At 41.0% G+C, this 57671-nt stretch carries 43 protein-coding genes (1 of these 43 running past the window's edge); 26 read left to right on the top strand and 17 right to left on the bottom strand.

Annotation, left to right across the window (positions count from 1 at the left end; genetic code table 11):
- The coding region (locus VB732_RS17980) for a hypothetical protein (protein ID WP_323232270.1) at positions 1 to 270 on the top strand (270 nt) is incomplete at its 5' end.
- Positions 271 to 283: 13 nt separating this feature from the next.
- Here the strand turns inward: VB732_RS17980 and ptsP are convergent.
- On the bottom strand, positions 284 to 2800 hold the full coding sequence (ptsP, locus tag VB732_RS17985) for a phosphoenolpyruvate--protein phosphotransferase (RefSeq protein ID WP_323232331.1): 2517 nt from the start codon (positions 2798 to 2800) through the stop codon (positions 284 to 286).
- 94 nt (positions 2801 to 2894) lie between these two features.
- Positions 2895 to 4088: a hypothetical protein gene (locus VB732_RS17990; RefSeq protein ID WP_323232271.1), complete on the bottom strand. Its 1194-nt coding sequence runs from the start codon at positions 4086 to 4088 to the stop codon at positions 2895 to 2897.
- Between the two features lie 307 nt (positions 4089 to 4395).
- On the opposite strand from VB732_RS17990, the gene eis reads away from it, so the two are divergent.
- From eis to VB732_RS18035, 9 genes are all read left to right on the top strand, one after another.
- A complete protein-coding gene (eis, locus tag VB732_RS17995) occupies positions 4396 to 5574 on the top strand; it encodes a GNAT family N-acetyltransferase (RefSeq protein ID WP_323232272.1) in 1179 nt (392 codons plus the stop codon).
- 440 nt (positions 5575 to 6014) lie between these two features.
- Positions 6015 to 7319, top strand: a complete 1305-nt coding sequence (locus VB732_RS18000) for a serine hydrolase (protein WP_323232273.1) — start codon at positions 6015 to 6017, stop codon at positions 7317 to 7319.
- A 95-nt stretch (positions 7320 to 7414) separates the two neighbouring features.
- On the top strand, positions 7415 to 8338 hold the full coding sequence (locus VB732_RS18005; protein WP_323232274.1) for a DMT family transporter: 924 nt from the start codon (positions 7415 to 7417) through the stop codon (positions 8336 to 8338).
- Between the two features lie 628 nt (positions 8339 to 8966).
- Positions 8967 to 10670 carry an alpha/beta hydrolase gene (locus VB732_RS18010; protein WP_323232275.1) on the top strand — a complete coding sequence of 568 codons (1704 nt, stop codon included), beginning with the start codon at positions 8967 to 8969 and terminating at the stop codon, positions 10668 to 10670.
- A 414-nt stretch (positions 10671 to 11084) separates the two neighbouring features.
- Positions 11085 to 12308 (top strand): PQQ-dependent sugar dehydrogenase, encoded by a 1224-nt coding sequence (locus VB732_RS18015; RefSeq protein WP_323232276.1) that lies wholly within the window; start codon positions 11085 to 11087, stop codon positions 12306 to 12308.
- A gap of 764 nt (positions 12309 to 13072) precedes the next feature.
- Positions 13073 to 14026 carry a YihY/virulence factor BrkB family protein gene (locus VB732_RS18020; protein ID WP_323232277.1) on the top strand — a complete coding sequence of 318 codons (954 nt, stop codon included), beginning with the start codon at positions 13073 to 13075 and terminating at the stop codon, positions 14024 to 14026.
- A gap of 293 nt (positions 14027 to 14319) precedes the next feature.
- Positions 14320 to 14979 (top strand): hypothetical protein, encoded by a 660-nt coding sequence (locus VB732_RS18025; RefSeq protein ID WP_323232278.1) that lies wholly within the window; start codon positions 14320 to 14322, stop codon positions 14977 to 14979.
- 32 nt (positions 14980 to 15011) lie between these two features.
- On the top strand, positions 15012 to 15707 hold the full coding sequence (locus tag VB732_RS18030) for a rhomboid family intramembrane serine protease (protein WP_323232279.1): 696 nt from the start codon (positions 15012 to 15014) through the stop codon (positions 15705 to 15707).
- A 293-nt stretch (positions 15708 to 16000) separates the two neighbouring features.
- Positions 16001 to 16843 carry a DUF2382 domain-containing protein gene (locus tag VB732_RS18035; RefSeq protein WP_323232280.1) on the top strand — a complete coding sequence of 281 codons (843 nt, stop codon included), beginning with the start codon at positions 16001 to 16003 and terminating at the stop codon, positions 16841 to 16843.
- A 261-nt stretch (positions 16844 to 17104) separates the two neighbouring features.
- Here VB732_RS18035 and VB732_RS18040 read toward each other — a convergent pair whose 3' ends face one another.
- The 3 genes from VB732_RS18040 to VB732_RS18050 all read right to left on the bottom strand — a co-directional run bounded on the left by VB732_RS18040 (position 17105) and on the right by VB732_RS18050 (position 23023).
- Positions 17105 to 18601 (bottom strand): aldehyde dehydrogenase family protein, encoded by a 1497-nt coding sequence (locus VB732_RS18040; RefSeq protein WP_323232281.1) that lies wholly within the window; start codon positions 18599 to 18601, stop codon positions 17105 to 17107.
- A gap of 305 nt (positions 18602 to 18906) precedes the next feature.
- Complete coding sequence (locus tag VB732_RS18045; RefSeq protein ID WP_323232282.1) at positions 18907 to 19629, bottom strand: cyclase family protein; 723 nt, start codon at positions 19627 to 19629, stop codon at positions 18907 to 18909.
- A 595-nt stretch (positions 19630 to 20224) separates the two neighbouring features.
- Complete coding sequence (locus VB732_RS18050; protein ID WP_323232332.1) at positions 20225 to 23023, bottom strand: PAS domain-containing protein; 2799 nt, start codon at positions 23021 to 23023, stop codon at positions 20225 to 20227.
- Positions 23024 to 23925: 902 nt separating this feature from the next.
- Here VB732_RS18050 and VB732_RS18055 point away from each other — a divergent pair.
- From VB732_RS18055 to VB732_RS18075, 5 genes are all read left to right on the top strand, one after another.
- Positions 23926 to 26463, top strand: coding sequence for a proteasome protein (locus tag VB732_RS18055; protein ID WP_323232283.1), 2538 nt, complete (start codon positions 23926 to 23928; stop codon positions 26461 to 26463).
- Between the two features lie 58 nt (positions 26464 to 26521).
- Positions 26522 to 27322: an Rpn family recombination-promoting nuclease/putative transposase gene (locus tag VB732_RS18060; RefSeq protein WP_323232284.1), complete on the top strand. Its 801-nt coding sequence runs from the start codon at positions 26522 to 26524 to the stop codon at positions 27320 to 27322.
- A gap of 8 nt (positions 27323 to 27330) precedes the next feature.
- Positions 27331 to 27594, top strand: coding sequence for a hypothetical protein (locus tag VB732_RS18065; protein WP_323232285.1), 264 nt, complete (start codon positions 27331 to 27333; stop codon positions 27592 to 27594).
- A 217-nt stretch (positions 27595 to 27811) separates the two neighbouring features.
- The gene (locus VB732_RS18070) at positions 27812 to 30787 is read left to right on the top strand and encodes a molecular chaperone (RefSeq protein WP_323232286.1); all 2976 of its coding nucleotides are present in this window, start codon (positions 27812 to 27814) and stop codon (positions 30785 to 30787) included.
- Between the two features lie 148 nt (positions 30788 to 30935).
- Positions 30936 to 32027 (top strand): hypothetical protein, encoded by a 1092-nt coding sequence (locus VB732_RS18075; protein ID WP_323232287.1) that lies wholly within the window; start codon positions 30936 to 30938, stop codon positions 32025 to 32027.
- 147 nt (positions 32028 to 32174) lie between these two features.
- On the opposite strand, the gene VB732_RS18080 is transcribed toward VB732_RS18075, so the two are convergent.
- Positions 32175 to 32354, bottom strand: coding sequence for a high light inducible protein (locus tag VB732_RS18080; protein WP_323232288.1), 180 nt, complete (start codon positions 32352 to 32354; stop codon positions 32175 to 32177).
- A gap of 175 nt (positions 32355 to 32529) precedes the next feature.
- Positions 32530 to 33258, bottom strand: a complete 729-nt coding sequence (locus VB732_RS18085; protein ID WP_323232289.1) for a cytochrome b/b6 domain-containing protein — start codon at positions 33256 to 33258, stop codon at positions 32530 to 32532.
- A 243-nt stretch (positions 33259 to 33501) separates the two neighbouring features.
- Here VB732_RS18085 and VB732_RS18090 point away from each other — a divergent pair, with 243 nt between their 5' ends.
- From VB732_RS18090 to trpD, 3 genes are all read left to right on the top strand, one after another.
- Positions 33502 to 33783, top strand: coding sequence for a hypothetical protein (locus VB732_RS18090; protein WP_323232290.1), 282 nt, complete (start codon positions 33502 to 33504; stop codon positions 33781 to 33783).
- A gap of 48 nt (positions 33784 to 33831) precedes the next feature.
- The gene (locus VB732_RS18095; RefSeq protein ID WP_323232291.1) at positions 33832 to 34713 is read left to right on the top strand and encodes a DNA adenine methylase; all 882 of its coding nucleotides are present in this window, start codon (positions 33832 to 33834) and stop codon (positions 34711 to 34713) included.
- 80 nt (positions 34714 to 34793) lie between these two features.
- On the top strand, positions 34794 to 35861 hold the full coding sequence (gene trpD, locus VB732_RS18100) for an anthranilate phosphoribosyltransferase (protein WP_323232292.1): 1068 nt from the start codon (positions 34794 to 34796) through the stop codon (positions 35859 to 35861).
- On the opposite strand, the gene VB732_RS18105 is transcribed toward trpD, so the two are convergent.
- A complete protein-coding gene (locus VB732_RS18105) occupies positions 35791 to 36831 on the bottom strand; it encodes a retropepsin-like aspartic protease (RefSeq protein ID WP_323232293.1) in 1041 nt (346 codons plus the stop codon). The two genes, trpD and VB732_RS18105, sit on opposite strands and share 71 nt — an antisense overlap.
- Before the next feature lie 246 nt (positions 36832 to 37077).
- On the opposite strand from VB732_RS18105, the gene carA reads away from it, so the two are divergent.
- The 5 genes from carA to VB732_RS18130 all read left to right on the top strand — a co-directional run bounded on the left by carA (position 37078) and on the right by VB732_RS18130 (position 41415).
- A complete protein-coding gene (gene carA / locus VB732_RS18110) occupies positions 37078 to 38244 on the top strand; it encodes a glutamine-hydrolyzing carbamoyl-phosphate synthase small subunit (protein ID WP_323232294.1) in 1167 nt (388 codons plus the stop codon).
- Positions 38245 to 38424: 180 nt separating this feature from the next.
- Positions 38425 to 38790: an STAS domain-containing protein gene (locus VB732_RS18115; RefSeq protein ID WP_083782327.1), complete on the top strand. Its 366-nt coding sequence runs from the start codon at positions 38425 to 38427 to the stop codon at positions 38788 to 38790.
- A gap of 572 nt (positions 38791 to 39362) precedes the next feature.
- Positions 39363 to 39839, top strand: coding sequence for a Mini-ribonuclease 3 (locus VB732_RS18120; RefSeq protein WP_323232295.1), 477 nt, complete (start codon positions 39363 to 39365; stop codon positions 39837 to 39839).
- A 95-nt stretch (positions 39840 to 39934) separates the two neighbouring features.
- Positions 39935 to 41026 (top strand): 23S rRNA (guanosine(2251)-2'-O)-methyltransferase RlmB, encoded by a 1092-nt coding sequence (gene rlmB / locus VB732_RS18125; protein WP_323232296.1) that lies wholly within the window; start codon positions 39935 to 39937, stop codon positions 41024 to 41026.
- An 86-nt stretch (positions 41027 to 41112) separates the two neighbouring features.
- The gene (locus VB732_RS18130) at positions 41113 to 41415 is read left to right on the top strand and encodes a DUF1816 domain-containing protein (RefSeq protein ID WP_323232297.1); all 303 of its coding nucleotides are present in this window, start codon (positions 41113 to 41115) and stop codon (positions 41413 to 41415) included.
- Between the two features lie 127 nt (positions 41416 to 41542).
- On the opposite strand, the gene VB732_RS18135 is transcribed toward VB732_RS18130, so the two are convergent.
- Both VB732_RS18135 and truB read right to left on the bottom strand, forming a co-directional pair.
- Positions 41543 to 42391, bottom strand: a complete 849-nt coding sequence (locus VB732_RS18135; protein ID WP_323232298.1) for an alpha/beta hydrolase — start codon at positions 42389 to 42391, stop codon at positions 41543 to 41545.
- 165 nt (positions 42392 to 42556) lie between these two features.
- The gene (truB, locus tag VB732_RS18140) at positions 42557 to 43441 is read right to left on the bottom strand and encodes a tRNA pseudouridine(55) synthase TruB (RefSeq protein ID WP_323232299.1); all 885 of its coding nucleotides are present in this window, start codon (positions 43439 to 43441) and stop codon (positions 42557 to 42559) included.
- A 396-nt stretch (positions 43442 to 43837) separates the two neighbouring features.
- On the opposite strand from truB, the gene VB732_RS18145 reads away from it, so the two are divergent.
- On the top strand, positions 43838 to 44350 hold the full coding sequence (locus tag VB732_RS18145) for a hypothetical protein (RefSeq protein WP_323232300.1): 513 nt from the start codon (positions 43838 to 43840) through the stop codon (positions 44348 to 44350).
- 46 nt (positions 44351 to 44396) lie between these two features.
- Here VB732_RS18145 and VB732_RS18150 read toward each other — a convergent pair whose 3' ends face one another.
- The 4 genes from VB732_RS18150 to VB732_RS18165 all read right to left on the bottom strand — a co-directional run bounded on the left by VB732_RS18150 (position 44397) and on the right by VB732_RS18165 (position 51894).
- On the bottom strand, positions 44397 to 46151 hold the full coding sequence (locus tag VB732_RS18150; RefSeq protein WP_323232301.1) for an ATP-binding protein: 1755 nt from the start codon (positions 46149 to 46151) through the stop codon (positions 44397 to 44399).
- A 282-nt stretch (positions 46152 to 46433) separates the two neighbouring features.
- Positions 46434 to 46907, bottom strand: coding sequence for a response regulator (locus tag VB732_RS18155; RefSeq protein WP_323232302.1), 474 nt, complete (start codon positions 46905 to 46907; stop codon positions 46434 to 46436).
- Positions 46908 to 46960: 53 nt separating this feature from the next.
- On the bottom strand, positions 46961 to 49300 hold the full coding sequence (locus tag VB732_RS18160) for an ATP-binding protein (RefSeq protein WP_323232303.1): 2340 nt from the start codon (positions 49298 to 49300) through the stop codon (positions 46961 to 46963).
- A gap of 377 nt (positions 49301 to 49677) precedes the next feature.
- Positions 49678 to 51894, bottom strand: coding sequence for a hypothetical protein (locus tag VB732_RS18165; RefSeq protein WP_323232304.1), 2217 nt, complete (start codon positions 51892 to 51894; stop codon positions 49678 to 49680).
- A gap of 631 nt (positions 51895 to 52525) precedes the next feature.
- On the opposite strand from VB732_RS18165, the gene VB732_RS18170 reads away from it, so the two are divergent.
- On the top strand, positions 52526 to 53695 hold the full coding sequence (locus tag VB732_RS18170) for a glycosyltransferase family 4 protein (RefSeq protein ID WP_323232305.1): 1170 nt from the start codon (positions 52526 to 52528) through the stop codon (positions 53693 to 53695).
- 78 nt (positions 53696 to 53773) lie between these two features.
- Positions 53774 to 54919: a glycosyltransferase family 4 protein gene (locus VB732_RS18175; protein WP_323232306.1), complete on the top strand. Its 1146-nt coding sequence runs from the start codon at positions 53774 to 53776 to the stop codon at positions 54917 to 54919.
- Between the two features lie 339 nt (positions 54920 to 55258).
- Here the strand turns inward: VB732_RS18175 and VB732_RS18180 are convergent, their stop codons facing one another.
- The 3 genes from VB732_RS18180 to VB732_RS18190 all read right to left on the bottom strand — a co-directional run.
- Entirely contained in the window at positions 55259 to 55528 is a 270-nt protein-coding gene (locus tag VB732_RS18180) for a hypothetical protein (protein WP_323232307.1), read from the bottom strand.
- A gap of 272 nt (positions 55529 to 55800) precedes the next feature.
- Complete coding sequence (locus VB732_RS18185) at positions 55801 to 56922, bottom strand: THUMP domain-containing class I SAM-dependent RNA methyltransferase (protein WP_323232308.1); 1122 nt, start codon at positions 56920 to 56922, stop codon at positions 55801 to 55803.
- A 127-nt stretch (positions 56923 to 57049) separates the two neighbouring features.
- Positions 57050 to 57671, bottom strand: partial view of a sugar phosphate nucleotidyltransferase gene (locus VB732_RS18190; protein WP_323232309.1) — the 3' portion only. The gene runs 266 nt beyond the window's last position; only the last 622 of its 888 coding nucleotides appear in the window; the start codon falls outside the window, past its right edge; it ends in the stop codon at positions 57050 to 57052.

The following is a 57671-nucleotide window of genomic DNA, read 5'->3' on the forward strand; positions in this document are numbered from 1 at the left end:
GATGGTGATGTAACCTATGCTGTCGGCGCTAGAGCTTTAAATTTCGGGGTTGAGTTAGGAGTTGGCCCTGATGGTGCTACGGGAGTAGATGTTTTGAAATTTATCAGTTTACCTGTCATCTCACCTTATGTAGGAGTTGGACTTTATTCAGAAGATAAAGGTGTTGCAGTTTCAGGTGGCGTTCAGGTAGGTGCTACTGATAACGTTTTTGTTGGTGCTGGCTACAATTCTATTCGTGGCTTTAACGGGCAACTGGGAATCAGATTTTAACTTTACGAATTATTTACGCGGGGGGAATAACTGAAGTTGAGATTAGTTCTCTGACATGAACTGCGGAATCTTGCTGTAATGCTGATGCCACGATCGCTTCACTCTCAACTATACTCAACCGAGCGATCGCCTGTTTAACTCCAGGTATACTTTGAGGATTGACGCTTAACTCATCCAGCCCTAAGCCTAATAAAATTGGTGTTGCTAAAATATCTGCTGCCAATTCTCCACATAATCCTACGGAAATTCCGGCAGCATGAGCAGCTTGGATTGTTTGCTGCACCATTCGTAAAACTGCTGGATGTAGCGCATCAACTAAGTTTGCTACACGGGGATTAGTGCGATCGCTAGCCATGACGTATTGGCTCAAGTCATTAGTCCCTATACTAAAGAAGTCTACTTCAGCCGCTAATTGATCTGCGATCGCAACTGCTGACGGAACCTCTACCATAATCCCTACTTTCATCGCTGCATCAAAGGAAATACCAGCTTGATTTAATTCAGCCTGCACTTCACCCAAAATTACTTTAGCTGCATGTACCTCAGTTACAGTGGCAATCATCGGCAACATGATCTTAATTTGATGTCCAACACTAGCTCTCAAAATTGCCCGTAACTGAGTTTTGAAGAGTTCTGGATGATCTAAACAAAAACGAATTCCCCGCCAGCCTAAAAAAGGGTTAGCTTCAGGAAACCCTACTCTCAAATAAGGAAGTGGTTTATCACCACCGACATCTAAGGTACGAATAATTAGGGGACGATTATCTAAAACTTGAGCGATCGCCTGATACACTTCAAGTTGTTCTTCTTCTGTGGGAGCGCTGATTCTATCTAAATAAAGAAACTCTGTACGGAGTAGTCCCACCCCTTCTGCACCGCTAGCCACAGCAACTTGCACATCATTTATACTACCAATATTGGCAAAAACTTTAACTTGCCGACCATCACGAGTAATTGCTGGCTGATGTGCTGTAGCTCGTGCTTCCTGTTGAGCAGTTTGCCAAGCTGACTGTTTTGCTGCTAATAAATCTAGGATATGTGATTCTGGTTCTACCCAAGCCTTGCCGCTTTCACCATCAAGCGCCATTAGTGTACCATCTGCTAAATGCAACACTTGGGCATCTACTCCCAAAACTGCGGGAATACCCAATGTCCGGGCAATAATTGCACTATGAGAAGTAGCACTACCAGAAGTTGTACAAATACCCAACACCTTTGTCGGATCTAATCTAGCGGTATCTGAAGGGGTTAAATCAGTTGCCACTAAAATCGACGGTTCATCAAGATGCAAGTTAGCAAGGGCATTTCCAGCTAGTAATCGCAGCACCCTTTGCCCGACATCTACAACATCGTCAACTCGCTCTTGCAGATAAGAATCCTCAAGTGTTCGGTAAGAAGTCGCCACTTCATCGACTACGGCTTGCCAAGCTGCCTCAGCATTGATATGGTGGTCTGAAATACGCCCATAAGCCGCTTCCAACAATACTGGATCTTCTAAAAATAATAGTTGGGCATCGAAGATGGCGGCTTCAGTGTCACCAATTTGCAGAGATGCTTGGGAAAAAACTGCTTGAATTTCTTGTCTGGCGGTGTGAATTGCGGCTTGTATTCTTTGCCACTCTGCTTCAGGATCGTCTACGTGATATTCAGTAATGGTGATGTGAGTGGGTTGATAATGAACAACAGGTGCGATCGCAACTCCAGCAGAAGCTGCAATTCCTGAAAGTTCGCCGTGAGTTGCTGGTGTAACTTGGTGATGAAATGGTGGCGGAGAATTTAAGGCAACATTATCTTCACCGAAATTATTTGCAAATAATGCCCGTAATGCTTCCAGCGCTTCATCTGCATCAGAACCGGTAGCAGTAATTACTAGTTCGTGTCCTTGACGCACTCCTAAAGTGGTGACTTGGTTAATACTGTCACCCCGAACTAGCCTAGTGTTCCTCGTTAAATTCTGCACTAGAATTTGGGATTGAAATCGGGCTGCGGTTCCCACAAATTGAGCTGCGGGACGAGCATGTAATCCTAAGCGATTGCTGACAATTAACCGGATTTCTTTGGTGGGAAATTCTGGATTTCTGACTGCGATGTTCTCATTGACAACTGACAACGGACTAATAATTACGCCCAATTGAGTTGCTTTAGCTAAAAGTGCGCCGCGTGCTTCCGCCATGACTTGGCGAATGTTGCTACCAGCCGCCGCCGCCACAACAGCAGCGATCGCACCTTCTACTAGAGGTGCTTCACACAAATAGACTTTTTGCTGCTGTGCTTCTGGCAAAAACTCGATCGCCATTTCTGCACTTAGCAAAGCACTACCCAAATCCATTAATACTAAAACACCATCATCAGAGAAAACAGAAGCGATCGCTTCATAAACCTGAATCGGATCTGTACCCAATGGATTTTCAGAATCTTCAATCCCTGCTGCAACAGCGATGGAAACTTGGCCTTGAACCATTTGTGTGGCAAGTTCGCGCACACCTAGAGCTAATTGTTTACTGTGAGAAACGATAACAATTCCAATCACTGCCACACCGCCAAACTTGCTAAGGGTTTGCGTTTAGCCAGTTATCCATTACAGTTTCCCATTCCGCACCGCTAAATTAAGAGAACGCAGGACTTCAATACAATTGCAACTGCCCAAAGATATTTCGGTCTTTCCAGCTAGAAATCCGAATAGAATAGCCTTCTTTTACAGAAATACGTGGTGTCCATTCATAAACACCATCGCTAGCGGTACGGGAAGAAATGTTTTGGATAAGTTTGTCTCCATCGTACAACTTAATGGAGACATCACCATTAAGATTATCCCGCCACAATATTAAATAAGGCTGATCCTTCTTTGGAAGTACTTTAGAAACCGGCTGACTGATCAAGATTTTTGGCGCAACCTGGTTTTTACTTTTCTTACGCAATCCCAGATAATGAGGTAGGTTTCGGAAAGTAGGATTTTCTTGCACATTAGACAGTTGCGGAACAATAATATTTCCGTTTTGGGAATTGAATAAATAAGTGGATCTGCCGCCGTCAACAGTAATGATGTCGCCCTTAACTCCTAATTTACGTAATAAATCGGCTGCCTCACCTAGAGTTGCTTGATTCACTGTCATAATCAATAACAACTCATCACCTTTAACACCATCTTTGTCTAGAGTACCGATAACTTGATACTTATTTACTTGGTTTTTGCCTAATACTTTTGCAGGATGATCGCTGTATAAATAAGTGACGATCGCATTCTTTACCCCCTTTTGGTTGAGAGGTGTACCGCTAACCTGGTTGTAATCAGTAATATATGCCTGCTTATCATCCCAGACCAAGGCTTTGAGGCGAATATTACTATAAAATTTATCCTTTGGTTCTTTGATGGGGCCATAGGGACTATTGCCACCAGTGATAACTACACCATTAAGTTTAATTGGGAAGGATAATTGACTACTAGATTGGTATTGTTCAAAAAAAGAACAATTAATTATCGAAAAAACGTTATTGTCGTAAAGTTTCTTATATTCATCTGCAACTTCAGAAAACAATTTTTGTTTGAAAAAAGGGCTGTAATATTTATCTTCTCCCTGATAATATTTACCCTCCTTTAGACCCATATTATCGACTTCTCCGATGATTTGGTCTATGTGGATTTTGCCCAGATCGATAAGTTGTAAATAAGCTTTATTCCCATTGGTTAATTCTTTTTTATATAAAGCTGCCCCATCTATAACCTGGAGAGGCTGATAAGAAGATAGCGGATTGAAAGTATGGGCAATCCAAAGGCTACTCAAAATTGGCAGCAAAAAAAGCAATAAATAAGTAGGCATAATTAAATACAAAATGTCATTGCGAGCGAAGCGAAGCAATCGCAAAGTTTCTGGGATTGCTTCGCTTCGCTCGCAATGACGGAACAGATTATGTTTATTAACGCCCGTCTACTTAAATTGATTACAATATTCATCAGTATTTTATTTAGTTAAAAACAAGTATTCGGAATTATAATCTAAATTTGAATATCAGCCAGCATCATAGTGAGCGCTGAGGAGTAGGAAGAGATAAACCAATGACAAATGACAAATGACGAATGACAAATTGTAGTATGATTCTGATTTTGTAACACCAATGGTATAAGAGATGATGGCTCAATTTGAATACAGCACTCTCGCCCATCCACAGGATATCCAGCAACTGAAACATATCCTTGAGCAGTGTTTCATCAGCGCCTTTGATGGCGAGGAAGCTTACATTAACCTAATTGGCGTAAAAAATTTCCGCATTATTCGGGTATCAGAACAATTAGCCGGTGGATTAGCAACTCTGGATATGGGTCAATGGTGGGGTGGTCAACGTGTACCAATGACAGGAATTGCCGCAGTGGGCATTGCTCCAGAATATCGCGGTTCAGGAACTGCGATCGCTCTCATGCAAAACACCCTCAAAGAACTTTACGATAGAGGTATAGCAATCTCCGCTCTTTATCCAGCCGTTCAAACTTTGTACCGAAAAGTAGGTTATGAGCAGGGGGGTAGCTGGTGTATTTGGGAAATCGCTACCCAGAATATCCAAGTGCGGGAGCAACCCCTACCTTTACAGTCAGTAGAAAACATTAATCATCAAGTCTTTTATCAGCTATATCAGCAGCAGGCCAGACAAACGCATGGATATTTAGACCGACATCCGGCAATTTGGGAGCGAATAATCCAACCAAATGAGAAGGAAATAGTCTATACCTATTTGATTGGTACTAAAGACCAACCCCAAGGTTACATCATCTTTACTCAAGAGCGAACAAATGATGGTGAAATCCTCTTTGTGAAAGATTGGGTACTGAGTACGGTTGCTGCTGCACAAACTTTCTGGGCTTTTCTGGCAAATCATCGCTCTCAAATTCACCAAGTTCGATGGAAGAGTTCTGCAATTGATTCTCTGACATTGCTGCTACCAGAGCAAACTGCCAAGATTAAAAATACGAGTCGTTGGATGCTGCGGGTAGTAGATGTAGTTAAGGCGTTAGAATTGCGTGGTTATCCACCGGCAATCCAAGCTGAACTACACTTAGAAATTCAAGATACTTTGCTAAGTGGAAATAATGGTAAATTCATTCTTTCAGTTGCCAACGGACGCGGCGAAGTCACAAGAGGCGGAAAGGGTGAGTTGCAGCTAGATATTCGAGAATTCGCACCATTGTATACAAGCTTATTTACCCCCTACCATTTGCAAATAGCGGGAAAATTGAATGGGACAGAAACGGCTATCTTAACAGCTACACAAATATTTGCAGGTGCTTCGCCTTGGATGGCTGATTTCTTTTAAAGGGAGTGGGGAGTAGGAAAGAGATTAAACTGTTGTATCTCAAGTTTTTGCTCAACTCATATTCCCGATGCTCCCCAATCAATAAAAAATAACTTGGAAACATAATTAATTATTAGATCGTCGTTCCGCTAGATTAGTAATTTCTCTTGTTGTCAACTTACATCAAAAACAACGTTGTCAGCGTTGTTTTTGATGTGGATTGATGAATCAGAATTATTGAGCGTACTTATAGCGGTTCCAATTCAGATGTGGTACAAGATTATATTGCCAAGTGTAGGGGAGGGGCACGACAATGCCGTGCCTTACGGGTATACTTATCATCAAAAAAATAAGTCAATGAGATTTATACTTTTTTGTCCGGGATTTAAGTAGGATCATCAGAAAACAATCTAAGGTAAAGTTGATTAATTGCTACATAGTTGCATATTTACAATCACAACATGAAATCACACTTACTTGCCATCGGTTTAAGCAGTTTGCTTCTAGTTGCAGGACAAGCTAAAGCTTCAAGATTACAGTCTTGGTACTTTGACTCTAAGCAAAACCAATTACATTTAACTACAACTTCTGGAATTCAACCCAAAGCCTTTTTATTAGATAATCCTAATCGATTGGTACTTGACTTACCTGGAACTAGTTTTAATTCAGATACTGTCAAAAAAAGCTTTGGTAAAGCGATTAAAGAAATTCGGATCGGAAAATCAGATAATAAAACAACTCGTTTTGTCGTAGAATTAGCTCCAGGTTATCATATTGCTTCCCGTAACCTATCCATTAAGGGAGATTCTCGTTCTCATTGGATTGTAAAATTTAACTCCTTTGACCGTCAAGCCGATAAAACGGTTGGTGAAAATAGAGAAGATATTGCCATCAATTCCACAGATGCTGCAACATTTGCAGGAGTTGTAAACCTTGGTCAAGAAATGCAGGTTATCAGTTCTCAAATTCGCACATTATTAGCAAGCTATAAATCATTAAATCCGGGAATATTTTTCTTAGATTTAGATACAGGTAACTATATAGATATTAATGGCGAAAAAAGATTTGCGGCTGCCAGTACAATCAAATTTCCTCTGTTAGTAGCTCTTTTTCAAGAAATAGACGCTGGTAGAATTAAACTAACAGATAAATTAGTGATGCGGCGCGATTTAAGGGTTGGTGAAGCCGGAACTATGAAATACAAACCTGTTGGAACTAAATTTAGTGTCCTCCAAACTGCTACCTTGATGATGACCATTAGCGATAATACCGCCACAAATATGGTTCTTGATCGTTTGGGTGGTACAGCAAGAGTTAACCAACGTTTTCGTAGCTGGGGATTGCAAAATACAGCAATGCAGAATTTGCTTCCAGACATTCCTGGCAAAAATACAACCAGTTCCAAAGATTTGGTGAGATTGGCGGCGTTAGTTTCTAACAATCGTTTGCTATCTCCAAACAGCCGCAGTCAGGTTCTAGGCATCATGCGCCGTGTGAAAACTAATAGTTTGTTACCAGCTGGTATTGGTAAAGGAGCTACCATCGCTCATAAAACTGGTACATTAAGATTTATCATTGGTGATGCGGGTATTATTGAAATGCCCAATGGGAAAAGTTATTTAGCAGGTATTTTGGTGCAAAGACCAAACCACGATCGCAAAGCCGGAGATTTTGTCCGTGAAGTTTCTCGCAGAGTCTACAATTACCTAAGCCAGACCAGAGTTAGCAATGTAGAACCGAACTCTAGCGATCGCACCGGTTATTAAGCAACACGCTTGGGTTAAGCTTAAAATCTTTGGTAGAGACGCAAAATTTTGCGTCTCTACATTATTATCACCCCTACTTTGAGTAGGATATTTGAATGTCACTACATCAAAGTTCTGGTCGCTGGCGCTTAGGGCTAGCATTATCACTATTGACCGTTTTATTGTGGGGAATTTTACCTATTGCTCTGGCGATAACTCTACAAGTACTTGATGTCTATACCGTCATTTGGTTTCGCTTTTTAGTATCATTTTTACTACTTGCTGTGTATTTAGGAATACGTGGTAAATTACCAAAGTTAGAACAACTACGTTCTACTTCATGGAAATTATTAGCGATCGCTACATTATTCTTAGGGAGTAATTACTTCTTTTTTACCACAGGTTTATCACTAACATCACCTGCTAACGCTGAAGTTCTCATTCAATTATCTAGCCTTCTATTAGGTTTCGGAGGGTTAGTGGTTTTTAAAGAACGTTACCATCTTTATCAATGGATTGGTGTCAGTGTAATGATTTGCGGTTATGTTTTATTTTTTCGTGAACAACTAACAAATTTAGTTACAGCGCATGGCACATATATATTAGGTAGTATTTTTGTTGCTCTAGGAGCAACAGCTTGGGCAATTTATGCTTTGGCACAAAAGCAGTTATTACAATCTTTATCTTCCTCTAGCATCATGCTGATTATCTACGGGGGGTGTGCTTTATTATTCACCCCTCTAGCCAAAGTAAAATCAGTTTTTATACTTGCGCCTTTCCATTTAGGAATATTGATTTTTTGTGCTTTAAATACTTTAATTGCTTACGGTGCTTTTGCCGAATCATTAGAACATTGGGAAGCATCACGAGTAAGTGCAGTCATAGCTTTAGCTCCCATTGTAACATTAATATTAGTTGCACTTGTATCAAGTGCTGTACCTAATTTGATACCTTCAGAACACTTCAGTTTTATAGCACTATCTGGAGCGGCTTTAGTAGTCACAGGTTCAGTAGCGATCGCACTAGGAAAAGCTAATTAACAGTAATAATTTTCAGGATTTTTACTGATGATTTCCATCTAGTAAATTTGTGCCATCTTTAAAGCTACAACATAAACACTGAGGCGGACTATTTTTTATTTGTTATGATTTGATAGTGAAGGCAAGCTACGGGGTCAGCCTCTCGTAAGATGAATAGTTTACCCATCTGTGTGACTCTGTAGTATTTGATTTTTAATTTCTAGCCAAGAGAAAAATTCTTGAAAAAGAATTCATAAATCAGAATTCAGGAGTCAGTTGAAGAAGAATTCAGAATTCAGGAATCAGAATCAATCAGTCGAGGATTCAGATCGGCGCAGGATTGATGACTACTAAATCTACGATTTAGTGGGGGTTTTAAACCCGGTTATTCATCCGCCAGTCGTACACAATTCATGCTGTTAGCGGTAGCGGGGCGTTTAGCCCATTCTGACTCCTGACTCCTGAATTCTGTTCGATAAAGCTTTCTACATTCGCAAGTCATACACAATTCATACTGAATTATAACGACTGACTCCTAAATTCTGTTTTGATAAAATTGAGGCTAAAAACTTTAAGTAAACCAAGCAGGGTGTCCGAATAACTACCAAAGCCAACACTGATAAAACAAGATCACCGAAACAGTTGAGCGATGAATAGTTTGTTTGGTAATTGGGCCAGCAGCCTCAGAAAAAATTCCCTATTGCTGGTTCTTTCAACACTGCTGCCAATGTTTGGAATTAGCAATTCTGTCTTGGCAGCAGAGCGGATTTATGCATCTTATTCAGCTTTAGAGCTATCCATTTCAGTTAATACTTTAGAAAACTATGTCAAAACAGGCGTAATTAACGAAGACTTGGCAGCATATCAGCAATATCTGCCTTTAGAACGGCTTCAAGAATTACGGCAGATTTTACTTGAACGTGTAAAAGTTAGTCCGGTAGTACTTTCGCAGCTTCTCTACACACCGCAGGGAGAATTTTTACTGCATCGGCTGGCACAAGTCATTAAAACCAGTCAACCAGGATTTGGTAATTTGCGTTCAGCGCTAATTTCAGCCTCTGCTGAATCGGGAGGCTTGACACTTTTAAATGTGTTGCGTAAATATCCCAAAAGTAGCATTCACCTTGATGTCGCAGGGACTTTAGAAATAGCTACAGAATTAGAGAAACTTGTTAATCAAACCCATAGTGCGATCGCAGCAGTTGCCCAAGAGTCTAAAATAGAAGCTGCTAGCACGCCACAACCAAATTTCTCACAATTGCCTGATTTGAAGGTTCCGGGCAAATTTAAGTCGCAAAAATACACCCTCAAGTTTTTCGATTCAAAGCGCAATCGGCTTTTATTGACTGATGTTTACATTCCCAATGTTCAGAAAACTGCACCCGTAATTGTGATTTCTCACGGTTTGGGTTTAGATAGTAGCAACTTTCAATATTTAGCCACGCACCTATCCTCTTACGGATTTGCCGTTGTCGTTCCCAATCATCCTGGTAGCGATGCTAAACAGTTGCGTTCTCTGCTAAAGGGACACGCCGTTGAAGTAGCAGAACCAGGTGAATTCAAAGACCGGCCAATGGACATAACATATATATTGAATCAATTGGAAAAAGATAATCAATTTGATTCAAGGTTTAAAGGTCGCTTAAATCTGCAACAAGTCGGAGTATTTGGTCAATCTTTGGGAGGCTACACAGCCTTAGCACTGGCAGGCGCTAAAATCAACTTCGAGCAGCTAAAACAAGACTGCCAACCAGCAGCACTCCAAAGAACCTGGAATATGTCTTTACTGCTCCAGTGTCGCGCTTTGGAATTGAGCATTAGCAAGTCTGGCAAGGATTATAACCTGCGGGATGAGAGAGTGAAAGCTGCGATCGCAGTGAATCCCATTACTAGTTCTATTTTTGGCAAAGCTGGCTTAAGTCAAATCAAAACTCCAGTGATGATTGTCAGCAGTAGTGATGATACAGTTGCACCAGCTTTATCGGAGCAAATTCTACCTTTCTCCTGGTTTGCGAATTCCCAAAAGTATCTCGTCACCCTTGAAGGTGGTACACACTTTTCCACCATTGGTAATGGCAATCCTGCAAATCAACAAGTAGCATTACCTGCCGATATGATTGGTGATGCTTCCCAAGCGCGTCGTTACATGAATGTTTTGAGTTTACCTTTCTTCCAAACCTACGTTGCAGGAAAGCCGCAATACACCCCTTATCTGAATGCAGGCTACGCTCAAAGTATTTCTAGTAAATCGCTTGGATTGAGTCTCGTCAAGTCATTAAGTACAACCGAATTAACTCAATTACTGGATATCAAAGGAGCCAAAACCGTAAAAAAAAAGTTCCCAACACCATAGTCAGCTTCGGATTTTGGATGTTGGATATTGGCGTTGCATTGCTGCATGTAATGATTTTTATTTGACGTAAAGAAAACTGAGGATTGGGTGTCAAATCGATACCCACCACTAAATTTTCAAACCTCTTTTTGAGAAACTACTTGCCTTCGACTCTGTTAGGCTTGAAGTAGGTCTGTAGATAGAGGCTATGAGGTTGAGTATATTTATAATGGTAACTGGATAGTCAAAACACTACCTCTATCCCTAGTAAATTTACAGAATGTTTCTATAACACTGTTATCTAATGAATAAATCAGAATTCAGGATTTAGGAACGGAGTCTTTGTCTTTGTTCCTAAATTTTGAATTTTTAAGTATTCTTCAAGTAGCTATTTTAAAGCCTACACAAGCAGAAATTTTTGGGAAAAATATAGTTATGAACATGACAAGAATTGTTGCAGGCAAACTAGTTATTGCCATGTTTACACTAGGAATTTCTTCTTGCGTTTCACCAACATCTGAATCAGCAAACACTAACAATCAAGAAACAAAAGCAACAGAACAAGTCAGTCAAAAAACTTCTAGCAATAATCAATGTACTCTCGTTGATAATGGCTTTGGTTCACAAGGAAAGGTGAATGTACAGGCTGAAGAAGTGGTAACAGGTCTTGAGGTTCCTTGGGGAATTGCCTTTCTACCAAACCAAGATATGTTAGTCACTGAACGACCTGGACGGGTTCGCCTCGTGCGGGATAGTAAACTCGTCCAAAAACCTGTAGCTACTATTGATGTTGCAGATAGCGGTGAAGGTGGTTTACTTGGCATTGCGACTCATCCCAACTTTGCCGAAAACCGACTTTTTTACGTATACTATACTGCTGATAGAAATGGGTCGCAGGTGAATCGCGTTGAACGATGGCGATTATCCCAAAATGGACTCAGTGCTTCGTCAGATAGAATAATCCTCGATGATATTCCCGTAGCGGTGTATCACAACGGTGGTCGCATTCGTTTTGGTGCTGATGGAATGCTCTATATTGGAACTGGCGATGCGCGAGACCCGCAAAGTTCCCAGGATATTAATAGCCTCGCTGGGAAAATCTTGCGTCTGACACCTGATGGACAAGTGCCGCAAGACAATCCGTTTCCAAAAAATCCCGTATATATCTCTGGCATTCGCAACACTCAAGGGTTTGATTGGCATAATGCATCAACACTATGGGTAACAGACCACGGGCCCAGTGGTGAGTTAGGTAGAAGTGGTCACGATAAAGTCAGTGTCGCCAGAGCAGGAGACAACCTCGGCTGGCCAACTATCTACCGTTGTGAATCAGGAGAAGGACTTATCACTCCGTCCATTGTTTGGCGTCAAGCTTTACCTCCGGGTGGGGCAGCAGTTTATACTGGAAATTCTATTCCTGAATGGAAGGGTAGCTTAATCATTCCTACCCTCCGCTCCGAACACTTGCAGCGTGTCGTTTTCAACCCACAATCACCCCAGCAAGTCGAGCGTCATGAGGTGTATTTGCAAGGTAAATACGGACGACTCCGAGAGGCAATTATGGGGCCAGATGGCGAGTTGTATGTCACAACTAGTAACTGTGATGGACGAGGAAGTTGCCCTTCACAGCAGGATAAAATTCTCCGCATTACCAAATGAAAAAGATGAAAAGCTCACGCACAAATATAGAGAGCAAGAGTTTTAAACCACTGATTTTTTTTAATTTCATCCTTTTATTCAAAAACGCCGAAATCGTTTATAGCAATTATTTTTCTCTCTCTTTAGGGAGCATCACAAATGTGTAAAAACATAATTTGTCATTGCGAGCGTAACGCAGTGAAGCAAAGCAATCGCAATGTACAGATGGGGTGCATCCCAGTTTTTATTTTGCACTGAAAGAATAACTGTCATTGCGAACGCGAGTGCGTCTCGTAGGACGGCGTTCGCAAGAGCGTGTCGCAGGCAAGCAATCGCATGGACTAGTTCTTAGTTGGAGATTCTGCGATTGCTTTGCTTCACTTTGTTTCGCTCGCAATGACATATAAAAAAGTGTGATGCTCCCCTCTCTTTATAATTACGAATTAGTAATTATTTCGGTAAATTTTTCAAATTTTGTTGCAAGTCAAGTAGCAGCAGTAGTTGGTGCTGTCACTTTTTGTTCACATTTTTTAGCAATAATGAAGATTGTTAGAAAAAGAGGTTACGAATGTTAATAGTAAACTTCTTGCTAACTTGGCTAGTTGGCGCTCTATCGCTATTGCTTACAGCCTATTTTGTACCAGGCTTTGAGTTTAACGCTTAGAATTAGTGCGATCGCAAATTTATTACTACTGCGGTAGATGTTTTAGGAGTGTTTGTTTATCTAATGATAGCAAGGGTCATTTTACAAATATGAGTAGGCTGCCAATCAAACAATTTTTATTATGCGGTTAAGACAAGTTTGGAGACTCTTAAAAGAAACGTTTTCAGAGTGGCAAGTCAACGAAGTATCTCTTTTGGCATCATCCCTAGCTTATTACACAGTATTTTCTATTGCACCTTTAATGGTGATTATTATCACAATACTTGGTGCAATTTATGGAGAAGCCACAGCGCAACAACAGATTGTTAACCAAATGACAAAAATAGTTGGTGAACAAGGTGCAGAATTACTTGCCACTGCGATCGCAAATTTAAGACAAGATGCTAGGGGGGGATTATTACAACTAATTTTTACTATCGGCTTCCTCATTTTTGGTGCTTCTGGAGTTTTTGCCCAAATTCAGTATGCGCTCGATAAAATTTGGGAAGTAAAACCAGAACCCAAACGGCAAATCTTTCATTTTTTGCGAAAACGGGTTTTATCTTTTGCAATGGTGTTAGTCATTGCTTTTTTACTATTTGTTTCTTATATAGTCAGAAACGTTTTATTCGTCACAGTTAATTACTTAAGCGATTTATTGCCTGGATTAAGTTCTCTGTGGCAAGTTCTCAGCTTTTTACTCTCATTTAGTATTCTAACATTTCTATTTGCCGCAATATATACCATTTTACCCGATGCTCAAGTTGCATGGCGCTGTGCTGGAGTGGGTGCGGCAATTACCTCCATCTTATTTATGATTGGTCAATTTTTCTTTGGGTTATTTCTTAGCCAAACTGATATTGGTTCTGCCTATGGTGTCGCTGGCTCGTTCGTAATTATTACTACATGGATTTATTACGCCGCTCATATCTTATTTCTAGGAGCAGAGTTTACTAAAAATTACGCCAAAATGCACGGCTCTCCTATTATCCCAGAAAAATATGCTATACATACTTCCGGCAAAAATCAAAACGAATCTCAAGAACCTAATTCAGACAGACATAATAATCAACGCAGGCCCAAGCGTTCTCGATAAAATCTTTCTTTATTTCATCCACATTAAATTATATAAATTATAAGCCAACTATCAAAAGATATAAATTTGCTTGCTGGTTAATTTCTAAAGAATTACACATTTTCAGTATCCAGACAGATGAATTATTTAATAAGTTAGGCATCTTACTTTTAACTATGTTTTCTACTTGAGCAAATTCATCACAGAATAAAACAATTTCAACCAAATTACTAGCAAACATTTAATATCTGTCACTTTCTCTTCACATTTGTTGCCAATACTAGAAACAAGAGGATAAAAAGGAAGGAATATTTATGATTACAACTCTTGTCCAGCGCACTTCTATTCTACTAGCGTGTGCTACTGTGGCTGTTATTGGTGTTACTTTACCAGCTAGTGCTGAAAATACACACTCTCCTTCGGCTAATACTGTTACAAATCAAGCAGAACAAGTAAGTGAAACTCCTGCGACTAATCTTAATTCTGCATCTGACTTGATTATAGAATCAACACAACCTTCCTCAGCCATTGAATCTGAGAAGGTAGCTCAAACTTTTGAGCCTGGTAGAGCCACCCGTTCTGGTTCTAGCTATTTTGGTGTTGCTGGTAATATTGGTATAAGTGGCAATACACGAGTAGGTGAAAGTTCATTTGCTGTAATTAGCAAAATCGGACTTACACGAAATTTATCTTTTCGTCCTGCGGCTTTAGTTGGGGATAATACAGTTTTTCTTGTGCCGCTTACTGTAGATTTCCCCCAAGAAAATTTGGAAATCACTCAACTGAGTGTAGCGCCTTATATTGGTGGTGGCATTGCAGTTTCTACAGGTAGAGATAGCACCGTGGGCGCATTAATTTCTGGGGGTGTAGATGTACCTTTGACCCCACAAATTACAGCAACGGGCGGGGTAAATGTCAGTTTTATTGATGAAACTGATGTAGGAATTTTACTAGGTGTTGGCTACAACTTCTAAATATTTTCAAGTCGCAATTATCAGAAAAAACTGTGGTTCCTCTGCGCGATAATAATCCTACAACAATTACCCCGTATGTTACCTATGGGTTAATTGTTACTAATATTCTGGTTTTTCTTTATCAACTGAACCTAACACCGCAACAATTACAAAGATTTTTCTACACGGCGGCGCTAGTACCATGCCAACTTTCAACCACTTGTCCTAGTGGTTTGGAGAGTCAGTTAATACCAGAGTGGATGACCTTAATTACATCTCAATTCTTGCATGGTGGTTTTTTGCACTTAGCAGGAAATATGCTGTTTTTGTGGGTTTTTGGTAACAATATTGAAGACCGCTTAGGTCATGTAAAATATTTAATTTTTTATCTGACGTGCGGCATTTTAGCAGCGCTATCTCAGTGGTTTTTTTCACAGAATTCAACGATCCCTTCCTTGGGTGCAAGTGGTGCGATCGCTGGAATTTTGGGTGCATACATTCTCCGTTTCCCAAAATCCCAAATTCTGACCTTAATTCCCTTGGGGTTTTTCTTGACCACGGTACGAGTTCCGGCATTTTTCTTTCTTGGGTTTTGGTTTGCCCAGCAAGCATTCTATGGTATTGCTAGCTTACAGACTCGCTCCAATATTGGTATGGAAAGTGGGGGGATTGCTTACTGGGCACACGCAGGAGGCTTCGTCTTTGGAGCAATTCTCGCTCCTTTATTTGGATTGTATAAGCGCCGTTAGAAAATTTAAATATCTCACTCAAGAGCTACTACCTTGGGCGGATAATCTGGGTGCGTGCGATCGCTAAACAATCATAATCATTAAATATCCCCCTCCCAACTATTACCACTGGGTTTTTCTATAGAAAAACCCAATATCTAATTTTATTTAGTCATAAATCCACTAACTACAAAAATACTACTATTAATATAAATTCAAAAGCTACTACTAGTTAATCTTCCAATAGTAAGAGGCGTTTTTGATAAATTTTATTAAAATGGTAAACAATGGATAAAGCATTGGAGAATAAACAAATGGCACTTGTAAAACTAGAACAATCCTACCCAGACTATCGAAAAAATTCTTCTGGAGTAGATGATATGAACATCAATAACTTTGATGTTTATACGGCAGCAAATGAAAAAGTTGGTTCAGTTCATGACATTTTAGTTGATGAAGAAACAGGGAAATTCCGCTATTTTGTAGTGGATACAGGCTTCTGGATTTTCGGTAAAAAAGTCTTGCTACCTGTTGGTCTTGCCGACGTTCATTATACTGACAAGCGAATATATGCCAAAGGTCTGACTAGAGAGCAAGTAGAAAATCTGCCTAACTTTGATGACTTAGAAACGATTGACTACGACTACGAAGAGCAAGTACGCGGTATTTATCGGCCTGCGGCTGCTACTCCTACTAAGACACAGCCTGCTGCTTATGACCGCAGCACTTACAAACATGAGCAAGAACCCTCGTTATACAATATTAACGAACAGGATGGTAAAACTCTGAAGCTGTACGAAGAACGATTGATTGCTAGTAAGCAACGCCACAAGACAGGAGAAGTTTCTGTTGGTAAACACATCGAAACTGATACTGCTAATGTTGCAGTACCAGTAGAAAAAGAGCGAGTAGTAATTGAGCGTACAAGCCCCACAAATGCTACGCCAACTCGTCCAGGTGACGCAACTTTCCGTGAAGGTGAAGTAGCTCGTATGGATATTTACGAAGAAACGCCCGATATCCGCAAAGAAGCTGTTGTACGGGAAGAAGTGCGAGTCAAGAAAGTTGTAGAACAGGATACAGTTCAAGCTCAAGAAACTGTTAGACGCGAAGAACTTGACATAGATACTCAAGGGCGTTCTCTGACAGAAAAGTAAGTTTTTTTGCATGAATTAAAAGCCTTGACCCTAAATCCTTCTTCCAAGCTTGGGAGAAGGATTTAGAAATTAGCCCCCCAAATAAAACAAAGGTAAAATCAAACTAAATGGCGCAATTAGAGCATAATTTTCCTGGTAAATTGCTGGGGGCTGGGAGGTCAGGACTTTTCTATTTTGTGATAACTGGTTTTGCCCTCTATAAATTCGCCAATAGTATCCTACAAGGGAAGGGGCTGGGGGTTAGGTCTTTGTATTGCAAAATTAACTGCGGTTATCGATCTGAGCGCGTTGTAAACTTCCAGAAAAGTCAACATAAACACTTTTCCATTCTGTGAAAACATCTAAGGCAGTAGTTCCAGCTTCGCGGTGTCCGTTACCTGTTTGTTTCACGCCACCAAAGGGCAAATGTACTTCTGCACCAATAGTAGGGCCATTAATATAGGTTATACCTGCTTCGATGTCGCGCATGGCAGTAAAAGCCCGATTGATATCGCGGGTGTAAACTGAAGAAGAGAGACCGTAATTGCTATCGTTGAGAATTGCGATCGCTTCCTCAAAGGAACTAACCTCAATTAATGCCACCACTGGCCCAAATATCTCTTCACGGGCAACTCGCATATCGGGAGTTACACGATCCAAAATAGTTGGTTGAAAGAAGTAACCGTTTTTCAATTCGCCTTTACTAGCAATTTCCCCACCAATTAAAACCTTTGCTCCTTCCTCACGGGCGATATCCAAATACTTGCTCACCTGTTTTAGTTGCTTTTCATTGACAATCGGGCCAATATCCGTATTGGGGTCAGTGCCAGCACCCAAGCGTAACTTACTAGTACGCTCATAAAGCATAGTGGTAAATTTTTCTTTAATATCACGATGCAAAATCAGGCGACTAGTAGCCGTACACCTTTGACCGGTTGTTCCAAATGCTCCCCACACTGCGCCATCTAAGGCAAGTTCCAAATCGGCATCTTCCATCACCACTTGGGCATTTTTACCACCCATTTCCAAACAGACACGTTTGTGAGTGCGGCCGCAAGTAGCACCAACAAAAGCACCCGTTTCTGAAGAACCGGTAAACGATACCAAATCTACATGAGGATGCTCAACTAAAGCTTTCCCCGCTTCTTCTCCCACACCATGCACCAAGTTAATTACTCCGGGTGGTAAACCTGCTTGTTGAAAAATTTCAATCAATTTAGTTGCACAGGCGGAGGTATCTTCGGCAGGTTTGAGGATGACTGTATTGCCACACACCAAAGCTGGCATAGCTTTCCAGCAAGGAATTGCCACAGGAAAATTCCAGGGAGTAATTAAGGCACAAACTCCTATGGGCATTCGCACAGTCATAGCAAATTTATTAGACATTTCCGATGGTGTGGTTTGCCCGAATAGTCGCCGTCCTTCGCCAGCAGTGTAAAAGGCACAGTCAATACCTTCTTGCACATCTCCCCTAGCTTCTGTCAGGGGTTTACCCATTTCTCGACTGATTAACTGGGCAAGTTCTTCTTTATGCTGGAGTAATATTTCCCCGACGCGAAAGATATATTCTGCCCTAGCTGGGGCCGGGACTGTGCGCCAACTGCGGTAGGCTTTACGGGCGGCGGCTACGGCTGTATCTACATCATTAATTTGGGAACGGGGAAATGTGGCAACGATTTCGGTTTTGTTTGCAGGGTTGCGACTTTCTAAAGATCCTTCCCCTACAGTGTTCAACCATTGACCGTCGATGTAATTGCGGCAAGATAGCGGAGTTGTCATCTTAAAAATCCCCGGCTGATGATCGAGTGAAACTTGTGTACTAATACTACTTCTGTATAAAGATGCGTCAAACTATATGAGAAACGAACCGCATTCGCGCAGCGTCTCGTCAGAGAAGGACGCAAAGGACACAAACAAATAAGCCAAGAAAATTTGGCAAGACTCTGCGTACCTTCGCGTTCACTTTGCGTTCCTCTGCGTTAAAAACCCTAAGATTTTACACAAAGCTGTACTAAGTTTGCTTGCTTTCTAGGTTATCCTCAAGTTTAAAAAATTGGTGTGACATAGAAATATCGATATAAAAATTAAGGCACGAATGCCAACACCCCCACAGGAGAACCAGAACCACCACGCAACCGAAGAATCCCGATCGCTAAAGTAGTACCTTTAGGTGGTAACTGATCCAAATTGGTGAGATTCTCTAAAACAATACGCGGTTTTTCCAATATCAAGCGATTAGTAGCAAAAGTGTTGTCCTGTCCTGGATCTACACCATGAGTATCAATCCCTACTCCAGCAATTTGCCTTTCCTTCAATAAGAATTGAGTTGCATCGCTACCAAAGCCCGGAAAATGGGCAATGCCTTGAGCATCATGATTTAGAAATGCACTTTTATCAAACCACTTTTTTTGCCAACCAGTATTCAGTATAATTACGCAGCCTTGAGGGATTTCACCGTATTCTTCTTCCCAAGCCAGTACATCAGCAACAGTCAGAGCATAATCAGAATTCACGGCTGTGGCTTGGCGAATATCTATAACCACCGCAGGTACAACCAAAGATTGGGCGGGGTATTGGTCAATTCCCATACTATAGCTATGAAAGCTGTTAGGAGCGTTGATATGGGTAGCGCTATGTTCTCCCAAGGCGAAACGTCGGAGGTAATAGCCATCATTATTCAGTTCAGCCACAGTTTCAAATTCTACTGTCGGATCTCCCGGCCACTGAGGAATATCTATGTCAATTACATGACTTAGATGAATAACACGCGTGTAGGTGATACTATTTTGACCTTGGGGTTGTATCATCCCAGTTTTCTACTTTACTTATTATTCAGGAATTTTTTTACAGGTGCTACCGTCTGGGTTAGGCTATGCCAATGCAAAGATAGTACTACCATTACAACGTTTTTCAATCAAGTGAACTGTAATCTTTCTAGTCTTAACTCCCTATACTAGTATAAATAATCCCCCCAATTCCCGTTTTCAGGTTTTTGGGGGGTTAAAATATTGCAGCAAAAAGTGAATTAATCTTAGTTAACAACCAATAGGTTAACTTTTTGATTAAGAAAATATTAAAGTTATCAGAAAAATGGGTTTAATATCATGTCCGGCAAATTACTTGTGATATGTCATTGCGAGTGCAACGAAGTGGAACGAAGTGGAACGAAGCAATCGCAAGGGTTTTAGGATTGCTATCTCTACGAGACGCTCCGCGAACACTTCGTTCGCAATGACAATTATTTAACCGGACATGATATAAAACCCCGTTTTTCCAACACGGCTTTAAAGTAATGAGTAAGGAGTAATGAGTGGATGAAAAATGGGTATTTACTCATTACTTATTACTCATTACTCATTACTCCTTCTTCCCCGTGCGTTCACGGCGGTAAGGATGTCAAATCTATGTTGAAGGTTCCTCATGTAGTGGAATCATGATGACAAACTCCGCACCTTCTCCTGGTGCTGAAATACACTGAATTTGTCCGCCGTGTTTTTGAACAACTATTTGGTAGCTAATTGACAGCCCCATACCTGTACCTTTCCCCACAGGTTTTGTCGTAAAGAAGGGATCAAATAAGCGTTTGCGTACTTCCTCAGTCATGCCTGGGCCATTGTCTGCAAAGCCAATGATTACAAGGTCTTCTTTGATGAAGGTACGAATGCGAATCTGAGGAGAAGTCATTTGTCCTTGCTCGTTTGTCGTTTGTTTAGATTTATTTGCTAATGACAAATGACTAATGACAAATGACTCTTCTAAAACATCGATCGCATTTGTCAACAGATTCATAAACACCTGATTCATCTGTCCGGCGTGACAAACTACTGGTGGTAGGCTGCCGTAGTCTCGGATTATTTGGATTTCGGGATGTCCTGGTTTGGATTTCAAACGATTTTGCAACAGCAGTAAGGTGCTATCAATACCTTCATGAATATCTACTGCTTTTGTGCCGTCTTCATCAAGGCGAGAAAAATTCCGTAAAGATAAAACTATCTGCCGAATGCGTTCGGCTCCCATATTCATAGAATCGAGAATTTTAGGCAAATCTTGCTTGAGAAAGTCTAAATCAATGTCGTGGATCTGTTCGTGAATCTCTGGTGTTGGTGGGCAATAGTTCTGTTGATAAAGGTCTACCAAGTGCAATAAATCTTTGGTATATTCACGAGCATGGCTAATATTGCCGTAGATAAAATTGACGGGGTTGTTGATTTCGTGGGCAATACCTGCAACCAATTGTCCCAAACTGGACATTTTTTCAGTTTGAATCAGTTGGGCTTGGGTTTGTTGAAGTTCTAGTAGTGCAGCTTCGAGTTGCTGGGCTTTGTCTTGGGCTGTTTGGGCAGCGATGCGACTTTGGGTGTAGAGTTTAGCTTGGTCAATGGCGATCGCTAGTTGAACTGTAACTGCTTGTAGTAATTCTACTTCGTTGTCTAGCCAAGGCCGGAAACCCCCATAAGAACCACAACTAAATGCACCTATTTCACCAGATTGGGTGTGTACGGGTAGCGACATAAAGGCAGTGAAACCGAACTTCTGCAAAAACAACTGGGCAGTGCGTAGGTGTAACCCGTCGTAAACATCGCCCAAAGTCTCGATATCATTAATGCGGATGATTTCCCTATTCAAGGTTTTGGCTGCGATCAGTTCGATTTCTGCATTAGTTGCTTCTTGCTCGTCAAGCTGACAGCCCAAAGAGGAACTTTTCGCTTCGTCTACTTTCTCCCAATGGGGAACTTCGGAGTCTTGTCGATACCAAAAGAAGGCACAGCGATCAATCTGGAATAAGTTACGGATCTCCTGTACTGCCGTTTCTACAATGTAATTCAGATCCAAGGAAGCTCGGATCTGGTTAGAAAGACGGTTAAGTAATGCTTCCCGTTGGACGCTTTCTCTGAGTGCGACTTCTGCTTGTTTGCGATCGGTGGTGTCATAACAAATACCAACAAAGTTTATAACATTACCATCGGCATCTCTAATTGCAGATGAGTTACTTGTATGCCATCGCCAAGTGCCATTTTTGTGTTTTACCCGGTATTCAATTGCGTCTTGCTTTTCGGTTGTTGTCGCAATTTTTTGGAAATAATTTGCACAGATAGGCACATCGTCAGGATGTATAAAGGGAACAAAGGATTTGCCTTCAACTTCTGCAACCTCATGCCCAAAAATTTCAGTCCAGTTAGGAGAAACGTAGGAAAATATTCCCTCAAGGGTTAGGGAGAAAATAATGTTATTGGCGTTTTCAATAATGTTGCGAAACTTAGTGTCGCTTTCTACTAATGCTGCTTGTACTTTGTCGCTGGTGTCGCGCACAAGAACTATGATTTGCTGGTCTGATAACGGCAATAACCTAGCTTCAAAATTATTCTTCCCTTGTGGAAGCGGTAAGGTATATTCAAAACTGACTGAAGATTGAGTCTCAAGTACTTGAGCTATAGCTTGCTGAAAGCGATCGCCTACAGCAGGTGGTACGCATTCTCGCAAACTCTTACCCTGACAATCTCCTGTGGAAATATACAGGTTCTCCATCTTCCCTAGCTTATAATCCAAAATACATCCATTAGCATCGAGACGAAAGTACAAATCAGGAAGCACTTCCAAAATTGCTGCCAATTCTGATGTTTTTTGGCTTAGCTGGGCTTCAACTGCTTGGCGTTTTGCAGTTTCAGATTGTAAGTTTTTTAGTGCTTTTGTTAACTTCCCGTTCCTTTTTTGGGATGTAATATTTTTTAGAAAAAGAGATAAATTTCGAGGCGCTGATGACCTTTCTTGCAGGGTAGTTTGACTTCCCACTATCAGCACTTCTGTTATATCCACACAATAACCGATGTAACCGACAAAGCTGCCATCTACGGCAAATCGTGGCGCGGCTGTATCTAAAATCCAACGATATTCGCCATCAGCCCGACGCAGGCGATATTGCCTTTGAAAGGAATTATGCACAGCGAAGGCTTCTAAGTATATATTATCACATCGCTGTCTATCTTCTGGATGAACGCTACAAGCCCAAAGATTACCTATCTCCTTTTGTCGCGCAGATGCAGATCCGCCTGTTGTTAGATATGTTCCGGTAAATTCTAACCAATTTAAATTTAAGTAGCAGTAAAGTGCATTGCATCCAGCCATCCAAATCATCAGAGGAGCAGTATCCGCTTGTCGGCAAAATACTTTTTCATCCTGTTGTATTTCTTCCTCTCCGTCCATGATTTGGTTAATGTAGCTCTGCACCTTTTTAGAAAACACTTTTGCCTGCCTGCTCTGCCTAAATTATGAAGGTAATAATCTGAAAATAGAATTTGTTAATAAATGGATATCATCTACATTACGAACTGTTATTGATCTTAATACTTTATTTATTTTTATATATGCAATAATTCCTGTTTTATTGTAAATAAATTGAAAAAAGGCTGAAGTTATCATTAAGATTAACTTCAGCCTTTTTGGTGAAATTTAATCTATCCATCTGTCAGAAACTTTATTTAACAATGCTTATTCTTAAAATTACCGTCAATTCATCTTATCTATGAAATAGCATTACTCAAAACCTGATTTAGCTTCATGAAAACTATATAATTTGCTATAGGCAATGACATCTTTATCATAAATTCACAACAATCGGTGATTTCAATATCAAATAAATATTGATTTTTTATCAAGAAGAATCCAGCATGAATTAAAGTCTTGGCTACTATAAGTCATGGCTATACAAACAAACCCACCTCTGTGGATTTGAACTTTTTGATATTTCATATTTTCCGGGTAAGTAAACTTTGCTTATGTAGTAGCGAATTATATTCACCTAATGTTTTTCATAAATTTTTTAAAATGACTGGTCTAACAATTGAATGCCCACATTTATACTAAGAACTATCAAGTACTTTATGTATAAAACTCTACTTTGTTTTTTCTATCTTTTGAATTCTGACTTCTGAATTCCTTTCCAACTTTTCCTGAAAAACCCGATTTTTCAAAATGCTTCATCCCAAAATCGCAAATTAAATGAGAGAAATGCTAAATGTGATATCAACAGGTTGCAACAATGCCTGGCAATCGCATTTTTTATGTTATAAAGCTCACAGAAATTCATGTTAGGCGGGAACTACTTTATGGAACCAGATAAACTGGGCCGTTTTAAGGAGTACGGCGAATTCATCCTCCGAAAGATAGATTCTGTGCCCCAGCACCCTTCAAAACAAGAAGATTGGGTTCCAGCTAGTCTTGATGATTGTCTCCTGCGTTTGCGGTCAGCTGCCCAGAAAACTGTAGACCTGGCAACTTCACCTGTCAAAATTGGGGTGATGGGGGAATTCAGTAGCGGGAAAACTTTACTCTTAGGCAGTCTGATTGGATATGCAGATGCTTTGCCAGTAAGTGAAAACCCCACTACAGGTAATGTTACCGCAATACATATCATACCGCAAGATGACTTCGCAACGACTCAACTCAGTAATTTTACTGTAGAGTATCTTTCTCATGAAGGAGTACATGAGTGTCTACGCTTCATGCTGGGGGAAGCTCATAAACGCACGACAGCAGCAGGGCTTCCTCCGATACCAGTATCAAAACTCAACTCTGGCAAAGATATCATTGGTTGGTGTGAGGAAGCTTGGAATAGTAGTAACAATTTAGAGCTACGTTATTTACTCCGGGAGTTGGTATTATTCCTGCGGGCTTATCAAGCTTATGGGGAAGTGATGTGTGGTGGGCACTACCAGATTGATGCTACTACCGCCCGCGAAGGGCTACAGCTGGTTGAACAGCCAATGGCAATCCAAAGTCTGAAATTTGAGGATTTACCCCCAGAGCATATTCGATTGCCGAGTCCACCCCAAAGGCTACCAACAAAGTTATTGCAGAATAGCTTTCCACTTATCCGCCGCGTAGATATCGATGTAAAAATCTCACGGGAAATTTGGGATTTTACAGGTGCTGCTAAATTTATTCTGATCGATTTTCCAGGATTGGGGGCTGCTAATTCGGGGGCTAGGGATACTTTTTTGTCACTGCGAGAATTAGCAGAAGTACAAACAATTTTGGTATTGCTAAATGGTAAATCTCCTGGGAGCGATCGCGCCAATAAAATCTTTACGATGATGCAGCAGCAGCGACCGGGACAAGACCTGAAAGATTTAATTCTCGTCGGTGTGGGTCGCTTCGATCAACTCCCCTTAGATAGTGAAGGCGGCGAAAGAGAACTCGATCAACTGATTGAAGATAGTTCACATTTAAAAGAGGAAACCGTTTTCCAAAAACTCAAAGTTCTGCAAACTACCATTGACGGTGCAGAAGCCTTTACAACCCAAAAAGACCGCATTGTTTTACTGTCGCCGTTGTTGGGATTGGCTGAATTAGCAAAACGTTCTAGTACAGTCAAAGCAGGCTCACCAGATTTTTTGGCTAACTTGGATTATCCTGATTACCTAGATCGGTCTAAACGCCTACAAGATAAATGGGAGCTATTAAGTGAACGGCTGTTAGACACCGATCCCCGCAGTAATTTAGGCAAACAGCTAGGTTATTTTAGTCAAGATGGGGGACTTAGTAAGCTGCGGGAATTGATTCAAACTCACGTAGCAACTCACGGTTTGAAGCAACTGTATGAAGATACTCGGAGATCGGCTGATGTAGTGAGCCAGCAACAAGATCACTTGAAGGACATCATAGATGAAATTCACGAGCAAGGTATTCCTACAGGAGACAGCCCCGCCTTTCTTGAGTTGCGCTATGTAGTCGAAAGCTTGGATAAAATTTACAGGAATTTTCAAAAAGATTTAGGGACAGAACCACTTAAAGATCGGCGCGGTGTTGTCGTCAGCGATGTAGTTAAAGACGAACTCACTTTTAGAATCCTTAATTGGAACCAGTGGACTTTACTCTTCAACAAAGCCAACAATGGAGCGATCGCTCTAGCGGAATCTAAAGGTGCAGCCGGGAAATTATTCGATCGGGGAAATCGTGTAAATTCTTCCCTACCAACCAAGAGTGATGATTTTTATCCAGTCTTTGAAAAAACCGTTAAAGAAGTAGAAGATTTTGCCCGCGATCGCATTCATCAAGCAGTGGTAGATTTGTTGAATCAATTGTCAAATTATGTAGCCCCAGAACGCGAACAATTACAGGCATTTTTCCATATAGATATGGAACAACAAATTGAAGAAAAATTTGGTTTTGAAGATGCCGATCTCTTTTACAAGTTATTACTAGGATGCGATCCTAACGAATGGAAAGAAGCGATCATCTCAGAAATTACTAGTAAAGATAAAGCCGTTGCACCTGAAACCATCTTTCCCCTAGCGCGTCAAGACGAGAAACATAACGTTGGTCAAATCTTTGATTGGGCACCAGAAAAAAGTCAGGGTTTATCTAGAACGAGCAATCACCAACTTTTAGTACTGCGGCTGCGAGATGAAATTACTGCTAGCGCTAGTCTCCATCTTGTACAGTACGTTAGCGAAGTTAATCAGCAAATTAATTCCGAAATAGAAGGTATTTTGGATCAAATTATTCCTAGTTTACAAAACCTTTCAAAAAAAGAAACTTTGCTCAGATATTTGGCGGCTGGGGACTTGCCAACTGAAGTAGCAATTCCTACTTGGTTGCAGATTATTTCAGAAATTGCTACTGTTTCTTACTTGGATGTTTGAGATGAGCTAACTCAAAAAATAGCTGATTGCGATCGGGTAGGGTGATGAGGATGTATTTGTGAGACGTGATGCGATTTTTTATGCAATTTTCAAGCGTGTCCCTGGGTTGTTTTTCGAGTTAGTAGAACAGCCACCAGCAGAAGCTACTAGCTATCGCTTTGAATCTGTTGAAGTTAAAGAACCAACATTTCGGATTGATGGGGTATTTTTACCTCCACCTGATGCAGCATCTCAGATGATCTTTTTTGCTGAGGTGCAATTCCAAAAGGATGAGTTACTGTACCATCGGTTTTTCTCAGAATCCATGCTGTATATGTATCGTAACCCGTCGCTTTACGATGACTGGTACGGGGTAATTATTTTACAGTCTCGCAGCTTGGAACCAGAAAACACTACTATTCACAGATCGCTACTGAACAGTTCTCAAGTACAACGGATTTATTTAGATGAGTTAGGTAGCCCTGATGACCAAAAAGTAGGTATCAGTTTGATGCAGTTGACTATTGCTTCAGACAATCAAATGGTGCAAGAAGCAAAACGTTTAATTGAGCGGGTGCAGCAAGAACAGATAACTGTTTTAGCTAAGAAGGAGATAATAGATGTAATCACAACTATCGCAGTTTATAAGTTTGCCAACTTAAGTCGTGAAGAGGTAGAGGCTATGTTAGGAGTTAAGTTAGAAGAAACTAGAGTTTATCAAGAAGCTAAACAAGAGGGACTAGAACTAGGAGTACAACGAGGAAGAGAACAAGTAAAACTTGAACTTGTGCCTCAGTTCTTAGCTCGTGGTATGTCGATGGAAGAGGTTGCCCAATTACTTAATTTAACCATCGAACAAGTAAAACTTGCATCTGAGTAATCACAACGATGCCTACGGCGGGCTACGCCTACGCAGTTTATAAGTTTGCCAACTTAAGTCGTGAAGAGGTAGAGGCAATGTTAGGAGTTAAGTTAGAAGAAACTAGAGTTTATCAAGAAGCTAAACAAGAGGGACGAGAAGAACTAAAACTTGAACTTGTACCTCTGCTGTTAGCTTGTGGTATGTCAATGGAACAGGTTGCCCAGTTACTTAGTTTAACCATCGAACAAGTAAGACTTGCAACTGAGCAAGAATCTTCAACATCAACTTAGTAACGGCTGCAATTTTCATAGAAATGCCTAGTTTGGGCTACGCCTACACCCTTTCATATAAAAGCGTAGCCCAACGTAGATATCGCGCCAAATAAAAAAGCCAGTGCTAAAGAGAATCAGTGGTACAAGACCAAAGATTCTCTAAATTTGTAATTTTATGATAAAACATTACAGTTTTTAGCCAGCTATAAAACATACAACAGAAAGTGATATTGTAATGAACCCTTTTCAACTCAACAAATATAGCGATCAAGAACCAAGCGAGAAACAACAAAAAAGATTTCCCGGATGGTTTGCTTTAGATTTTGGTACATCGAATTCCACAGTTACACTTTTCGATCCGATTGAAGTACCGATCGCAGAAATTCTCCCAAAAGAACAAGAAATGCGGTTGCGCGATCGCTTATCACAATGGCTGAGTTCTCCCGCTTCAGTCGCTTTACCAGATGTCAGCGATGATGATTGGGCAAAGTTCATCACCGAAATTAGCAAAAATCTGGAGATAGATCCAAGAAAGTTGAGTGAAGTATTTGAAAGTGACAATAAAGAGCGATTTTTGGAAGCAATTCGCCAAATTGAGCTTTCTTTAGGAAACAGCGAGAGGTTCCGCCGTGCTGTCAGCAAAAAACTTTACCAAATCTATCATGAGGTGTTCCGCGTTCCTACCCTAGAGTCGCAAAATCTGATCCCAGTTGTGCTGGATATCGATCGCCGCGATACAGAAATTCCCAGCGAGTTAGAAATTTCGCAGTTAGGGGACTTGAAACTGCGGATGGGTAGGGAAGCTAGAGATAATCGCAAAAAAGCGATCGCTCAAGGTACAAGCGGTTCTTTAAAGGAAATTATCAGCAGATTTCACCATTCGCCCAAACGCTATTTTGGTCAGGAGCGATCGTTTTCAGTTATTTTGGATGGCGAAGAAGAAACAATTACCGCTAACCAGTTAATACAATCTGCTTGGGCGCATTTAATCGAGTTAACTGAAGATTACCGCCAACGCGCCCAACGTAGATTTTCCGAAGGGACTTTTTTGACAGCAGTTGTCACCTATCCCACCGTCGCCCCACCAGTTGTTCGCAAAGAAGTTAAGGAATTTGTTGAGCAATTGGGGATCGATGATGTCCAAACTGCTTATGATGAAGCCGTTTCTGTAGCAATATTCTTTTTATGGCGAGAATTTGGCGGTAATCTGAATATTGGCATCGAGTCATTCAAAACTCGTTGTCGTCAAGTAGGAAATAAATGGTCACAAAATGTCCTCGTTTTGGATATCGGCGGCGGAACCACAGACTTAGCTTTAATTGAACTAACTTTAGAAGATAAAACCCCAACTTTTGCTGATTATGAAGACCGAGGTTTAGGAGGACGTTACTATAAACTTACCCCCAAATTATTAGGTTCATCTGGTCATTTACAGTTGGGTGGTGAATTAATTACACTGCGAATTTTTAGATTATTAAAAGTTGCGATCGCAGACTTTTTATTGACAGCAGTAACAACAGGTGATATTGAAAGCGAAAAGCTAGAAGATTTAATTAACTCTGAATTAAACGAGCGTTTTTTAGAACAAGGCAAATTCAAAAGTGGCAGTCTTTTAAAATGTCTAGATAAAGAGAATCCAGAAGGCGATATTGCTTATAAAGATGCCTTAGATACTGCCGAGAAAGTATTACCCACTCGTTGGCAACAAACACCCCAGCGCCTGCAATCATTTTACATCCTCTGGGATCATGCAGAAGCAGCTAAACTCAAACTTGGGCAAAAAGCACCAGCAGATAATTCTCTATTAACCTTCACACTTTCTGAGCAGCAAATTTCCGAACTGCTCACCCAAAGCGCCGTTAAATTGCAAGTTAAAGATCCAAATAGCATTTGTGTCACTTTAGATAACCAGCAATTTGAACGAGCCGCCGTTTCAGGAATAAAAGAAGCGATCGGTATTGCCAAAGGATTGATGGAAAGTCGATTGCGCTCTGATGATCTCACCAAAGATTCTTGGAATTCCCAAAAAGTTGATTGGTTAATTTTGTCTGGAAAAACTTGTAATTTAGACATAGTTCAGCGCCAAATATACCAAGAATTTAGTAAATCTCCATATTTTGTGTGGAATCCAGAACGAATTACCTTTGTGTTGGAATTTACCAAATTAGCTACCTCTGCCGGTGCTTGCTACGCCGAGAAACTGCGAAGATTGAGGTTCGATCCAGAAGAGTCGAAAAGCTTGCTGCGTAAGGGAGCCAACCAGCTAGAAATTGATGTCAAAAACCTGTTTTATTATTTGCCCTGCAACTTCAAACGCAAAACTCAAAGTAACGATTTACTAACTATATTCAAGGCTGGGCAAGAACTCTATCAACTAGCACCTTCGGAAAGTGTCGCCAAGGTTCGGACTGCATGGCAAGGAATCCAATTAACTAATATTATTTACCGTCAAGACTACGAAGATGGAGATTTACGACTATGGGGTAGCTTTGACGGCAAAAATCTCATGAATAAACTGGGAATGCAAGAAGCAGAGTTTCTGAAAAAAATTAAAGTCCAGTTTGAAATTGACCAAACCCTAGAATTTAATGTGTTGCTTTGTCAGGGAAATCCCCATTATTTAATTGATATCCCTGGCATTGATTTAGAATCGGTTGTTTCAGAAACATCACCGTTATTTGCTGATGGTAAATTAAACTGGAATATTGCCGTTGAGGGTTTAAATAAAGATTTAAATGATGGTGATATTGCCGTCAATGTTATTGAGTCGGCAACTGTCGATCAACCAGATGCCTATCATCTTGTCTTTGAAGTAGGAAATGATGGTAGTAAATTGTTCCAAAAATTCCACTATCTGCGCGATGGTGTGACGAAACCAGGAATTGGGTTAATTAGTAATCCCTTACCTCCTTTCCCGCAAACTGGCCAGCACACTTTCTATGTTTATCAAACAGATTCAGAAACCAATAGCAAAAAATGGATACGAATTGGCGCACTCAGCAAGCCAGATGTGACAACAGATTACCCTTGCCAATATCGGGTAACTCTAGACGATCAAGGTATCCTACGGATGCACGCGGGTGAAGTACCTTACTGGACATCAAATAGTCAGGAATGCCTCAAAGAAGAGGGATGCATTTATATTGCTGAATTAGAATTGCAACCCAATGAAGTTGATAAAGAACGCGATCCATTTTGCGGTATACATTAAACCTTTGCGTTACTCTGCGCTAACCTTTGCGTTACTCTGCGTTGAAAAAAATTAAGATTTTAAACGCAGAGGGGCGCGGAGTAAACGCTAAGGGGCGCAGAGGTTTGCCAAGTTTAATTCGCTATAAAAATATTTGGAGGTGAGATTCATGCAGCACTTGCGTCAATTATTAGATATAGAAAATTCAGAGTTAGCCCAATTACTGCGGTTTAGTTTGTATGGACTGGAGGCGACTTTAAATCAGGCTCGCACAGAATTACCATTAGATCCAGGATCTAAAATATGCGATGAGGTGCTGCAAGAACTTCATAACCTGTTGGAACCTGCACCCCCACAGCAAAATACTGGTTGGGAAGATGCGCCAGAGGATTTAAAACTAAGTCACCTGCGAGAAGCTTTTAATTCTGACTCAGAACTTAATTATTATCTGGGTAATTCCCAACTGCAAAGCACAACGGACTCTGATTTGTGGAATGAGATTCAACGTAAACTGCTGCGAGTACCAGAGGATTTGGCCGCAACTTGGCGATCGCGCACCTTAGATTTAGCCCAAGAAGTTGGTGCGATCGCAGATAATTCTAATCTCTATCAACTTCCCTTTATCCGCGATGAAATTATCTACCCCGGTCTTAGTGGTACTGTTCAAACCCAGGGATTATGCTTATACCAACAAGCACTTTCCAATCCGAAGAATACGCAAGGTAATGTATCTGATTTACCAGCAGCATTCCTATTTTTATATATGAATTTTATCGAAATAGACCCAGATTTACATCATGCTTTAAAGAGCGTTTTTAGCTTCGATGTCATTCCCTTACACTCCAAAGCAGAACAGCGCGATCAATATATTGATGCTTTAAGCGATCGCTTCCAACGCACCCAAAAAGCTGAGAAAAATACTGATACCCTGTCAATTCTTCGTGCTTGGATTGACATGGATGAAGCGATACATTCCTTAGTATTCGTACCACCGGCTGAACGCTATTCTTGGTGGGGAAAGCTACAACATGAATCACGGCGCATTTTGAAGAAAGTCGCTGACGAAGCGATTAATGCAGGTAATGAAGTGCGAATTCGTCAATTATCAGGACTTTATGCAGATATCTGTGCTTCATCCAAGGATGACTTACAACTAGACTGTGGTGGTATTCCTGGCGAAGTCTTAACTTGTCTTCGAGTATATACGCGAATTAATCAAGAAGAATCTCCCGGTCGTGTAATATTTCGCTCATCACGCTAGTAGTCTGTCAATAAAGAATGTGATGGATAGATTCCTTGTAGAGACGGCGATTTATCGCGTCTAATTCTTGAGATTATGAGGCAAGGCAGCAGATTTTACTAATCCCCGCCTTGCCTCATAATCTAATGAAGGTAAAAACGTTTAAATTTATAAAATGCCCCAGAAGTGTAAGATTCCTTGACCAGAAAACACTTCAAGCGCAACAGCAGATAAAAAACCAATCATTGCAAAACGACCGTTCCAGTTTTCGCTCTGAGGAGTGAAGCCAAAACGCACAGCATTAGGATCTTCTGGAACCGAAGCCGTAGTCTTCTTAACGTCTGCCATAAATAATACTCCGAGCTTTTATGTTGTGACAGTTATTACTGCCTGTAAAGTAATGTAACAGGTTTTTACGAAAATGCAACATAAACTTTACTTGGAGATATTACGGATACGTAGTTTTATCTTAACAGGTTTGCGATCGCCTACGGTGGCAAGCTATGCAGTAACAGCCAATTACCTATGACTCACTACCGGGAAAAAATACAGGTAAGACAAACGCTGTCAGAATTCCACCCAACACAATCACCTCAATAATTCTGAGGTAAAAATTGTTTTGCATAAAATTATTCATTACCACACCAAAGTTAGCCTGTAAGCTAGTCAACCAAGTACGGAAACGACTAGACCATTTAGCAGGGCTATCTTCTGGGCGAAACTTCCATGAAAACATTGAGAGTAACAACGGCGCACTACCCACCTTGGTAGACATCAAAACATGAATCGCCACACAGCCAACCATGACAAGCCAGGCGCAAAGGTGGAGGGAGTACCAAATATGATGTAGCTGCCCTGCTGGAAGCCATTCTTCCTTCATCATCCTGCCAGAGTTCACAGCCAAAATAGCAGCAATCAGCATGAGAGTATTTACCAGACGTTGCAAGCTAACCCACCAAATTGGCTTCCCAACCTGGGTTAGTTGCTGCAAAGAATCAGATTGAAGTAGGCGCTTTTGTCCAGCATGAAAGCTATAGAGGGCAAAAGCAGGGAGAATAAGCAAGAAAAATAATGCAAAAGTGCCGTGAATGCCCTGAATATCCCCAATTTGAGGAAATGGTATTTTACCAAATCGGCGATCGTAAGTGTTGTAAACCAAAAATCCGGTAATAATTGCCGCGATAACTAAAATTCCACTTAAGCCGTGAAGAATTCGCAACAACAAAGGTTGGTAGGGTGCAGAACGGGGCATAACAATAATCCTAAGTAGATGATTGTAGGAATTTTGAATAGATAATTTAAGCTTTTGGTGAGACAAGAAAATTGCCTTGGATATTTCACATAAGAATTACAATTATTTCTAAGAAGAGTGGTTAATCTGTACCTGCTAGTAGCTCAATCAATATTTATACCATAAATAAAAAGGCTATCTGTTGTTGATAAACTAAGTTAATATGACATTCATGGTTACATATAGTAGCTGAGGTTTAGTGCAGTGACTCAGGTTTTAAGCTTTGAATTAAGTGATGAAGTTTATGCGGCATTACAGGAACAAGCCGATGTTGCAGGCGTATCTCTTGCAGAATTGGTAGTTACTTTTATAGAACAGCAGTATTCTTCTCTAAAACGTGAAAATTCGCAACCTGAAACAGAGAAAGAAGCAGATCGTCAACGTTTCCGAAGTCATGCTGGAAGCATTAACCTCGGTTACGCTACAGGAGCAGAAAATGAAAGCATTGATGCTGATTTAGTCAGAGTATACAGCAATATTTTTTAGCAAACAAATTGAATGCTTATATTAGCCCAAGTTTGACGATTTTTAATTATGATTAAAAGCCCTCTCCGATATCCTGGTGGTAAGTCAAAAGCAATAAATCAGATAGTCGAATACTTGCCAGAGAGCTTTTCGGAATTTCGAGAACCTTTTGTAGGTGGTGGTTCTATATTCATTTATTTAAGACAAAAGTTTCCTGATCTCAAGATTTGGATTAACGATTTAAACCGCGAGCTATTCTTATTCTGGAAGTTTGCCCAATCTGATATAGCTCAGTTAGTTAAAGAAATTCGACATATTAAAGTCAAATATACAGATGGTAAATTACTCTTTACAGAATTAACTAGTGTAGATGTCAATAATTTATCTGATTTAGAAAGAGCAGTTCGGTTTTTCGTTCTTAACAGAATCACTTTTTCAGGAACTGTAGAATCAGGTGGTTTTTCTGAACAAGCTTTTCATAAAAGATTTACTGATTCTTCAATAGAACGATTAGAAAAATTAGAATATATTCTGAACAAAAATGTGCAAATTACTAATTTGGATTACAGCCACCTCTTAAAATCAGAAGGTAAAGATGTATTTTTATTTTTAGATCCCCCATATTTTAGCGCTACAAAATCAAAGCTATATGGTAAAGATGGTGACTTGCACACTTCTTTTGAGCATCAGAGATTTGCTAACCTTTTGCAACAATGTCATCATCGCTGGCTAATTACCTACGATAACTCATCGCACATTCGAGAGAATTTTCAATGGGCTAATATCTCAGAGTGGGAATTACAGTATGGGATGAATAATTATAAGCAGAGTGGTGCGGCTAAAGGAAAAGAGTTATTCATTACAAACTACGAAGTTAAACTTGATTTGGAGAAAAAATCACAAGTTCAGGATGTTGCTAATCCAGCTTTGCAATTGAGCCTTGAGATTTAAACCTAACTTTGATAGCTTCCAATTTTCCGGTAGGATAACCCCATAGCTCTCAATATAGCTACAACATACAAACCTTAGCTATGATAACTTCCCCAATCCCTGCTCAAGAATCCTCTGCAAGCTGGTATATCCTGCTGCAACAATTAATAGATGGCCAATCCTTGTCCCGTACTCAAGCTGCTGAATTGATGCAAGGTTGGCTCAGTGAAGCGGTTCCCCCAGAGTTATCAGGGGCTATTTTAACAGCACTGAACTTTAGAGGCATTTCTGCCGACGAGTTAACCGGCATGGCTGAAGTATTACAATCTCAATGTTCCCCACTCAGCACTCAGCACTCAGCATTCAGTACTGTAATTGATACCTGTGGCACTGGTGGAGATGGATCATCAACCTTTAATATTTCTACAGCTGTTGCATTTGTCGCCGCCGCATCTGGTATACCTGTCGCCAAACACGGCAATCGTTCAGCCTCAAGTCTCACGGGGAGCGCAGATGTATTGGAAGCCTTGGGTGTAAACTTGAGTGCCTCTAGTGAAAAAGTACAAGCCGCACTACAAGAAGTCGGGATCACTTTCTTGTTTGCCCCTGGTTGGCATCCAGCACTCAAGGCGGTTGCCTCATTACGGCGGACTTTGAAGGTGCGAACAATTTTTAATTTGCTCGGGCCGTTAGTAAATCCTTTGCGTCCAACTGGGCAGGTAGTGGGCTTATTTACTCCTAAGCTTTTGGCAATAGTTGCCGAGGCTTTACAGAATTTGGGCAAGGAAAAGGCGATTGTGCTGCACGGACGAGAAAAACTTGATGAGGCTGGGTTAGGAGATTTAACTGACTTAGCGGTTTTATCAGATGGAGAAGTGCAGTTAACTAGCATTAATCCCCTAGATTTGGATTTAACACCTGCTTCCATAGGTATGCTTCGGGGTGGAGATGTCCAAGAGAATGCGGTGATTCTGAAGTCGGTACTCCAAGGTAAGGGAACTCAGGCGCAACAGGACGCAGTAGCGTTGAATGCGTCGTTGGCGCTGCAAGTAGCGGGGTCGATCGCACTCCTAGATCATGCCCAAGGGATTAAAATCGCTAAGGATATTCTACAAAGTGGGGCTGCTTGGACGAAGTTGGAGCAGTTAGTTGAGTTTTTGGGGAATTGATTTGCGATCGCAATTGCGGGCGAAATTCTACTACATTACGTTTGATGGTGACATCGTAGTTACCAAAAAAGTCATGTCCTAAAAGTCCGGTTTCTAGTTCCGCACCTGCGATCGCTACTGCTACTCTATTCACTATTACCCCGCCAGCTGCCATCGAATTGACATAGCCCACAGGAAACTCTACAGCTCTTGCACTAGCCGTATTTGCCTTAGCTTTCCCTACTGGCACTATTCCCAAGGTATTTGCCATCTCTTGGGTAATTACAGTGCCACTGGCTCCCGTATCCACAATCATCTCAAATTGTTGCTGTCCATTAAAAGTAACTTCGACAATTGGTGTTCCACCAAGTCGCCTTTTAATTGGCGCTGTAAACACTTGCTGATCTGGAATCACTACTGCTGATGAGGGCAAAGCTGGCTTTATTGATAACGGTTTTGTTTCTTGTGGAGGCAAGGTATACTTTGGCGTGATTGCTGTCTGGGGAACCACAACCACTATCCTCTTCTGTTCGGCAAGACGCACAGGGCGAGGAGTAGCTTGCTGTCGGGCATATTTAATTTGGCGGCGATATTCAGTAATTTTAGTTTGAGCGATCGCAAATTCTGGGCTTTGTCGCCGGACTCTTTGCATCAGCGCGATCGCGTCTTGATACTGATTCGCCACCAAAATCCAATCACCTGGAGATTGAGCAGATCGGCTGATACTCCAAGCACCAACCGCTTTGTCTAGCCCCTGTTCAAAAAGACTTGGTTCGCTTTCAGACGACTCTAGCGGCTCTACTTCTGGGGTGACTGCTGGTGTTGGTGATTCAACGGCAGGTTCTACTGATGCCAAATCCCCAATTGGCGCGGGTTGCTCATTGCCACCAGTCACAGTGTTCCGTTTGTCTTCACTACAGGCAACACACAAAACCGCTAGAGCGCTTGATACTAAAATTAGGGTTGCACGGGATAAAAAAGACTGAAGCATAATTAATTTTAACCGCCCTAGCTTTGCCAAATCCACTCCCGCCACTTTAAATTCCCAATTTAATTTTAATTAACTATCCAAAAAACTCCCAATTGCCCAACTTATGGGATAATTAGCAATCGCAGTATTGAAGAATAGGTAATGAGGAATGGGGAATAGCCAATGGGGAAGAGTTTTAGTACTAGCCCAATCCCCAATTCCCAATTTCCAATTCCCAATTCCCAATTCCTAATTCCCTAATTTACTATGCCCCTGACTGACGCAATACCTGCTTTACTTGTCTTGGCAGATGGAACTACTTATCGCGGTTGGTCTTTCGGTGCGACAGGAACCGCGATCGGAGAAGTGGTATTTAACACTGGCATGACCGGATATCAAGAAGTCCTAACTGACCCAAGTTACTGCGGTCAGATTGTTATTTTTACCTATCCTGAATTAGGCAATACTGGCGTTAATCCTGAAGACGAGGAATCAAATGGGCCCCAAGTTCGGGGTGTGATCGCCCGAAATATTTGTCAGCGACCAAGTAACTGGCGATCGACACAATCCTTACCAGACTACCTTAAACAAAGCCAAGTACCAGGGATTTACGGCATCGATACTCGCGCCCTCACCCGCAAAATTCGGATGTTTGGAGCCATGAACGGTGGCATTTCCACAGCCATTCTGGATGAGGCGGAATTGCTAGAGCAGGTACTAACAGCTCCTAACATGGCAGGACTGAATCTAGTTCGGGAAGTCACCACGCCAACGGCTTATGAATGGTCAGATCCCACAATTCCAGCCTGGGAATTCAACTCTGAAGCTGCGGAAAATCCTGGGGAAGCCTTTACCGTTGTTGCCCTTGATTTTGGCATAAAACGCAATATTTTGCGTCGGTTAACAAGTTACGGCTGTCGGGTAATTGTTGTGCCTGCTGATACACCACCAGAAGAAATCCTCAATTACAATCCAGATGGTGTGTTTCTTTCTAATGGGCCGGGCGATCCTGCTACCGTCACTGGAGGAATTGCGACTACCAAAGCGCTTTTGTTAAGTCAAAAACCTATCTTTGGCATTTGTATGGGGCATCAAATTTTAGGTCACGCATTAGGGGCAGAAACCTATAAACTAAAATTTGGTCATCGTGGTTTAAATCAACCTGCGGGTTTACAACAACGGGTAGAAATTACTAGCCAAAACCATAGTTTTGCTATTGACCCAGATTCTTTACCTACGGCAGTTGTGGAAATCAGCCATCTGAATTTAAACGATCGCACCATTGCTGGGGTACGTCACAAATCTCTACCTGTATTCTCTGTACAGTATCACCCAGAAGCCAGCCCTGGCCCACACGATGCCGATTACCTGTTTGAGCAATTTGTTCAAGCCATGCGAACAGCACGTCAAGCCGCGACAGCCGAGGTTAGGTAAAAATGGGGACTGGGGACTGGGGACTAGGGACTAGGAAATAAGATTAAAAATAAATACTATTTTCTCCCAATCCCCAGTACCCAATCCCCAGCACCCAATCCTCAATTCCCCAAAAGATTGTAGACAACTTGCTCAAAAACCATCTATACTTGAGCGTTCACTTTAACTCATGAGGAGGGAATTATTGCTGAACCACTGAATCTAACCGTTAGCCTGAGGGGTACTCGTGAAGTCCGGGATAACTGCCAACTATTCCGCCTCACAGGTTTGTTAGATGCCTTTTCTGAGCCTACATTTCGCAAAGTGCTTGGCAGTAAGATTGAAGAGGGCCCTAAGCACATTATTTTGGATCTCTCACAAATCGACTTTATTGATAGCTCTGGCTTAGGCGCTCTGGTGCAGCTGGCCAAGCAGGCTCAAACTGCTGAGGGCACTTTGCAAATTGTCACGAATGCCCGCGTCACTCAAACGGTCAAGCTTGTTCGTCTAGAGAAGTTTCTCTCCCTGCAAAAATCAGTTGAAGAAGCTCTAGAAAACGTCAAGTAGTCTTGATAGCTGGAACCGAGAGAGTAATTCGGCTATCCAGATTCAACATCGGGTAGCTTAATTTTTAAAACTTCTGGCAGAAAACCTCTCTCCTTGTGGGAGAGGCACAAAGCCAGTTAAGCTATTATGTTTAAAATTGAGTAATAATGAAGATATAGAAACCCAGTTATTGGGTATGTAACTTTGTGGCTTCTTGTTGGATAAACAATCAAGTTTGAGAAATTTGTAAGAAATGCAAAGCCAGTAAATTAGTTTATAGGTAAACTTGACTTAATACTGTATAATTGGAAATTGTCATTAACTAAGTAAAGATGACAATGAGATAAAGTGACAGTACAAGTTTGATGTTTGAATCTTACCCTATCTTAAGCACGCACCACAAGTAGGCAAAATTTGGTTTATGGGGGCTGACATCAGAGCGATCTGGTATGCCAACTTTGAATCAAAAAAAGAATCAGTAAGTATTTCTGATAGTATTGAATATGCTAAGTATATTATTGAAGCTTACTTCAGAAAAATCAGTCTTTGCAAAGAATGCCTCGCAAATGTAGCCCGTCAAGGAATGATTTATTGTGAAGTCACAGGAGGAACTATTAGATGGACAAGATGAGACTCCTAAGCAGGGTTTATCTTGGACTCAAGCACTCTTGGCAACCACAGGGCCATTCCAACAGATTTCCCTCTCACAAGTGCAACAAATTTCTCCTACTGCTTTAGCATATTTGGGGGATGCAATTTATGAGTTGTATGTTAGAATGTTCTATCTGCTGCCATTGAGGCGGTCAGGAATTTACCACAGTTTGGTAGTGGAGCAGGTAAGAGCAGAAACACAAGCGCTACATTTGCGATCGCTAACTCCTCATCTGAGGGACACCGAATTAGAAATTGTCCGACGGGGTAGAAATGCCGCTACAGGCCGCCCTAAGCGACTGAATCCCGAAATTTATCAACAGGCAACTAGTCTAGAAACCCTAATAGGCTATTTATATCTCACCGATTACCAGCGTCTAACCGAACTGTTGCAAATGCTTCATGTAGAAAAAGAGTGAAAACTCAATTTCACAACAATAGGTACAGCAGTAGATTAGGTTCCAGAAATTACGGGAATCGGTATGTTCAACCATAAGCTATATTCATAAATCAAATGCAGAATAAACCCAGAAAAATCATCAGCACTAACACTTCTACTGGCGAACCCAATCGTGGTAAACCTATAAAAATTAAGGGTAAGCGTGTTGTTAGTAATCCCACTCGCAATCCCCGAAAAATAGATAACAACCCTATTTCTGTTGCTAATCCCACTCGAAATCCCCGGAAAATCGATAGCAACCCTATCTCTGCTGCTAATCCCACTCGCAATCCCCGGAAAATAGATAGCAACCCTATCTCTGGCGACTCCCGACAACGAAATAGCAACTTCTCTCAGTCGCCTGTATCTACACAACCAGTAGAAGAAGATAACGATCTCATCTACGGTCGCCATCCAGTATTGAGTGCGTTGCAAAAACAGCGTAATCTTAACCGCATCTGGATTACGACCCGTCTGCGCTACGATCCCAGCTTTCACCATTTTCTGCTGCAAGCTAAAGAAAATGGCACTGTTATTGATGAAGTTGAACCCAAGCGCTTAGACTATCTCACCAACGGCGCTAATCATCAAGGTGTGGCAGCGCAGACTGCTCCCTACGGCTATATCGAATTAGCCGATCTCATTGAACAGTCTAAATCTGTCACCGATCCCGTTATTGTAGTCGCTGACGGAATTACTGATCCCCACAACTTAGGAGCAATTATTCGTACCGCCGAAGCAATAGGCGCTCAAGGATTGGTAATTCCCCAAAGACGTGCATCTGGGATCACTTCTACTGTCATGAAAGTAGCAGCAGGTGCGTTAGAAAACTTTGCTGTATCTAGAGTTGTCAACCTCAGCCGCGCCTTAGAAGAATTAAAAGAAGCTGGCTATTGGATTTATGGCACTGCTGCAAGTGGGAGCGAACCCGTGCATACTGTCAATTTCAAAGGCCCAATCGTTTTGGTAATCGGTTCAGAAGGCGAAGGTCTGGGTATGTTGACGCAACGTTCCTGTGATTTTTTGGTATCGATTCCTCTACAAGGTAAGACTCCCAGCCTGAATGCCTCTGTAGCAGCAGGGATGGCGCTTTATGAAATTTATCGTCAGCGATCGCAAAATACGCTTTATTTAGATAAATTACAAAAAATTTCTTTGAAAAAATAACAGTAACAGAGTATAAAGAAATGTAAAAGATAATAAAGCACCATATCGTTTAACACCCTGTAGACGTTTATAAATCGGCGAAAAACATGAAAACCCTTTGGCATAACCTCAAGGAAGTGTTGATTAACACATTCGACTCCATCGGCCTGGCTTGGTGGGTAGAGATTGTGACGCAAAATCCCCGGTGTACTTACTACTTCGGGCCATTTCTGACTTCTTCTGAAGCAAAATTGTCAAGCATTGGATACATAGAAGATTTGGAAGTCGAAGGAGCTACGGGAATTACTACGCGTGTCAAACGTTGCAAACCTAATACCTTAACAATTGCTGAAGACTTGGGGGAAAGATTTGACCGCAAAGTACAGCCTGCCTTTGGCGGTCAGATTTAAGTTAGGCGAAAATGAAGATAATTCGTAATTCGTAATTCGTAATTCGTAATGGGCTTCTCTACGAGACGCTAACGTAATTTCTAGTTCTAATTGCGAATTATGTGGTTCAGAGGTAAACACTTTTGGACTATTCAATACCAATTACCTGCGGATGTTCTTCCAGCCAATGGTCAATGTCATTCAGCACCTGCTGGGGGACTTCCCACGGGAAAAAATGGGCGGTGTTTGAATAGCACTGCCACCGAGAATTTTGGAGGTGTCGAGCAGTTTCTAGGCTCGAATCAGATGTGATGTGGCGGTCTTGAGCGCCAGCAAGTACCAAACTAGGACATTGTATTTGTGGCAAATCTGGAAGCCGATTGTATCCCAATTGAATGGCGCTATAGAGGGCGCGAGTAGCAGCAGGAGAAGTTTGCAGATAAGCTGGTACTGCTTCTTTAGCGATATAGTTGTAAGTTGTGGATGTATGTTGTTGAACTAAGTAGCGGAAAAGCGATCGCTTGCCAAAAGTTTCAATATTCCATCGCCAACTCGGTTTTATATAGTTTAATAAGCCAGCAACGCCAGTATATAAATTATCCTGCCAACTTATGGTCGGATGGCTACCACGGGGTTTTGCGGCTGTCGCCACTAAAATCAGCCCAGTAACGCGCTCTGGTAAACGCAATGCCAGTTCTATTGCCAGAATGCCCCCAAGTGACCATCCCAATACTAAGCATTTTTCAATATTTAAACGGTCTAGCAGCACTTCTAAATCAGTTAAATGGTCATTCATGGCAAAATTGCCATTCCACCGGCTTTTGCCATATCCGCGCAAATCAGGGGCAATAGTTTGATAGCGTTTTGATAAATGATCGGTGAAGACAGAAAGACTACGACCAGTACCAGGATGACCATGTAAGCCCAATATGGGGAATCCTTGACCTTGGATGTAAACATTGAGGCGTGCAGCAGTGGTAGGATGGCGATCGCTCATGACTTGCCATTCTCCTGTCTAGCGAACACAGCGATCGCTTCAGTTCTTTGTGCTGTCCACTCTATAATCATCTCAATCTGGCCTAACCTTTCTTGCATAGTAGTTCGTTCGTTATATTATTCTTCTTGACAAATGACCAATGACAAATGACCAATAACTAAGATATTAAGAAATTGGTTCAAAAACCATTTGAGGGATCAACACTTCGTCTTGTAATTGTCCAATACCTAAAAAACGAGTTTCTTCATCATAAACTCGCACTATTGTAGGAACATCAAAAGTTAGAGAAATACGCTGACCTTGACACCACTTTTGAGCGGATGTTGCTGGTAAAGTAACAGATGACAAATGTTGTAAAGCTGCATCTGGACAAACGGGTTGAAATATTCCAGCTTGTAGTTGTGCTTCTAAATCAGTCAAAGTGAGACTATCGGTTAAATTGAAACCACTACTTTCGGTACGGATTAAAGCCGCAAGAGTGCCACCGGTTTCTAAATTTGCACCCAAGTCACGAGCGATCGCTCTAATATATGTACCACTCCCGCAGGCGATCGCCACATCCAATTCCGGGAAATCTCCTTCTCTCCAGTCCAAAATATCTATCCGAAAAACTTCCACTGTTCGCACTGGAACTTCCACCGTTTTACCTTGGCGTGCTAAATCGTAGAGACGTTTACCATCTACTTGAATTGCACTGTAAATAGGTGGTATTTGCTCAATTTTGCCTTCAAATTGTGCTAATGCAGTTTTTACCTCTGCCAAACTCAATCCAGCACAAGGTTGAGAAGTGATGATTTCACCTTGCAAATCATCGGTTGTAGTACTTACACCCAGGCGAATAGTGGCTTTGTAAGCTTTGTTTTCTGGCAGATATTGCAATAATCTTGTGGCTTTACCAAGGGCAATTGGTAAAACCCCTGTGGCGGCTGGATCTAAGGTTCCCGCATGTCCGACACGTTTGAGGCGCAGCAATTTTCGCACCCGCGCTACACAGTCGTGGGAAGTCCAGTCAAATGGTTTGTTTAAGTTGAGAAAACCTTGAGATAACACAAAATCAATACTTACAGCTTCTAAACTCTATTAAATACTTATTTAATGCTCAAAGCATTAATATTTGGTAATTAAAGCTTAAGTAAGCATTAATTTATACACATCAACGACCTTCAAGACATTCTGTAAGCACTTTAGAGTGTTCCAAAAAATAAATGATCCAAAACCCGTCATTGCGAGCGAAGCGAAGCAATCCCAGCCCTTGCGATTGCTTCGCTTCGCTCGCAATGACAATTGAGCATTTTTTTACTTGGAGTACTCTTACCGAATAATACGCACAAAATGCAGATAACGCCGAGTATGTACAGTAAATACCACATTGTCACTTATAAGTGACAACACATAAAATACTTTTACCAAAATAATCATCGATAGGGTTTTATAAACATAAATTAAATGAAAAAAGCAATTTTCACTACTATTACGTTAATTGTTTGTCCTATGTTGATTGTAAGTTGTGGTGATGGCAATAGTACTTCTCAACAAAATAAAGTTAATCAAGCAAATACTGCAACGACTACTCCAGCTAATTCTGAATCTATTTCTGCAAATAAAGAAAAGCTAAATAATATCGAAGTTGGTAAAAGAACTAGTAATCCAACATCGAATCAAAAAACACCTATTAAAAATAATAAAAGTAATGAAATTCCTCACAATAACCCGATATTGGGTACTATCAAAGATATGCAGAATGGAGACTTAAAATGCTATGTTACTGTTGTTGATGAAAAAGGTAAATTATATGAAGGTGTCGGAGCAACATTTGAGGTTTGCGAACCAGAGAAATACGTCAATAAAAAAGTAAAGATGTCTTATGGGCTAGAGAATGTCAGTGATTGCCAAAGTTCTGAGCCTTGCGGTAAAACAATCGAAGAATGGTTGATTACCAACATAGAAATTCAAAAGTAAAAATCACAATATTTGTTTTTGAAATTGTAAGTAATACAGATAAAAATCAAGTTGATGATGGGGAAAGTTGATCAATTGGGAATACCTTTGGTAAGCTGACTGTAACTTTAGTTCCTTGCCCGACTTCACTAAATAAGGTGATATCGCCACCATGTAATTCTACACAACCTTTAGCGATCGCCAATCCTAAACCCGTGCCAGGAATTGTATCAACGTTACTTCCACGACAGAAGGATTGAAACAAATTTTCTTGATCTTTTATCGGGATACCAATTCCCCGATCTTGGATGTAAAAGATCACCTCTGATTCTTTACCGATCAGGTGAAACTCTACAATCCCTCCATCTGGAGAGTATTTTATTGCATTAGACATTAAGTTAATAAAAATTTGCTGCAACAGTCCCCGATCGCCCCAAAAGCCTTGGGTATGCCCAGTAATTTGAAAAATTAATTCGTGGCGATCGCCTGTTGTTTCTCGCTCTTGTTCTATAAGATCGGAGAAAAATTGTAGTAAATCAAGCAGAATTGGCTGAAATTTGGGTTTTTCTAGTTCAAACTGGTTAACCAGAAGCATATTATCCACGAGTTTGGACATATACCTTGTTTTCTGTTCAATAATTCCTAAAAACCTTTGTTGTTTAGACTCATCCAATTGCTGGCTATACTTTGCCAAAGTTGATGCAGCCGCCAGAATTGAAGTTAGCGGCGTTCGATATTCATGGGAAACCGTTGCAATAATTTGAGATTTAAATACATTGAGTTGCTTTTCTTTGGTAAGGGCTGCTTGAGTTTGGGCTAGCAATTCAGCTTGTTGGATAGCGATCGCTAATTGTACCGAAACTTCATTGAGCATTTGGGCATCATCAGTTTGCCACTGTCGTTCCCCAGAATTATGGTGAGCAATCAACAAACCCCAAAGCTTAGGGGTTGGGTTGCCATTGTTACTCAAATTAATGGGAACCACCAGATTTGCCTGAGTATTAAATTGCTCTTTCAAGCTGACACAATTACACAAGCCAAGCTCATAAATATAAGGGATTGGGGATTGGGAATTGGGGATTGGGCATTGAGAAACGTCTTTCCTATTCATCAATTCTCTGTCTTCTTGTCTCCTCGTCCCCTTGTCCCTAGTCCCTAGTCCCCAGTCCCCAGTCCCTAGTCCCCAATCCCCAGACGCGACGCGATCGCACAATGCTACAGTGCGGAATGACTCAACTGATGAGGCAACTATTTTACCGTCAGTATCTTGGGCGAACTGATACACCATCACGCGATCGCACTTCAGAAGTTGCTGTACTTCTGCTACAGCTGTATTCAAAATTTGCTCTAGGTTAAGAGACTGGCGAATTCGTAAAGCAGTTGTGGCAATTAAACGCTGTCTTTCCTGAGTTTTGCTGAGTTGGGCTTGCAAACATGATTGCTTAATAGCGTTTCGGACTGCTAGTTGCAGTATGTCCTGTGTCAGATTATGCTTCACCAAATAATCCAGCGCACCCCGTTTCATGACTTGCACAGCCACCTCTTCATCGCCCCGCCCTGTCAACATAATCACAGGGACAGAAGTCTTAAATATCTCCTGCTGCATTTGATCGAAGAGTTCTATCCCACTCATATCAGGTAGGCAAAAATCCAGCAGAATGGCATCGCAGCGGATTTTTTGGCACAAAGCAAGTCCTTCTTCTGCACAGTCTGCCTCAAATATCTGGTAGGACTGGTGCGGATCTTTCAACAGATATCGGCGATAGATTTTCCGATCTGCTGCACAATCATCAATGATGAGTAGCGTCCATGTGTCCAACATATACAAGTATGAAGATTGGGGAGCTATGTAGATCCCTTTTATCCAGATTGTGTTTTATTGCATAATTCTAAAAATAATATAAAATAAGTATAAATAAAATCTAAATTCTTTAGTAATCCTAAAGAAACATCAAAATAGTCAAAAACACAAAAATGGGGAAAAGGAATCTAGCTGAGACAAATAGATACAGTGGCTCAAAGAGGAAAATTTCTTAATGTCCTCTGAGCTGTCTCTTTTATTATCCTTTTTTCCCTACTGCCTCATCAACAGACAATAAACAAATTAATCCAAGACTGGCGGCATATTGGCTTCAAGCCAGTAGTCCACAAATGCCTGGATCGTCTTTTTTAGTTCCTGAGCATCCATCGGCTTTACCATATATCCATTTGCACCCTTTTGGTAGCACAACTCAATATCCTTGGGATTTGATGATGTGGTAAATACAACGATGGGGATTTCCTTGAAACTCTTGTCTTGCTTGAGCCGATCTAAAATGTCACGGCCATCAATACCTGGCAAATTCAGATCGAGCAAGATCACAGAGGGTCGTAATGCTACTTTAGAGTTGGGTAAGCTTTCGCCTTTGCTATGGGCATCGCTCCCCTGTTGATACAGGAACTCTAAAACCTCATCCCCATTAGTACAACGATGTATGGGGTTCTGGACGGACATGAGCCGCATCAGACGTTGTAGCATCCGAAAATCTTCATTGCTGTCCTCAACAACTAGCAGAGGTTCATGAAGTTTTTTTGTCATTCGTGGTCTTAAAAAGAGCTTAACAAAAATATATATTTGGTTACTATATTAAACTATTCCAGCGTGAAATAGAAAGTAGAGCCAACGCCTACAGTAGATTCAACCCAAATTTGTCCATTATGAAGCTCAACAATCTTTTTAACAATAGCTAATCCTGCACCTGCTCCTCCACCGTACTTTTCCTGAGAGTGCAGCCGCTTGAATAATCTAAAGATAGTTTCTAAGTGATGCTGTGGGATGCCAATACCGTTATCTCGGATATAAAAGATTGGGGATTGGGAATTGGGAATTGGGAATTGGTAAATAATCGCTTCCCCTGCTCCCTGCTCCCTGCTCCCTGCTCCCTGCCCCCTGCCCCCTGCTCCCTGCCCCTCTTCTTGAGAAAGGTAGCCAATCTCAACCCATTGCTCTGCTTTATCGTTGTATTTGAACGCATTACCAAGAAGGTTACTGAAGACTTCATTAACGAGAACTCGATCGCACTGAATTGTTGGTAAAGGGCGAGGAATGCGAATATCCACAAGCCCAGAGTCTTGGCGACTAGCACGAAAGACATCAATTACTTGGTTGAGCAATTCGTTGAGATCGGTTGCTTGCTCTCGCAGATGTGCTTGTCCTAGCTGCGATAGTCGCAACAAAGCGTTAATTAGAGTTTCCATGCGTACAGATAAGGACACTACTGTTTGCAAGCACTCAATTCCGTCATCATCTAAGACTTGGGCATAGTCTTCTAGCAGCACCGTCGAGAAGTTATAAATGCCCCGCAAAGGCTCTTTGAGATCGTGAGAAGCGGCGTAGGCAAAGGATGCTAGTTCTTGGTTGCTGCGTTCTAACTCCAGGTTGATTTTCGCTAATTCATCCGCTTTCGAGAGGACAATACCAACGATCGCATTACTCAGAGCGATCGCACTTTCAAGTTCACACCCTTTCCAAGGTAAAGAAGTTAATCTAACCGTTTCTTGCCATTGTTCAAAAGATTTTCGGGGAGACAGGGTATAGCTACCATCTCTCTCGGCTTTAATCGATTCTTGGGGATTTCCTGCCCAGTGTACTGTTTGGATAACTTCAGGGCGAAACCAAAGAATATAATAACGCCGGACTTTAGAAATTCGCAGTAGCAATAAACCACTGGCAGTATCTTTAAATATCAGCGCTTCTGGATAAAGCTTCGGCAGAGAATCGGTAGAAAACAGGTTATCAGTAACTTGAGTATCTGCCCATTCAATTAGCGCCCGCACCTGATCAATATTTGGTGTTGCTCCCACAAGGTTAATTTCATTATCCAGACAAACCGCCGCTCCAGAGGCACTGACAAAATCCAGCAAGCGGATTTCCGGTTTGATTAAGGCATCAATAAAGTTGTCTGCTTGGGAAATGGACTCAAGGAACTCAGATTGTAGCGATTTGAGCTTTACCTTATAGTCCCATTCCGAAGAACTAATTTTGTGCGCTAACTCTGAAGACACGATTTGTCCCAAAAATTCGCACATCTTGCGTACTTCATAAGAAATATGCTTTGTCGTTTGATGATGACAAGAGATTAATCCCCAAAGCTTCTGATCTTGAATCAGCGAAATCACCAAAAGAGCCTTCACTCCCATATTTTGATGATATTCAGCACAACACCAATCAAAACTCCGTAGCACAGAGTAGCTTAAATCAAGATGCTGATGTGTTGTCGGATTTCGCGTTGGAAGTAGCTGGACAGGTTCGGCCGTCAAATCGGGAAGAAATCGCAGAAAGCAGCGCGTATATAACTCCCTAGCCTGTGCTGGAATATCCGTAGAGGGATAGTGGAGTCCTAAATAAGGTGATAAATCTTCCCGTTTTACTTCTGCAACCACAGAACCCGCTTCCGACTCATCAAATTGATAGACCATTACCCGATCAAAACCGATGATTTTTTGGACTTCTTCAGCGACTAAGTGCAAAAATTCTACAAGATTTGATGTGCTTTGCATTTTTGCGATCGCTTCACCTGCCAAAGCATGAAAGCCTAAAAAACTCACCTCAGATTTTGAGTCTGTCGGTTCTAACTCCAGAATCACAGCCTCTTCTGTACGATGAGCGATCGCATCAAAATCTCGTACTCTGTGCGAAGTATGTATTGATACTTTAAAAGTATTAGGGCTGCCAATTTTTTTTACCAAGCACTGCTTTACAACTTCTACTTGTTGAGCTTCTAATAAATAGCTCAATGGTTTTCCAAGCAAATCTTTTGGCTCTTTACCTACATAAGCTTGGGTATTGTTACTAACTTGCAGTATCTCTAACTGAGTACTGAGTGCTAGTAGTACACCATGAGGTTGAATAGAGCCAGGTATATGGATAGGTTTGCGATCGTGGTTAGTCAGAGCAGTCGCTTGGGTAGTAGTATTTTTAGGCTGGCTCATAAATCAACTTATGTAAAGCTGAATTTTACAATAGCGCAATTAAATGTCACATTTCTTTAAAGTATATGCCGAGAAGGATGAATGCGATCGCAAGGGCTGAGATTGCTTCGCTTGCAATGACATTCTACTTAACATGGAAACTAGAAGTTTAAAGGGTGGATATGCTCTTGAGCCTCTCCAGTTAAATACAATTTTGACCTCTTTCCAAACCTCTCTCCGAGTCGGATACTGTTGGCGAATTCATAGAGGGCAAAACCAGTCACCACAAAATAGAAAATAAGGAATACTATGGGGCAGTGGGAGCAATTCGAGCAAAGTGAGAAACGCGAGTCTGACTGCGTGGAACAAAATCCAAATAACACGAAATTATTAAATACTCATCCCGCTAACCGATACACAATCACTTTTCCTTTCCAATTTTCTTCCACAAATACTAGATACTCACCATCTGAACGCCGAAAAGCGCGGATACCGTAGGGTATATCAATCCAGCCACTTTCGCTACCAACTTCTGGGCCTGGTTTTAAAATTTGTACTTGCGCTCCTGTCTTAGCATTATAAACATATACCTCTGCGGTTTTGACTGTCACGGCAAATACATAGTCTCCCGCCACACTCATGGCTGCTGTAGACACTTCGCGCTTACCAACGGTGTCGTAGGGAATCACAATTCGCCAACGGGGAGTACGATTTCCTTTACTCCAATTGTCAAAACGGGCAATTTCAGATCCAGCAACTCCAGCATCATCACCGAATGCAGGGTGATCTACTGTAAAGCCTGACAAATACATACTATCTGTTTCGGGGAAATATTCGATGCGTCGCAAGTCGTTAAAGATGGTTGGAGTAGCTTGCTTTTCCATCGAACTGTAGTTGTAGATGGGGTTGCCTTTGGCATCTATTCCCTTTAAGGGATAGTGACGAATGCCATCTTCTGTTCGCAAAGCTTTCCAAACATCTCCTTTACTGTCTACCCACCATCCGCCAATATAAGGATAATCTTTGCTGGTATCATATTCATTATCTTCAAATTTGCCATTCCCGTTGCGATCGCGCCAGATCCATTCACCTTTTTGTGGTTGATATGGTGGCCAATTTCCCTTGATAAATGGTTTGTCTGCGCCATTGCTACCGACAAACATTCCGGCTGGGATGGCAACTTTCCCATCTGTGGCTGGATCAAAACGATATATTTGCAGAAAGCTGTTATACATATCTGTAAGGAACAAAAACGGCTTCCCTTGGATGCGGCGCACAAAGGTTCCATCGGGTGATGTATGCAGGCGGGGATCTTGAGAATATTTGAAAGGATTTAAGGTGTAGGCTTTGTAAGTCCATTGTTTACCAGCAGGCTTACTGTAATCCATGAGATAGTGTTCTTGTTTGGTGAATACATCTACACCATCAGTTTTAGGATCGGCATCTGCATTATCGACGAATATCAATCCCAGCGATCGCCATATTAGTTTTCCCGATGGCGAAAATTTCCGCAAATCTGTTCCCGATTTGTTGAAACCATTGCTATTTATATAGATATTACCTGAAGCATCTGTACCAACTCCGGTAAGTCCATAAAGTTTCAAATCTTGAACTTCACCAGCAACTCCTGCATAGATACCGCCCTTACAGCCAAAACTACCCACCTGCACTGGCTTGGCTTTGATGTCATAAATCAACATTTGCTGACGCGGGCCATTTTCTGCCACTAACAGCTTACCTTGATGATTAATTGCGATCGCAGTTGGTTCAACGATATCTGCAATCTGTTGGGGTAGCTGCTTTCCACTTTGAGAATAATGTAAAATCTTCGCAGGTTTACCACCATTTTTGCTTTGAATAATCCACAAATTCTTTTCTGGATCAACAGTTATTGCTCCCGGATTAGCAAAGGTAAAACTGCGGAGTTCCTTCATCGTATCAGTATCATAGATACGAATGCGGTTGGTGGCAAAATCACTCACATATAACTCGTTTCCTACAGTTGCTAATCCAGTGACTTCATTTTTAGTACTGGTAATTAACATACTTTTATCCCAGCCACGCCCTTCAGGAAAAGGTACAGGTTTTCCCGACAAATCATAACGTCTAACGCAATGCCAAGTCGTTCCTTCAGGGGGATAATCTTCATTGGTTTTGCCCCTCGATCCCTGAGTCATGGCAAGGTAAATATATTTACTATTTGCTGTTATGGCTATGCCACCTCCACGACTCCAGCCGTGAGTATCCTCAATGGCACTAATAACCTTACCATCTTTATATATGGCTGCCTCCATTCCCGCCTCATCCCAATGGCTGTTGGTATAAACTGTGCCATCAGAGGAAACATACATTGCCTCAATATTGTTTTGTATCCGCAGATTTCCACTGCCTATAGTGTTACCTATCCACGATGTTTTGTATGTAAGTGTGGATGTTCCAGTTGTTGCCCAGTCAGTTGTAATCCCAATGGTAGTAACAATAAATCCCACAGCCACACTTAGTAAAAAATTGAAAGTTTTACTTTTTTGTAAATATCTAGGCTGAGATAATTTTTTGATACGCTGATTGAATTTATGACGTAGTTTTGCTAACTGCGCCAATAATTTATTTTTCATATATTTTTTAAGCTTTTAATTATTGATATACAATCATATTTTTAGAAATCCGTAAAAAATATAATTATTAAAAATAGCCGATGATTTCACATAATCTTCACAAGATTTACTTTATGATGTAATTTTTCTTTCAAAGTATTAATAGTTACTCAGCTAGAGCTAACAAATGGTAAACATTCATACATTGTATTTCCAAAAATATTACTTTGTAAAGGTTTTCGCCTTTCTACATCTAGCGTTCACTTCATTATTTGGCAGGTATAATATATGTCTAAATCAGTGTTATAAAGTTAATAAAAATACAAGCTATTGTTCCTTGTTGACGTTGGCATATAAATAGTTTATAAATTGGTTTTCTATATAAAAGCCTTGGAGAATGTTTTAAAAGTAGTGGCTGATGTACCAAAAAGTTTAGATTCTCCTAAATCTTCCTTAAAAAGGAGGACTTTGAGAAGCTTATTTCCCGGTTTTTAAGGGGTTAAGGGGATCTTCATACAACCATAAACTTTTCAAACATCCTCTTATTTATAATGTTTGTTTAGAAATTATAGTGATTCATTTTTGGCACATACTTTAAGGTTATACATCTGTGTAACCCTATTGTTTTAATATATTTACAGGAAATATATCAGTGGAAAATAAACTAGAAACTTTTACTTTATCATCTGCATCTATTCTCACTCTAGGATTAGGCTGGTTTCCCAAAAGCCCTGGAGGATTAGAAAGATATATTTATGAGCTAACTCATAAATTAGCAGCCAATAAAGACCAAGTTGAATTATGTGGAGTTGGTTTACCAGAGACTGAAATAAATTTGCCAATCAAGCTGAATAATTTAGCTTCACCTGATAGTGCCCTTTTGCAAAGATTATGGTCGATTCGCAGTAATTTCAAGAAAACAAGAACGGGTAAACCAGACGCTATTAATTTGCATTTTGCATTATATAGCTTTCCTATTTTAGATATTTTGCCCAAGGGAATACCAGTTACTTTTAACTTTCATGGACCTTGGGCTTCTGAAAGTCAGCAAGAAGTAGTTAATAAAAACCTTAGTCTTTTAATCAAACACTGGTTAATAGAAAAAAACACTTATAATCGCTGCGATCGCTTCATTGTTTTGAGCAAAGCATTTGGTAAAATATTACATGATAAATATCAAGTACCGTGGAGCAAAATTAATGTTATTCCTGGTGGAGTTGATATTAACTGCTTTCAACCAAATTTATCACCGCAAGAGGCTTGTAAACAACTAGGCTGGCCAAATCATCGCCGGATAATATTTACATCCCGCCGCTTAGTACATCGAACGGGGGTTGACAAATTATTACAAGCACTGGCTATAATTAAGCCCAGAATACCAGATGTTTGGCTAGCGATCGCAGGTCGTGGTCACATCCAAGCTGCACTACAACAACAAGCTACAGAATTAGGACTAGACGACAACGTTAAATTTTTAGGTTTTCTCCCTGATGAGCAATTACCTATAGCTTACCAAGCTGCGGAATTGACTATTATGCCTAGTCAATCTTTTGAAGGATTTGGATTAGTAATCATCGAGTCTCTGGCGTGTGGTACTCCTGTTATATGTACACCAGTTGGAGGAATGCCAGAAATTTTATCAGAATTTTCCCCAGATTTAATTACTACTTCAACAGAAGCTTCAGCTATTGCTGAAAAATTAGAACAAGCACTTTTAGGAAATATCCCCATACCTTCACGAGAATCGTGTCGCCAGTACGCCACCACACACTACGACTGGAATCAAATTGCCCAGCAAGTACGGAATGTTCTATTAAATTAATAAAATAGAGACGCGAAAATTGCTTTGTAGAGACGCGATTTACCGCGTCTGAACTATATTGTAGTATAAGAAGGTTTTATGAGAATTTTTTTTCTAGACCAAAGTGGTAAACCAGGCGGCGCAGAATTGTGTTTAATAGATATTGCTAAACCATACAGAGATAACGCTTTGATAGGTTTATTTGCAGATGGCCCTTTTAGAATTTTACTACAGCAAAATAATATTCCAGTAGAAGTTCTCGCTACTCAAGCAATCCAAGTTCGCAAAGAAAGCAGTTTGGTGCAAGGACTAAAAAGTTTGGGACAACTTGCACCTTTGATTATTAAGGTAATTAAAAAAGCGCGTGAATACGATTTAATTTATGCCAACACTCAAAAAGCGTTAGTTGTCGGAGCATTAGCAAGTTTTTTCAGTCGTCGTCCTCTAGTTTATCATTTACATGATATTCTTTCCACAGAACATTTCAGCCAAACTAATCTTCGCATTGCTATTAACTTAGCTAATCGCTTCGCATCATTAGTAATTGCCAATTCTGAAGCTAGTAAAACAGCCTTTATGCAAGCAGGAGGGCGGCGAGACATTATCGAAGTTGTCTATAACGGCTTTGATCCAAAAAATTATCAAACTGATGAATTTGACATTAATCTATTGCGGCAAAAGTTAGAATTACAAGGGAAATTTGTAGTTGGACACTTTAGCCGTCTTGCACCTTGGAAAGGACAGCATATTTTAATTGATGCCCTTGCAAAATGTCCGCAAGAAGTAACGGCAATTTTAGTAGGTGATGCCCTGTTTGGCGAACAAGATTATGTCAAACAATTACATCAACAAGTTGCTGAACTGGGGCTAGAAAACCGCGTCAAATTTTTAGGATTTCGTTCAGATATTCCCCAGTTAATGGCAACTTGTGACTTGGTAGCACACACTTCTACTGCTCCAGAACCATTTGGTAGAGTGATTGTAGAAGCAATGCTATGTGGAAAACCGATAGTTGCAGCAAAAGCAGGGGGTGTAATGGAATTAGTAGAACATGGATTTAATGGTTTTCTCGTGACACCAGGAGAACCCCAGGAACTTGCACAAGCTATTACCACCTGTCTTCAAGAGACGGAAATAACTGCAACTATAGCCGATAATGCCAGAACTACTGCTAGTCGGCGTTTTGATGTTGCAATTATCAATCAGCAAATTGCACAACTATTATCTCAGATCATGTCCGCTTAAATAATTGTCATTGCGTACCGCCCTTGGCGTTCCCGCAGGGTACAAAGTGAAGCAATCCCAAAAGCCTTGCGATTGCTTTGTTCCACTTCGTTGCACTCGCAATGACATTATCACAAGTAATTTGCCGGACATGATATTACGCAAAATTACATTTTTTGTAGGGGCAATTTATGAATTGCTTCTACAACCGATTTGGTTTATTAACCATCAAAAGGTGATTAATAAAAACCTTTAAACAATTTGTAGTTATGTTTTGTAAAAGGGATTCAAAATCAGTGAGTTATTAAGCGATCGCTAATCTTGCTTTCAACTAGATATTTCAAGCGATCGCCTGTATTATTAAGCCACTTCTCGCAGTTGCGGTTGTGACTGCACACTCACTTCTGGAAATGAAAGCGAGAGTTGTTCTGCTTGAGGAACTGCGGCTTGCTGCAAAACTTGAACTTCGATATTCACGCTAACCAAATAACTGCCTGTATCAGCACCAACCGCTTCAGCAATTAGTCTAGCAATGTCTGGCCGTTTGGCAGTCAACGGATCGCGTAAAATACACCGATCCCATTCATGCTTGGCAGTGGGATTGAGGTTGAGAATGTAATGCTTCATCATCGAACTAACCCTTAAATCCATCTTATGAAAGGTTTTCACGCAGCCGTTAGGCATTTCATCAGGCTTTGTGGGCGTTATCTATAGTATAGTATATTTGTACTATAATAGGCAATATTTGAAGGGGCACATATAGCACAATACGCTTGGGTTGAGGGACGAAACCCAACATTATCAAGGCTTTGTTGAGTTTCACTTTGTACCCCCACGGGAATCTTGCTACAACCCAAGGGTATTGAGTTAAGAGCGATCGCTAAACCATAATCAAATCGTCTCTAGTACAGTTCATATTTCATTAACTGACAAGGTATAGTTCCGTTGTACACCGCCATCCGTTTGGATGATTTCAGCCCAATCGATTGAGACAGTTCCTTATTCCCACTCAGCACAAATGCAGTCCAGCCTTTGAAGCGTTGTTTCAACACATCGCCCAAAAGTTTGTAAAATGCTCCCAAATCGCTATCTTGTCCCAGCCGTTCGCCATAAGGTGGATTGCACAATAAAATTCCACTATCTGCGGGGGCGACAACATCAGCGAGTTCCATTTGCGAAAACCAGACATGGTTATCAACACCGCAATTTTGAGCATTGTTAATCGCCTGCTCAATTACATTTTCATCGCGATCGCTTCCCCAAATAGGTGCAGGAAGGGTATCAAGTTGACTATCCTTAGCTTCTTGGAGCAGTTTTTCTAAAAGGGGCAGGTCAAAATCGAGCCAAGTTTCAAATCCAAAGGACTCCCGAAACAGCCCTGGCGCGATATTAAGTGCCTTTAAACTAGCTTCCAAAGGTAAAGTTCCAGATCCACATAAAGGATCGTAGAACATCTGTTCTGGCTGCCAACCCGAAAGTTGAATAAGCGCAGCAGCTAGAGATTCCTTGAGAGGGGCTGCTCCAACCGCAGGACGATAGCCTCGGCGGTGTAGACTATTTCCAGAACTGTCGAGTTTAACGGTACAGAAATCGCGTTCGATATGAACATTGACCCGCACATCTGGTTCATGAAGCTCTACATTTGAACGCTCACCGAGATTTTCTTTCTGCTGATCAACGATCGCATTTTTGACTTGGAGAGATGTGAAGTGGCTGTGGTTGAGCTGTTTGTTTTTGCCTGTGACATTCACCGCCAAGGTCATGTCTGGCGTTAAATAGTTTTCCCAATCGATGGTTTGGATACCGCGATAGAGATCCTCCGCATCTTGACAAGGAAACTCATGGATATTTACCAAGATTCGGAACGGCAGCCTAGCCCAGAGGTTGACGCGATAAAGTAGGGTGCGATCGCCCTCAAAGGCGACACCGCAAAACCCTGGCTCTACAGAATAGGCTCCCAATTGCTCTAACTCTTGAGCCGCAAGGGTTTCTAATCCACGAGCAACCGTTGCAAAATAATTCATAATTCGTAATTCGTAATTCGTAATTAATGGCTACTAGTAGCTCAATTTCTCTTAGTCCACGGAGGTGGACTTTGCTTGTGTAGTAGCGACTTCTAGTCGCCTAATACTTTTTGAACTAAAGATTAATCTAAAAATTTTTAAAATCAATCATTGTCTGACGATAAGTATCTGGCAAACCTGTATCAAAACATTTACCTTTAACAATATATCCTGTCATTCCCTCTTCCTGACACAATCTATCAAGAGAAGATGTTAACTGAAATTCGCCTCGTTCTCGGAAATTTTGGTTGATACGTTCTGCTAAAAAGTCAAAAATTTTCGGCGTTAGTAAGTACAAACCAAATATACATAAAAACTCGTTTTCTGCCATTCCCTCTACACGCAAATGTTGTTGTGCATACTCGATGGTAGGTTTTTCATAGAGTTGTGTAACTTCTAAAATCGAGTTTAACTCTTGCCAAACTCCTGTTACACACCCGGCTGTATGAAGAATTTCTGCTGGCTTTGTAGTTAAGCTAACAACACTTTGATTAACTTGTTTATAAACATCTAAAAGTTGACTAGCACAAGATTTTTCAATATCAGATGCATAAACATGATCGCCCAACATTAGCAAAAACGGTTCATCTTGTACCCAATCTTTGGCACAAAATACTGCATGACCATAACCTAATTGCTCCTCTTGCAATAAGATAGTAACTTTGCTGCCTAAATCTTCGAGATATCGGCTATATTCTTTATTTTGTAGT

Source organism: Nostoc sp. UHCC 0252, assembly GCF_034931145.1.
Lineage (GTDB): Bacteria > Cyanobacteriota > Cyanobacteriia > Cyanobacteriales > Nostocaceae > Nostoc.

Bases quoted from the DNA above. Each gene is read 5' to 3' on its own strand.
- VB732_RS17990 (WP_323232271.1), bottom strand. From the start codon at position 4,088: ATGCCTACTTATTTATTGCTTTTTTTGCTGCCAATTTTGAGTAGCCTT.
- eis (WP_323232272.1), top strand. From the start codon at position 4,396: ATGATGGCTCAATTTGAATACAGCACTCTCGCCCATCCACAGGATATC.
- VB732_RS18000 (WP_323232273.1), top strand. From the start codon at position 6,015: ATGAAATCACACTTACTTGCCATCGGTTTAAGCAGTTTGCTTCTAGTT.
- VB732_RS18005 (WP_323232274.1), top strand. From the start codon at position 7,415: ATGTCACTACATCAAAGTTCTGGTCGCTGGCGCTTAGGGCTAGCATTA.
- VB732_RS18010 (WP_323232275.1), top strand. From the start codon at position 8,967: ATGAATAGTTTGTTTGGTAATTGGGCCAGCAGCCTCAGAAAAAATTCC.
- VB732_RS18015 (WP_323232276.1), top strand. From the start codon at position 11,085: ATGAACATGACAAGAATTGTTGCAGGCAAACTAGTTATTGCCATGTTT.
- VB732_RS18020 (WP_323232277.1), top strand. From the start codon at position 13,073: ATGCGGTTAAGACAAGTTTGGAGACTCTTAAAAGAAACGTTTTCAGAG.
- VB732_RS18025 (WP_323232278.1), top strand. From the start codon at position 14,320: ATGATTACAACTCTTGTCCAGCGCACTTCTATTCTACTAGCGTGTGCT.
- VB732_RS18035 (WP_323232280.1), top strand. From the start codon at position 16,001: ATGGCACTTGTAAAACTAGAACAATCCTACCCAGACTATCGAAAAAAT.
- VB732_RS18040 (WP_323232281.1), bottom strand. From the start codon at position 18,601: ATGACAACTCCGCTATCTTGCCGCAATTACATCGACGGTCAATGGTTG.
- VB732_RS18045 (WP_323232282.1), bottom strand. From the start codon at position 19,629: ATGATACAACCCCAAGGTCAAAATAGTATCACCTACACGCGTGTTATT.
- VB732_RS18050 (WP_323232332.1), bottom strand. From the start codon at position 23,023: ATGGACGGAGAGGAAGAAATACAACAGGATGAAAAAGTATTTTGCCGA.
- VB732_RS18055 (WP_323232283.1), top strand. From the start codon at position 23,926: ATGGAACCAGATAAACTGGGCCGTTTTAAGGAGTACGGCGAATTCATC.
- VB732_RS18065 (WP_323232285.1), top strand. From the start codon at position 27,331: ATGCCTACGGCGGGCTACGCCTACGCAGTTTATAAGTTTGCCAACTTA.
- VB732_RS18070 (WP_323232286.1), top strand. From the start codon at position 27,812: ATGAACCCTTTTCAACTCAACAAATATAGCGATCAAGAACCAAGCGAG.
- VB732_RS18075 (WP_323232287.1), top strand. From the start codon at position 30,936: ATGCAGCACTTGCGTCAATTATTAGATATAGAAAATTCAGAGTTAGCC.
- VB732_RS18080 (WP_323232288.1), bottom strand. From the start codon at position 32,354: ATGGCAGACGTTAAGAAGACTACGGCTTCGGTTCCAGAAGATCCTAAT.
- VB732_RS18085 (WP_323232289.1), bottom strand. From the start codon at position 33,258: ATGCCCCGTTCTGCACCCTACCAACCTTTGTTGTTGCGAATTCTTCAC.
- VB732_RS18095 (WP_323232291.1), top strand. From the start codon at position 33,832: ATGATTAAAAGCCCTCTCCGATATCCTGGTGGTAAGTCAAAAGCAATA.
- trpD (WP_323232292.1), top strand. From the start codon at position 34,794: ATGATAACTTCCCCAATCCCTGCTCAAGAATCCTCTGCAAGCTGGTAT.
- VB732_RS18105 (WP_323232293.1), bottom strand. From the start codon at position 36,831: ATGCTTCAGTCTTTTTTATCCCGTGCAACCCTAATTTTAGTATCAAGC.
- carA (WP_323232294.1), top strand. From the start codon at position 37,078: ATGCCCCTGACTGACGCAATACCTGCTTTACTTGTCTTGGCAGATGGA.
- rlmB (WP_323232296.1), top strand. From the start codon at position 39,935: ATGCAGAATAAACCCAGAAAAATCATCAGCACTAACACTTCTACTGGC.
- VB732_RS18130 (WP_323232297.1), top strand. From the start codon at position 41,113: ATGAAAACCCTTTGGCATAACCTCAAGGAAGTGTTGATTAACACATTC.
- VB732_RS18135 (WP_323232298.1), bottom strand. From the start codon at position 42,391: ATGAGCGATCGCCATCCTACCACTGCTGCACGCCTCAATGTTTACATC.
- VB732_RS18145 (WP_323232300.1), top strand. From the start codon at position 43,838: ATGAAAAAAGCAATTTTCACTACTATTACGTTAATTGTTTGTCCTATG.
- VB732_RS18150 (WP_323232301.1), bottom strand. From the start codon at position 46,151: ATGTTGGACACATGGACGCTACTCATCATTGATGATTGTGCAGCAGAT.
- VB732_RS18155 (WP_323232302.1), bottom strand. From the start codon at position 46,907: ATGACAAAAAAACTTCATGAACCTCTGCTAGTTGTTGAGGACAGCAAT.
- VB732_RS18160 (WP_323232303.1), bottom strand. From the start codon at position 49,300: ATGAGCCAGCCTAAAAATACTACTACCCAAGCGACTGCTCTGACTAAC.
- VB732_RS18165 (WP_323232304.1), bottom strand. From the start codon at position 51,894: ATGAAAAATAAATTATTGGCGCAGTTAGCAAAACTACGTCATAAATTC.
- VB732_RS18175 (WP_323232306.1), top strand. From the start codon at position 53,774: ATGAGAATTTTTTTTCTAGACCAAAGTGGTAAACCAGGCGGCGCAGAA.
- VB732_RS18180 (WP_323232307.1), bottom strand. From the start codon at position 55,528: ATGATGAAGCATTACATTCTCAACCTCAATCCCACTGCCAAGCATGAA.
- VB732_RS18185 (WP_323232308.1), bottom strand. From the start codon at position 56,922: ATGAATTATTTTGCAACGGTTGCTCGTGGATTAGAAACCCTTGCGGCT.